The sequence below is a fragment of the Nitrosospira sp. TNL200 genome (genome assembly GCF_055386305.1).
This window is the reverse complement of sequence record NZ_AP041003.1, coordinates 1,321,355-1,379,025: the sequence shown is the minus strand read 5'-3', so window position 1 is coordinate 1,379,025 and position 57,671 is coordinate 1,321,355. Positions and strand designations below refer to the sequence as shown.

The 57,671-nt window shown below is 55.0% G+C and carries 43 protein-coding genes (1 of these 43 cut by a window edge); 13 read left to right on the top strand and 30 right to left on the bottom strand.

From position 1 onward, the window contains the following. The 5 genes from ACZ5CE_RS06090 to smpB form a co-directional block, all read right to left on the bottom strand. Positions 1–553, bottom strand: the 5' portion of a protein-coding gene (locus ACZ5CE_RS06090) for a hypothetical protein (RefSeq protein WP_464576949.1). The gene continues 5 nt to the left of window position 1, outside the view; only the first 553 of its 558 coding nucleotides appear in the window; its start codon is at positions 551–553; its stop codon lies beyond the left edge, outside the window. A 38-nt stretch (positions 554–591) separates the two neighbouring features. Further along, entirely contained in the window at positions 592–3,393 is a 2,802-nt protein-coding gene (locus ACZ5CE_RS06085; protein ID WP_464576947.1) for an alpha/beta fold hydrolase, read from the bottom strand. A 449-nt stretch (positions 3,394–3,842) separates the two neighbouring features. Then, positions 3,843–5,105 (bottom strand): helix-turn-helix transcriptional regulator, encoded by a 1,263-nt coding sequence (locus ACZ5CE_RS06080; RefSeq protein ID WP_464576945.1) that lies wholly within the window; start codon positions 5,103–5,105, stop codon positions 3,843–3,845. 440 nt (positions 5,106–5,545) lie between these two features. After that, the gene (locus ACZ5CE_RS06075) at positions 5,546–6,556 is read right to left on the bottom strand and encodes a COX15/CtaA family protein (protein ID WP_464576944.1); all 1,011 of its coding nucleotides are present in this window, start codon (positions 6,554–6,556) and stop codon (positions 5,546–5,548) included. Positions 6,557–6,638: 82 nt separating this feature from the next. Then, the gene (gene smpB / locus ACZ5CE_RS06070) at positions 6,639–7,082 is read right to left on the bottom strand and encodes an SsrA-binding protein SmpB (RefSeq protein WP_464576942.1); all 444 of its coding nucleotides are present in this window, start codon (positions 7,080–7,082) and stop codon (positions 6,639–6,641) included. Positions 7,083–7,178: 96 nt separating this feature from the next. Between smpB and ACZ5CE_RS06065 the strand changes: the two genes are divergently transcribed. The 4 genes from ACZ5CE_RS06065 (at position 7,179) to guaA (ending at position 11,253) form a co-directional block, all read left to right on the top strand. Further along, complete coding sequence (locus ACZ5CE_RS06065) at positions 7,179–7,616, top strand: type II toxin-antitoxin system RatA family toxin (RefSeq protein ID WP_464576941.1); 438 nt, start codon at positions 7,179–7,181, stop codon at positions 7,614–7,616. Then, the gene (locus ACZ5CE_RS06060) at positions 7,613–7,906 is read left to right on the top strand and encodes an RnfH family protein (RefSeq protein WP_464576939.1); all 294 of its coding nucleotides are present in this window, start codon (positions 7,613–7,615) and stop codon (positions 7,904–7,906) included. Before ACZ5CE_RS06065 ends, ACZ5CE_RS06060 begins: the two co-directional genes overlap by 4 nt. Positions 7,907–8,023: 117 nt before the next feature. After that, the gene (guaB, locus tag ACZ5CE_RS06055; protein WP_464576938.1) at positions 8,024–9,484 is read left to right on the top strand and encodes an IMP dehydrogenase; all 1,461 of its coding nucleotides are present in this window, start codon (positions 8,024–8,026) and stop codon (positions 9,482–9,484) included. 206 nt (positions 9,485–9,690) lie between these two features. Continuing rightward, positions 9,691–11,253 (top strand): glutamine-hydrolyzing GMP synthase, encoded by a 1,563-nt coding sequence (gene guaA, locus ACZ5CE_RS06050; protein ID WP_464576936.1) that lies wholly within the window; start codon positions 9,691–9,693, stop codon positions 11,251–11,253. Positions 11,254–11,570: 317 nt separating this feature from the next. Here the strand turns inward: guaA and ACZ5CE_RS06045 are convergent, their stop codons facing one another. The 5 genes from ACZ5CE_RS06045 to ACZ5CE_RS06025 form a co-directional block, all read right to left on the bottom strand. After that, entirely contained in the window at positions 11,571–11,720 is a 150-nt protein-coding gene (locus ACZ5CE_RS06045; RefSeq protein ID WP_464576934.1) for a lmo0937 family membrane protein, read from the bottom strand. Between the two features lie 309 nt (positions 11,721–12,029). Next, positions 12,030–12,236 carry a CsbD family protein gene (locus tag ACZ5CE_RS06040; RefSeq protein ID WP_464576932.1) on the bottom strand — a complete coding sequence of 69 codons (207 nt, stop codon included), beginning with the start codon at positions 12,234–12,236 and terminating at the stop codon, positions 12,030–12,032. 41 nt (positions 12,237–12,277) lie between these two features. Further along, entirely contained in the window at positions 12,278–12,865 is a 588-nt protein-coding gene (locus tag ACZ5CE_RS06035; RefSeq protein WP_464576930.1) for a BON domain-containing protein, read from the bottom strand. A 468-nt stretch (positions 12,866–13,333) separates the two neighbouring features. Next, a complete protein-coding gene (locus tag ACZ5CE_RS06030) occupies positions 13,334–14,338 on the bottom strand; it encodes a sulfate ABC transporter substrate-binding protein (RefSeq protein WP_464576928.1) in 1,005 nt (334 codons plus the stop codon). A gap of 122 nt (positions 14,339–14,460) precedes the next feature. Continuing rightward, positions 14,461–14,928 carry a hypothetical protein gene (locus tag ACZ5CE_RS06025; protein WP_464576926.1) on the bottom strand — a complete coding sequence of 156 codons (468 nt, stop codon included), beginning with the start codon at positions 14,926–14,928 and terminating at the stop codon, positions 14,461–14,463. Here ACZ5CE_RS06025 and ACZ5CE_RS06020 point away from each other — a divergent pair. Then, positions 14,908–16,935 (top strand): ATP-binding response regulator, encoded by a 2,028-nt coding sequence (locus ACZ5CE_RS06020; protein WP_464576924.1) that lies wholly within the window; start codon positions 14,908–14,910, stop codon positions 16,933–16,935. The genes ACZ5CE_RS06025 and ACZ5CE_RS06020 overlap by 21 nt on opposite strands. Positions 16,936–16,997: 62 nt before the next feature. Here the strand turns inward: ACZ5CE_RS06020 and ACZ5CE_RS06015 are convergent, their stop codons facing one another. The 3 genes from ACZ5CE_RS06015 to ACZ5CE_RS06005 are packed head-to-tail and all read right to left on the bottom strand — an operon-like array spanning position 16,998 to position 20,889. Further along, positions 16,998–18,275 (bottom strand): amidohydrolase family protein, encoded by a 1,278-nt coding sequence (locus tag ACZ5CE_RS06015; RefSeq protein WP_464576923.1) that lies wholly within the window; start codon positions 18,273–18,275, stop codon positions 16,998–17,000. Positions 18,276–18,284: 9 nt separating this feature from the next. Next, entirely contained in the window at positions 18,285–19,430 is a 1,146-nt protein-coding gene (locus ACZ5CE_RS06010) for a glucuronyl hydrolase (RefSeq protein ID WP_464576921.1), read from the bottom strand. A gap of 13 nt (positions 19,431–19,443) precedes the next feature. Continuing rightward, complete coding sequence (locus ACZ5CE_RS06005) at positions 19,444–20,889, bottom strand: alginate export family protein (RefSeq protein ID WP_464576919.1); 1,446 nt, start codon at positions 20,887–20,889, stop codon at positions 19,444–19,446. Between the two features lie 116 nt (positions 20,890–21,005). On the opposite strand from ACZ5CE_RS06005, the gene ACZ5CE_RS06000 reads away from it, so the two are divergent. Continuing rightward, a complete protein-coding gene (locus tag ACZ5CE_RS06000; protein WP_464576917.1) occupies positions 21,006–21,803 on the top strand; it encodes an alpha/beta fold hydrolase in 798 nt (265 codons plus the stop codon). Here ACZ5CE_RS06000 and ACZ5CE_RS05995 read toward each other — a convergent pair. The 12 genes from ACZ5CE_RS05995 to ACZ5CE_RS05940 all read right to left on the bottom strand — a co-directional run bounded on the left by ACZ5CE_RS05995 (position 21,800) and on the right by ACZ5CE_RS05940 (position 36,317). After that, positions 21,800–23,014, bottom strand: coding sequence for an MFS transporter (locus ACZ5CE_RS05995; protein ID WP_464576915.1), 1,215 nt, complete (start codon positions 23,012–23,014; stop codon positions 21,800–21,802). The genes ACZ5CE_RS06000 and ACZ5CE_RS05995 overlap by 4 nt on opposite strands. A gap of 152 nt (positions 23,015–23,166) precedes the next feature. Beyond that, on the bottom strand, positions 23,167–24,369 hold the full coding sequence (locus ACZ5CE_RS05990) for an acyl-CoA dehydrogenase family protein (RefSeq protein WP_464576914.1): 1,203 nt from the start codon (positions 24,367–24,369) through the stop codon (positions 23,167–23,169). Further along, positions 24,369–26,033 carry a class I adenylate-forming enzyme family protein gene (locus ACZ5CE_RS05985; RefSeq protein ID WP_464576912.1) on the bottom strand — a complete coding sequence of 555 codons (1,665 nt, stop codon included), beginning with the start codon at positions 26,031–26,033 and terminating at the stop codon, positions 24,369–24,371. Before ACZ5CE_RS05985 ends, ACZ5CE_RS05990 begins: the two co-directional genes overlap by 1 nt. After that, positions 26,030–27,931: a CoA transferase gene (locus ACZ5CE_RS05980; RefSeq protein ID WP_464576911.1), complete on the bottom strand. Its 1,902-nt coding sequence runs from the start codon at positions 27,929–27,931 to the stop codon at positions 26,030–26,032. Before ACZ5CE_RS05980 ends, ACZ5CE_RS05985 begins: the two co-directional genes overlap by 4 nt. Before the next feature lie 32 nt (positions 27,932–27,963). Then, positions 27,964–28,239, bottom strand: coding sequence for a MoaD/ThiS family protein (locus ACZ5CE_RS05975; RefSeq protein ID WP_464576910.1), 276 nt, complete (start codon positions 28,237–28,239; stop codon positions 27,964–27,966). 176 nt (positions 28,240–28,415) lie between these two features. Continuing rightward, on the bottom strand, positions 28,416–28,859 hold the full coding sequence (locus tag ACZ5CE_RS05970) for a M67 family metallopeptidase (protein ID WP_464576909.1): 444 nt from the start codon (positions 28,857–28,859) through the stop codon (positions 28,416–28,418). 206 nt (positions 28,860–29,065) lie between these two features. Beyond that, complete coding sequence (moeB, locus tag ACZ5CE_RS05965; RefSeq protein WP_464576907.1) at positions 29,066–30,238, bottom strand: molybdopterin-synthase adenylyltransferase MoeB; 1,173 nt, start codon at positions 30,236–30,238, stop codon at positions 29,066–29,068. A gap of 114 nt (positions 30,239–30,352) precedes the next feature. Continuing rightward, a complete protein-coding gene (locus ACZ5CE_RS05960; protein WP_464576905.1) occupies positions 30,353–32,308 on the bottom strand; it encodes a TonB-dependent receptor in 1,956 nt (651 codons plus the stop codon). Between the two features lie 804 nt (positions 32,309–33,112). Then, positions 33,113–33,922 carry an FxDxF family PEP-CTERM protein gene (locus ACZ5CE_RS05955; protein ID WP_464576903.1) on the bottom strand — a complete coding sequence of 270 codons (810 nt, stop codon included), beginning with the start codon at positions 33,920–33,922 and terminating at the stop codon, positions 33,113–33,115. A gap of 564 nt (positions 33,923–34,486) precedes the next feature. Beyond that, positions 34,487–34,816 carry a DUF1840 domain-containing protein gene (locus ACZ5CE_RS05950; protein WP_464576902.1) on the bottom strand — a complete coding sequence of 110 codons (330 nt, stop codon included), beginning with the start codon at positions 34,814–34,816 and terminating at the stop codon, positions 34,487–34,489. 72 nt (positions 34,817–34,888) lie between these two features. Beyond that, positions 34,889–35,941: an SGNH/GDSL hydrolase family protein gene (locus tag ACZ5CE_RS05945; protein ID WP_464576900.1), complete on the bottom strand. Its 1,053-nt coding sequence runs from the start codon at positions 35,939–35,941 to the stop codon at positions 34,889–34,891. A gap of 58 nt (positions 35,942–35,999) precedes the next feature. Beyond that, on the bottom strand, positions 36,000–36,317 hold the full coding sequence (locus ACZ5CE_RS05940) for an ElaB/YgaM/YqjD family protein (protein ID WP_464576899.1): 318 nt from the start codon (positions 36,315–36,317) through the stop codon (positions 36,000–36,002). Positions 36,318–36,631: 314 nt separating this feature from the next. Between ACZ5CE_RS05940 and ACZ5CE_RS05935 the strand changes: the two genes are divergently transcribed. Next, positions 36,632–37,189, top strand: a complete 558-nt coding sequence (locus ACZ5CE_RS05935) for a cyclic nucleotide-binding domain-containing protein (protein ID WP_464576897.1) — start codon at positions 36,632–36,634, stop codon at positions 37,187–37,189. A gap of 50 nt (positions 37,190–37,239) precedes the next feature. Here the strand turns inward: ACZ5CE_RS05935 and ACZ5CE_RS05930 are convergent, their stop codons facing one another. Together ACZ5CE_RS05930 and ACZ5CE_RS05925 are read right to left on the bottom strand one after the other, a co-directional pair. After that, positions 37,240–46,029, bottom strand: coding sequence for a glycoside hydrolase family 94 protein (locus tag ACZ5CE_RS05930; protein ID WP_464576896.1), 8,790 nt, complete (start codon positions 46,027–46,029; stop codon positions 37,240–37,242). Between the two features lie 40 nt (positions 46,030–46,069). Then, the gene (locus tag ACZ5CE_RS05925) at positions 46,070–46,249 is read right to left on the bottom strand and encodes a hypothetical protein (RefSeq protein WP_464576894.1); all 180 of its coding nucleotides are present in this window, start codon (positions 46,247–46,249) and stop codon (positions 46,070–46,072) included. A 271-nt stretch (positions 46,250–46,520) separates the two neighbouring features. Between ACZ5CE_RS05925 and ACZ5CE_RS05920 the strand changes: the two genes are divergently transcribed. The 3 genes from ACZ5CE_RS05920 (at position 46,521) to ACZ5CE_RS05910 (ending at position 50,260) form a co-directional block, all read left to right on the top strand. Then, entirely contained in the window at positions 46,521–47,246 is a 726-nt protein-coding gene (locus ACZ5CE_RS05920; protein ID WP_464576892.1) for a Crp/Fnr family transcriptional regulator, read from the top strand. 278 nt (positions 47,247–47,524) lie between these two features. Beyond that, a complete protein-coding gene (locus ACZ5CE_RS05915; protein WP_464576890.1) occupies positions 47,525–49,558 on the top strand; it encodes an AsmA family protein in 2,034 nt (677 codons plus the stop codon). 189 nt (positions 49,559–49,747) lie between these two features. Further along, complete coding sequence (locus ACZ5CE_RS05910; RefSeq protein WP_464576888.1) at positions 49,748–50,260, top strand: SRPBCC family protein; 513 nt, start codon at positions 49,748–49,750, stop codon at positions 50,258–50,260. Between the two features lie 259 nt (positions 50,261–50,519). On the opposite strand, the gene ACZ5CE_RS05905 is transcribed toward ACZ5CE_RS05910, so the two are convergent. Continuing rightward, positions 50,520–51,700 (bottom strand): IS3 family transposase gene (locus ACZ5CE_RS05905; RefSeq protein ID WP_464574838.1). Its coding sequence is split into 2 segments (ribosomal slippage): positions 50,520–51,448 and positions 51,448–51,700, totalling 1,182 coding nucleotides; the frame shifts between segments, so codons are not numbered across the junction. Between the two features lie 345 nt (positions 51,701–52,045). On the opposite strand from ACZ5CE_RS05905, the gene smbP reads away from it, so the two are divergent. Next, the gene (gene smbP / locus ACZ5CE_RS05900) at positions 52,046–52,438 is read left to right on the top strand and encodes a small metal-binding protein SmbP (protein WP_464576886.1); all 393 of its coding nucleotides are present in this window, start codon (positions 52,046–52,048) and stop codon (positions 52,436–52,438) included. A 149-nt stretch (positions 52,439–52,587) separates the two neighbouring features. On the opposite strand, the gene ligD is transcribed toward smbP, so the two are convergent. Next, complete coding sequence (gene ligD / locus ACZ5CE_RS05895) at positions 52,588–55,140, bottom strand: DNA ligase D (protein ID WP_464576885.1); 2,553 nt, start codon at positions 55,138–55,140, stop codon at positions 52,588–52,590. A 14-nt stretch (positions 55,141–55,154) separates the two neighbouring features. Next, a complete protein-coding gene (gene ku, locus ACZ5CE_RS05890) occupies positions 55,155–56,075 on the bottom strand; it encodes a non-homologous end joining protein Ku (protein ID WP_464576884.1) in 921 nt (306 codons plus the stop codon). 311 nt (positions 56,076–56,386) lie between these two features. Here ku and ACZ5CE_RS05885 point away from each other — a divergent pair, with 311 nt between their 5' ends. Together ACZ5CE_RS05885 and ACZ5CE_RS05880 are read left to right on the top strand one after the other, a co-directional pair. Further along, positions 56,387–56,614, top strand: coding sequence for a hypothetical protein (locus tag ACZ5CE_RS05885; RefSeq protein ID WP_464576883.1), 228 nt, complete (start codon positions 56,387–56,389; stop codon positions 56,612–56,614). A 78-nt stretch (positions 56,615–56,692) separates the two neighbouring features. Beyond that, a complete protein-coding gene (locus ACZ5CE_RS05880) occupies positions 56,693–57,190 on the top strand; it encodes a DUF2165 family protein (RefSeq protein ID WP_464576881.1) in 498 nt (165 codons plus the stop codon). Positions 57,191–57,671 lie beyond the last annotated feature (481 nt).

Here is a 57,671-nt window from a genome sequence, read left to right as displayed (position 1 = left end):
CTATTTCAAACGAGTCGATAACGAAATCAGCCCAAGTCTGAAAAATAAATACGACTATACTTACCCTACCAAAATCCGGCGCGCTGGGACCTGTAAACTTATCGAATGGAAAATCGAAATGGGTCTGAACAAATGGTGGCGCACTGATGTTCTCTCCGTAGGATGCCCATCCGCTAGCAGTGAAAACGACGATATTGTAGTTAATCGGCATAAGATCGCTAAAACGGAATGATGTCCTGAAAGCAGTACCCATGGACTGGAAATCACCGACACCTTGATCGATAAAAGAAAGTGCACGTCCTCCTCCGCTTCCATCCGGCTCATATGGATAACCTAGCTCAACGCGAAGATATTGCATTGCACCCAAACTTAAATTAAGGAATCCTTTAGCAATATCAAGATGAGCCGGTTGATTTTGCGGATTTTGCGCAACAATGAGTTGGGTAAAGCGACCTCCTCCAAGCATCGAACCTGCCTGATAGGCAAGATCTGTCCCACTTGAAATCGTTATGTCGTGTGGCCCAGCATTAAAATCGTCAATTAAGGTAGCCATAATCTTTGTCCTTTATAAGTCTAATGTAGGATTCTCTACTATAGAGGTGTAAAAAAACGATCAAATTCGGGCCCAACTTGCGGAGAAAGTATTGATACAAACCCCAATCCCAGTCGATATATCAATAATTGACCAACCAAATGGTCCGGCCCTCCAAAATCGAATTCGATGATTCGATCTTGCTCATGAAACATCTCATAGCCGCCTATACCGTTCGCACTCTCGAATACCGTTTCGAAATTTCCTCTCCTGTCATTGTAAAGTATATAAACAACTCCCTCGCCAGCGCGGTATGCCAAGAGATGACTTGGTCTACGACTATTCGCGATGCTGTAAGCAATAATCCGATCATTTTCGCTAAGTAAGTCATAGCCTCCTATTCCGTTTCTTCCATTGCTATAAACGGTAGTAAAGGTGCCCCTGTCGTTCGACAGTATGTATACGATGCCCTTGCCAGGTCGATATAGCAGTAGGTGATCCTGCCGACCTGCACCCGCATAGTCGAAAGCAATAATCCGATCATTTTCGCTAAGTAAGTCATAGCCTCCTATTCCGTTTCTTCCATTGCTATAAACCGTAGTAAAGGTGCCCCTGTCGTTCGACAGTATATATACGATGCCCTTGCCAGGTCGATATAGCAGTAGGTGATCCTGCCGACCTGTACCTGCATAGTCGAAAGTAATGATCCGATCATTTTCGCTAAGTAAGTCATAGCCTCCTATTCCGTTTCTTCCATTGCTATAAACGGTAGTAAAGGTGCCCCTGTCGTTCGACAGTATATATACGATGCCCTTGCCAGGTCGATATAGCAGTAGGTGATCCTGCCGACCTGTACCTGCATAGTCGAAAGTAATGATCCGATCATTTTCATCAAGCAGATCATAATCGCCGATACCGCCGCTATTTTCGAAGACAAACTCTCTTCTGCTGTTAGAAAGTATGGATGCGATACCCCCGCCGGGTATGTACCGCAATAGATGATCTTTTCTACCAGAACTTTCAAAATCAAAAGCTAATATTTGATCCTTGTGACGTCGATCAATTTCTCCTTCTATGGGCTCTTCAATAAATCGAACAACATTGGCCGCGAGAAAATCTGGACGTTCATCATGAATTGAATGCCCTGTGAGCCGGAGCAACATACGCTCCCCAGGAACATCGGGGGATTCACGAGTTACCTTTTCAACATTATCATAATAATTAAAGTAATTTTGTTTTACCCCTGCGAAGTTACGGCGAACATCCAATTCCCCTGACAATATAAATAGTGGACGATTAATTGTTCTGAAAGGCCACTGATTTCCAGGCGCAAGTGGCTCTTGATGGCTAAAAATAACTTGTTCGTGGCTGACTGCCCAGAATGTTCTTCGCCAATCTGGACTATATATTTCCGCTAGATATAGCAGTGTTTCCTTGGTTACACTTTCAGCATCAGGCCAGCCGGCTATACGGATTGGTAGTTCATCAATAAGTCTTTCTCCTCTTTGAACATAATCAAACCACTCGTGGCGTGTGCCCATTTCTTCCGCTTTATTCATATCGTCACGAGTTCTACGGACTGCTTCGTGTTTAACTAAATCCGGATAAGTATCACTACCAGGCTCGTCTATTAGTCTCGCTCGTTCATATGACTCCCAGATTGAAGCGGGAGACCAGCTTATAAACTTTCGTAATGTGTTCGGCAAAATATATCTGCCATCATTACGGATTTCCGCCAAACATAGCGTTAAGTTTCCTCCCAGACTACCTCCTACCACGTATTGAATGCCACCTGCTATATGACCAGAAAGTACTTCAAGAGCATCTTTATAAAGTGTAAAGAATGGAAAATTGGATCTTGTGAGCGGTCTTTCAATATCGAATCTCGGCACTCGTCCCCGTATGACGTTGTCAATATCAAGTCGCGACGAATATCCGAATCCAGGAAGGTCAATCGACATAACAGCAAATCTTTTTCGTCTTGCTCTTCCATAATCGATCAACTTTTGCTTGAATCGATCCCCTTCTTCAAGCCTCGATCCCAAACCGTGAATAAACAGGATCAGGTCGTCATAATTAGCATTTCTTCTTGTCGTAAGTAGCTCATTAAACTGCTGCCGCACTTCGCTTGGAAACGACCGTATAGGCGAACTGGGGTTGGGAAAATCTGGCACTGCGTGAGGAAGCTTAATGGAGACTCGGCAAGTTACAAACCCCATCTCTCGAAGATTAAGCGAAATTTGCCCTACCAGATCGACAGTCGAGGAGATGTTTACCGGAGAATGCGGCGAATCATCTTCACCGGATACTGCAATCCAACCGAGATCCGGACGAGCACGCCGATGTGAAGGAGCCCCTGTGAGCGCCCAAACTACTGCGTAAGCACGATCAAGAGTACTTGTCAGTGCCCGAAGAGCCTCTTCTCTTGTCAGGCCAGGAACAACAGGATTAGCTGCCGCCATGAACGTGCCGATTAGACTCTCTTCAGTAGGACGAAGCGCTACAAATTGGGAAAATGAAACTCGTCCAGTGACGGACAAGTCTGCAATGGCTCTTCCCATGATAGCTGTATGTCCAGTTAGAACATTTGTTGGGCTTGTCAGGGTTGAGAGTTCTCCTAATCTTGTAGCTCTGACATTTGTAACCGCTGAGTCAAGAAGTGTAAGCTCTGCATTTTGTCGCCCTGCTATCTCGCGCAGCGAAGAAATAAGACGGGCTGACTTTATAGGAACATGCGGACCAGCGAGATTCCCATCCCAATCCCAATAATCCTCTACTAAAGCCGGAGGAGGTTCAAATAACGCAGGTGGGTCATTTCCATAAGATTCGTCAGGCGGGCTAAACGGAGCGGATAACAGCATGATATCTCCTTCATTAAATTAATTACGCGTAGGACCATACACCTAGCTGGGCCGATTAAGTGTACCAACGCGGTCATGGGCTTTTTTAGCGGAATAACAAGCAAGAGCAATATCCTGCTTGACACCCAGCTTGAGCGCTTATTCCCGATAGTCGAGATTCCTCGACTGCTTCCAATTTCTCTCCCGACCCAAGCTCCTAGCGCGAGGATTTCGTTGCATAACGATCCTATGTGATTAAAACCTTAAATGCTAAACATAGCATGAAGGCATGTCCTATCCCCTTTTTAGCACCGCATTCCTGCCCGTTTCAATTGGGGCTACTACACATCCCTCGCGCAAGAACATCTTTAACCTAATCTCGTGAGTGGAACTGTATTACTAGAAATAAGTATCATCAATAGTCAATTCCACACATTGACGCGGATGTAACCATATTCTTTTGTCATTCATTACCCATGTTTTGCCTGAAGCCTTGCCACAAGCTCTCCGCGCGAGCGCACGTTTAGTTTCTGAAAGATTGACTGGATTTGGTTGGCGACGGTGCGCTCGCTCGATCCCCGTCGCTGGGCGATATCGGCATTGGTGGAACCTGCAATCAAAAGTGAGACGATATCCCGCTCCGACTCGGAAAGATTTGCGATACGACGCGTATCGATATGTGAACGGCTGCCTACAAGCAGCTGCTCGCGCGCCACTAAAGTTTCCGCAAGTTTGCGCCTGAACCCGCTTGGAGCGAAAAAGGCTACCAGGTCGGCCCGGGAGGTCAGGCCGAGTTTATGTTGCGCACGAGCAGTGCAATTGGTGATCGCAGTCTCCGTAAGCCCGAGCGTGTAGGCGATTTCCTTTGATGCGCACCCGAGCCCGACATATTCCGCGACCTGCCGCTCCCGGTCAGTCAAACCTCGTGGATCAGGATGATCTGGATCATTTTTGATAGCTACCACGAAACGACGCCCATCGTGGTCAAAGCGGTCAACCATGGACCATCGTCCGCTGACCAGGCCTTCCCAACTGCTCAGGGCTGTATCTGCATCGGAACGTCCTGCATGAGTTCGCGTCCGCTCGATACGGCGAACAATTTCACGCAGGTTTTCTCTCGCGCCGTTATCCTTGGCTGGTCCTCGGGCATCGTGCAGTCTTCCACCCGGATCGAGCACGGCTTCGATTTCTGGAGAATCGAGCATCAGATTTGCGGCCATGCTGCGAAGTCGAATGGCCGCTCCCACATGTGCAGCAATTTGGGGCCAACGCCGCCTTTCCTGTTCACTGGCTTTCGACGTTTCCTTGAGCAACATGCCAATGGATACGCCGGTCCCCATCCCCGACTGACAATTAATGACCAGCAGATCCTGTACCCGACCTTTGAGCAGCTTCATGAACATCTTGTGCATATCAGGCAAACGGGGAAATACGAGTTCGCTCGCTGTCGCGATAACGACACCAGTGCGATAGGTCAGATCTAGGGATTTTTCGGTTGACAACGCATGGGACATGCGTGCGGCATAAGTTAATGCCCTGGAAGTTCCTTCGGAAAAACTGCCCAGGGAGAAAGTAGTGGGAGTACAGTGAAACGTCCAGCCAATAGGTTCGCTGCCACGAGCGAGAAGTGGCGAGGCCTGATCCAGCACTCGCTTCAACCAGACTGAATCCTTATCCTCCAAGTTATAGCTTGCTTCGACAAGAGATATCCAGTCAGCTCGTTTGGTACTCATGAGTGCAACAACCTTTGGGTATCAGCATCCATATTTCTTTACGAATCCCGAATATACTGACGCCTAAAGGGATTCAGCACCTGGGTTATACGTCGGAGATATAGGTCATTCCAACAACTCCAATATTTAAAATAGTTGATAAGTCTGAGAAATCAAGGATAAATTATTATTCGTAGCACAATACGGATGACGCACATTGATCTGCAGAAAAAAACATCTGTAATCCGACCGAGTTCAACTGTGTCTATCTTTATGTCGCGTTTATGGCGCTTTAAAGCAAGAGCAAGCTGCAGCGAAGAGAGGGTTTTCTTAAAATGAAGCACTGTCTGCGCAGTGCCATAGACTCAGGAATGGCAAACCTCGCCATGGAGAATTACGGTCATATTGAAGCGCGTTCTATTTTACATGGCACTTCAAATGATACGGCCGTATCACGAAAATCAGCTCAACCGGTGTCTCACCCACAGAGCCGCGGTAAACAACAGCAACGCTCCCGCCTGGTGGGCCGCCGCCAGGTGGAGCGGAACCACCAGCAACAGCGTGGAAATTCCCAGGCTTATCTGCACCACCAGCATGAACAACAGGAAATTGCAGGCCATGCGGGTGGAACCGGCGAGCGGAACACCTCTGGTTTTAAACCAGAATATCGGGACCAGAATCGCCAGCATCCAGGCGATCAGCCGATGGTCGAATTGCACCGTTGCCATGTTATCGAAGAAGTTGCGATACCAGGGTTCCAGCATGAATATCTCGGGCGGTATAACGTGCCCGTTCATAAGGGGAAAGGTGTTGTAGGCGAGGCCCGCCCGGATCCCGGCCACGAATCCCCCCGACAACACCATAATGAATATCAGCACGGTAAGGAAAGTGGAAAAACGCCGCAGCTCGTGGACTTTGCTGTTGACAAGAGATGAGTCTGAGCGGGAAAGCAGACCGAGCGCCACCCAGAACATTGCGGCGTAAATGATGAACGCAAGCCCCAGGTGGGCTGTCAGGCGGTATTGGCTGACATGGGGGTTGTCCACCAGGCCGCTCTTTACCATGTACCATCCCATCGCCCCTTGCAGACCCCCCAGTACGAAAATGCCAGCCAGCTTGAGGCCAAGCGGCCCATCGATGCCCTTCCTGGCGATGAAATATAAAAAGGGAATGAAAAATGCCAGACCAATGACACGCCCCAGCAGCCGGTGAAAGTATTCCCACCAGAAAATGCCCTTGAATTCTTCCAGGCTCATTCCGAGGTTGACTTTCTTGTATTGCGGTGTCTGATGGTATTTTTCAAAAAGTTCGTTCCAATCCTCGCTGCTGAAAGGAGGAATGGTTCCAATGAGAGGCTGCCATTCGACGATGGACAGCCCGGAATTGGTAAGCCGGGTGACGCCGCCCACCACCACCATGGCAAACACCAGGGCACAGCAGGTCAGAAGCCAGGCTGCGATTTGTTTTTTCATATGAAATAGAACTCGCTATACCTATTGTTGGTGCAGATGCATGATGAACAGATAGGCCGGAAAACCGGACCGGCTTGCATCGCTACTTTGCACGCATCAGGCGCTGTTTTTCCCGCACCCACTCCTTCTGCTTCTCGGACTCCCGCTTGTCATGCTGTTTCTTCCCCTTGGCGAGACCGATTTCCAGCTTGATTCTCCCCGACTTATAGTGCATGTCGAGCGGCACCAGCGTATAGCCGGCGCGCTCCGCTTTCCCGATGAGCCGTTTGATTTCATCCGCGTGCAGCAGCAGCTTGCGGGTACGGACCGGATCAGGCTTGACATGGGTGGAGGCGGCCAGCAGCGGGCTGATATGACAACCGATAAGAAACAGCTCGGCTTTACGGATGATGACATACGCTTCTTTCAGCTGAACGCGGCCTGCACGGATCGCCTTGACCTCCCAACCTTCGAGGACCAGGCCTGTCTCATATCTTTCCTCGATAAAATAATCATGAAAGGCTTTTTTATTCTGGACGATACTCATGCAAGAGAAGAAAAAAGGTGAGTTCCACGCGGAGTTGGTGTATTTTAACAGCTTTCAGAGCGGTCCCGCGGGACCGGCGGTTTATCTTTTTATCTTATGGCTGACATCGAAAAGTCGGTGCTGATCGGTTATTCCGCGAGCCAGATGTTCGCGCTGGTGGATGCAGTTGAAGATTATCCGAAGTTCCTGCCTTGGTGCGGAGGCTCCTCGGTCGAGCCCCAGGACGAGACCGTTACCCATGCTACCATCATGATCGATTATCACCACATCAAGCACAGCTTCACCACTGAGAATACGCGGTACCCGCCGGAACTGATCAAGATGAAGCTGCTGGACGGCCCGTTCAAGAATCTGGATGGGCACTGGCGGTTTACTCCCCTGGCGGACGATGCCTGCAAGATAGAATTTCGCCTGCATTACACGTTCGCCCATATATTCCTGGAAAAACTGGTGGGGCCGGTTTTCTTCATGATCGCCAACAGTTTTGTCGAGGCTTTCGTCCAGCGTGCGGAAGAGGTGTACGGCAGTTCGTGAACCGGCATATCGAGATCGAAGTCGTTTACGCCCTGCCTGAGAAGCAAGTCATGCGTAAGATGCGCGTAGGTGAAGGAACCACGGTGGAACAGGCCATACGGCTTTCGGGAATTCTCGATTTATTTCCCGAAATCGATCTTTCCCTTAACAAGCTCGGCGTATTCGGCAAAGTAGCGAAACCGGGGAGAATTTTGCAGGATTCCGACCGCGTTGAAATTTACCGGGCGCTGGCCGTCGATCCCAAGGAAGCACGCAGGCGCCGCGCCAGAAAGGGCGCTGCCGCTCGATAACAGCCTGAAGAAACAGGAGGGATTTCCCACTATCCACTTTCCTGGTGGCTATCCAGCCAGACTGCTTTCCCATCGCCACGACGTTTCGTTATAATGCCGCTTTGTGAAGGAATCTCTATGCGACTGGTTGAGAAAGCCCTGACCTTTGACGATGTCCTGCTGCTTCCCGCGCACTCCTTGGTATTACCGCGCAATGTCAACCTGGGTACACGTCTGACCCGTTCGATATCCCTCAATATTCCCCTCGTTTCCGCCGCGATGGACACCGTCACCGAGGCGCCGCTGGCGATCGCACTTGCGCAGGAGGGTGGAATCGGCATCATCCACAAGAACATGCCCATCGAAGCGCAGGCGGCGCATGTAGCCAAAGTCAAGCGCTTTGAAAGCGGAGTCGTAAAGGAACCCATTACCATCCCGCCGGACATGACGGTACGCGATGTGCTCGATCTCATCCATAAATACAAGATTTCCGGCCTGCCGGTGGTGGAAGGGACAAAAGTGGTCGGAATTGTAACCAACCGGGATCTGCGGTTCGAGACCAATCTCGATCAGCCCATCAGGAACATCATGACACTCAAGGAGCGGCTCGTCACGGTGAACGAAGGCGCCACCCGCGAGGAAGCAATGGCGTTGCTGCACAGGCACCGGCTGGAGAGAGTGCTGGTGGTGAACGACGATTTCGAATTATGCGGGTTAATTACCGTCAAGGACATTGTCAAAACCTCCGAGCATCCCAACGCCTGCAAGGACAATTTCGGACGCCTGCGCGTGGGCGCAGCCATCGGTGTTGGCGAAGGCAGCGACGAGCGCGCGGAAGCGCTGGTTGAAGCCGGCGTGGATGTCATCATCGTGGATACGGCGCATGGTCATTCGCAAAGCGTACTCGATCGGGTGGAATGGATAAAAAAGCGCTTTCCCCAGCTCCAGGTCATCGGTGGCAATATCGCGACCGCCGCCGCTGCCAGGGCATTGGCGGACTGCGGAGCCGATGGCGTCAAGGTGGGCATCGGGCCGGGCTCGATCTGCACCACCCGGATGGTTGCCGGGGTGGGCGTGCCGCAGATCACCGCCATCAAGAACGTCCATGCGGCGCTGGCGGATACTGGTGTGCCGCTCATCGCGGATGGTGGCATTCGCTACTCGGGCGATATTGCGAAGGCCGTCGGGGCGGGAGCCAATTCGGTGATGCTGGGGGGCCTGTTTGCCGGCACCGAAGAATCACCAGGAGAAATCGAGCTCTTCCAGGGTAGATCCTACAAGACCTATCGCGGCATGGGCTCGCTTTCTGCCATGAGGCAAGGATCGAGCGACCGCTATTTCCAGCAGGCCGAACAGGAAGCCGAGAAGCTGGTGCCGGAGGGAGTGGAAGGCCGGGTTCCGTTCAAGGGGAGCGTCATCTCGGTAATCCATCAACTGATAGGCGGCTTGCGCTCCGGAATGGGATACCTGGGCTGTGAGACGATCGATGAGATGCACGCAAAAGCCGAATTCATCGAGATTACCTCAGCCGGAATTCGCGAATCCCATGTCCACAATGTGCAGATCACCAAAGAGGCGCCGAACTACCATGTAGAGTAGCAGAGTAGCCGGCAGCAATGCAGAGCCTGTTCCCGGAAAGCGATGAAGGCGCGCGAGGGCAGGTGCAAGCACGGGCTAGAAACCGGCCATGCCGGATGCCGCATAGGCAAGACCAGCCGCTCGCCTAAGAACACCATGTCCCGCCGCCTTGCCCTGGAATTCCCTATTCCTATATTTGAATCTTCCCCTGGCTATTACCCGCAACCGTGCATCAGAAAATCCTTATCCTCGACTTCGGATCACAATATACCCAGCTGATTGCGCGCCGCATCAGGGAAACGAATGTTTATTGCGAAATCCATCCCTGTGACGTCGACTCCCGCTTCATCCAAGGGTTTGCGCCGATTGGAATCATCCTTTCAGGCGGACCTGCTTCCGCTATCGGAGATGAAACACCGCGGGCGCCCCAAATCGTTTTTGAACTGGGCATTCCCGTTCTCGGCATCTGTTACGGCATGCAAACCATGGCCGCGCAACTGGGCGGTTCCGTCGAAAACGCCCGGATACGCGAATTCGGCTATGCCGAGGTGACAACCGCCGGCCGAAACAGCCTGCTGCGCGATATTCGGGACCGTACAGACCGGGAAGATAACGGAATACTCGACGTATGGATGAGCCATGGCGATTCCGTGACCGCGCTGCCGCCGGGATTCCAGGTGATGCTGGGCAATGCGGCCACCCCTATAGCGGGAATGGCGGATGAGACACGGAAATTCTACGGCATACAATTCCATCCGGAAGTGACTCACACCTTGCAGGGCAAGGCAATCATCGCCCGGTTCGTGCACGACGTTTGCGGTGCGGGCCATGACTGGAATATGCCTGACTATATGGAAGAAGCAATCGGCAGGATCCGGTCGGAAGTGGGCGCGGATGAAGTGATCCTGGGCCTCTCCGGCGGCGTGGATTCGTCGGTGGCGGCAGCCCTCATCCACCGCGCAATCGGAGTGCAGCTTACCTGCGTATTCGTCGATAACGGCCTGCTCCGGCTTGGCGAAGCGGAACAGGTAATGAATACTTTCAGCAAAAACCTGGGCGTCAAAGTCATTCATGTCGATGCCGGCGAAGCATTTCTCGGCCAATTACACGGCGTGGCGGACCCTGAAAAAAAACGGCGCATCATCGGGCGGGAGTTCGTCGAGGTATTCCAGCGCGAGGCCGCCAGAATCACCAATGCCCGCTGGCTTGCCCAGGGAACGATCTATCCGGATGTGATCGAGTCCGCAGGCAGCAAAACGAAAAAAGCGCAGGCGATCAAGTCGCATCACAACGTGGGCGGCTTGCCCGAGACCCTGCATTTAAAACTGCTCGAACCCCTGCGCGAGCTGTTCAAGGACGAAGTCCGGGAGCTTGGCCTTACCCTGGGGCTGCCGCACGATATGATCTTCCGCCACCCGTTTCCCGGTCCGGGACTGGGTGTCCGCATCCTTGGCGAGGTCAGGCCGGAATATGCTGAACTGCTCAGGCGTGCCGACGCAATCTTTACCGAAGAACTGCGCATTTCCGGCTGGTATGAAAAAACCTCCCAGGCTTTTGCCGTCTTCCTGCCGGTAAAATCGGTGGGCGTCATGGGCGATGGACGCACCTATGAGTACGTGGTGGCGCTGAGAGCCGTCCAGACGGAGGACTTCATGACGGCGCACTGGGCGGAACTGCCTTACACCCTGCTGGCAAAAATCTCCAACAGGATCGTGAATGAAGTGCGCGGCATCAACCGGGTGGTCTACGACATCTCCGGAAAACCACCCGCAACGATCGAATGGGAGTGAAGGCGAGGTCTTCTGGGACTATCGGCTGCCATCTGAATTTGTTGGATAAGTCGGTTGCTCACATCTCTGGTTTGAGTTCGCCCAGACAAATGAAATCCAACGTGTGCAAGGATAAATTCACCTACGGCGTCGTGCTTTACGACAGCACGGATTTCTTGCCTTTTGGAGACCGGTTGGCTGCTGCTCCCCTGTCGTCTTTATGGGGTTGAGGCCCGCAAACCTGCTCTTCGCAAGAAACTGGCGAACAAACGGGTGATCGACCTCACTACATCAAATAATTGCCGCTACACCGAGAGATCCGCAATACCCTGCCCTGATCACAGCGGCCTGCGTCCGCTGATGATTCTCAGCAGAACCGCCACGATCGCAATGACGAGAAGAATATGAATGAAACCGCCCATGGTATAGGAGCTTACCAATCCGAGTAACCACAGGATTATTAAGACAACGGCAATAGTGTAAAGCATGATCGCCTTTCCTCCTTATGGTGAGCCTGTCGGTGAACCGGCAACCCGGCAATTATTTTCAGCCGGGGGCATCATCAAGATTACCGTGTGTTCAACGCTTCTTCTGCCTGGAATGAAAGTTGCGGCTTCCATTCCTTTCCGTCTTCCTGCATTCGCCTACCAGCTCCCGGGCAGTTTCCCCGCCTCTGCCTTTCCTGGTAACCAGATTTTTTAATTGCTCCGGGTGCCCGCTCATCGAGCGCCTTTACGAGCGGCCACCAGGAGTGCGGAATGGGAGCAGGACTGCTTGGCTTCAGCCTATACCGGCGATCAACTATCCTTCTGTTTGCGCTCCCAGACGGAAATCTGCTTTTCGGCCTCTTCTTTGGTGATCCCATAGGACTCCTGGATCTTTCCGGCCAGTTGATCTCGCCGCCCGGCAATGGTGTCGAGGTGGTCATCGGTCAACTTTCCCCATTGCTCCTTCACCTTGCCCTTGAATTGCTTCCAGTTGCCTTCCACTTGATCCCAGTTCATCTTCAGCTCCTTTCGTGTGGTATGTTCAAAATGGTTAGAAATTACTTTTTGACCGCCAACTCGTTGATGACGTTTTTTACCCCTTCCACCCCTTTTGCGATTTCCGTTGCACGATCGATCTGGTCCTGGTTATCCACGAAGCCGCTCAGCTGAACCTGGCCATCCTGCGTAACCACGCCAATCTCCGTACCCTTCATGCCCAAATTGGTCACCAGTGCCGCCTTGACCTTGGTAGTGATAATGCTGTCATCTATCTTTTCCCCAACGGTAGTCTCTGTGGTTTTTATGCTCATGTTGTTGTCCACGCTTTTCACTCCATCGACCCCCTTGGCCACGGTGACAGCCCGATCGATCTGGCCCTGGTTATCCACGAAACCGCTCAGCTGGACCACTCCCTTGCTTGTCTCAACCTTGATATCGAAACTCTTCACATCCGCATCCGCCATCAAGGCGGATTTCACCTTGGTAGTGATAGCGCTGTCATCTATTTCCGTTCCAACTGTCGTTTTTGCCTCCGGTTGCGGCGCCGCAGACGGGGCGGTTTTTTCGCCGCTTTTCCCGCAGCCTGCGACAAATAAACCGGTGACCAGCACGATAGCCAGAGCAGCAAACCTATTTGGTATAGACATGTTGTTTTTCTCCACAGTAAGGGTTGAAAATGCCAGTTCTCCCGCTCATCGGTATAAGCCTAAATCCAGCAATTGACCGCTCGTTTCAGTTTGGAGTCACGATCCACAAAGACTCTCCGCGGTACTCGACGTTCACCTGTATGGTGAGTTCGCTACAGGCGGATTTAGGATAAAACGATAGAAAGCAGCCAGCAGGTCAAAGAATCAGCTCGCTATTACACTCACACTCCCGCTGTCGGCTGACTACCGATGCCTGCAATAGTGCTCTCCTTGCGCCTATTGCTCAGTGCGTTGGCACACATAATCCAGCAGGGATTGGAATGGACTTTGATTGCCTCTGGCATTCCTGTCTGCGGAGGCGTTCGATAGGCTGGCGTGATGACTTCCCGGGGATGCCGTGATAGCCATGCCCGTTTCCTTGTTGGCCCGGCTGGCAGTCGAGCCAAAGGAGCGCGGCAGGAAATCCAGCTATGAATTGCCCTGGATCTTGTCGAAAAAGGCGCCGGGAGCAAAATGGGTGAGCTGTGCCTGCTTCCAGCCGCCAAAAACGTCGTCGATGGTAATCAACTCCAGCGGTGGAAGCTGGGCAGCGTATTTGGCCGCTATCCTGCTGTCCCGAGGCCGATAAAAATGTTTTCCGGCAATATCCTGCGCCTCTACCATATGCAGATACTCGATGTATGCCTGGGCGAGTTCCTTTCCTGCCTGCTCATCTGTTCTCCTTAGAGCCACGCTCACGGGAGACTCCGCCATGATCGAGACCGAAGGCGTGACGACCTCGAATTCGCGTCCGCCAGAATCTTGCGCAAGATGATGAGCCTGATTTTCCCATACGAGCAACACATCGCCAATACCACGTTCAGCGAAAGTCTTGATCGAATCCTCCAGACTGGGATCACGTGTCTTGACGTTTGCAAACAGGCTTTTCATGAACTCGAATGCCTCCGCCTCGTCCGCGTTCGTGCTCGCGTTCCGGGCCGCGTATCCCCATGCCGCGAGATAGTTCCAGCGGGCATCCAGCGAAGTTTTGGGGTCCGGCGTGACGATCTCCACGCCAGGCTGCACCAGGTCATTCCAGTCTTCGATTTTCCTGGGGTTGCCTTTGCGCACCAGAAATACCACCGCGGTGGTAAAAGGCCGATTTTTCTGTAGAGAAGGCCTTTGCTCCCCCGGCAATGAAAATCGACTATTCTTTTTCAATGCATCGACATCCAGGGACAAGGCAAGCGTGACGACATCGAGTCCATCCAGTGTGGCGCGTATCGGAACCCCCGATTTACTCCGGGCCTGATTCAGTGCAATCGGGACGCCCAGGCGCGCTTTCCAGAGTCTTGCAAAGGATCTGTTGAGATCACCGTACATCTCCAGCGTTGGATTGGCCGGACGTTTGCCATGCAAAGCCGCTACCGCCGCACCCAGACTGAGCAGAAGAATGGCAACTGCAAAAATGGCGTAAGAACGATATGTACGCATGTTTCTTTCCCCCCGACCGAAAGATCAAGAAAGAAAAGCTAGCATCCGCATGTTTCAGCAGCATTGCGGGAATAAGAAGCAGCATTCCTCGCTCTCCGGCATGCCCGGGCAGGAAGTTGTCTTCAAACTACCAGACCGCCGTTTCCCTCCTTATTAGGGATTGAACCCAAATCCCGCAGTTGACCGCTCATTTCCAGTTTGGAATCAATGATCCACAAAGACTTCCCGCGATATTCGACGTCCACCTGCATGGTGGGGCTCGCTACAGGACGGATTGCGCGATTTTTGCGGCACATGGACACCGTTACCACTGCCTGGAAGGAATGGCCATTGTGCGTCGTTGCGCCCTCTCCCGCACGCCAGAACCCGCACACTCCACCTTGTCCAACTGCCGGATACAGGTTGAAATTATTATTGTTTGACTGATCCAAAAGGCGGTATACACAAATTTCTGTACTATGGTAAAAAGCGGGTAGCAGCAGCAACAACAGCCCGTGGTACCCAAAACCATGAATATCAAAAACTTCACCAAGCTTACCAATTTCGCCCTGCCGCTGCTGCTGCTGACCATGGGCGTGCTGGTATTTCATTCCCTGAGCATTCGTGAGGATATTACGGAAAATGAACGGCACCGCTACAAGGCGCTGTTGCTCGCCAATGAACTGCTGCAAAGCTCCGATGACCTCACCAGCATGGCCCGCGCCTATGTGATCACCGGCGCTCCCATCTACAAACTCTATTTCCAGGAGATACTCGACATCCGGGCTGGAAAAAAACCGCGGCCGCTCAATTATTCCGCTACCTACTGGCATCTTGCCGTCGCGGGAAAACCGTCTACGGTCGAGCACGTCGAAGCGGTCTCACTGGATGAAATGTTTCGGCGCTCGCACTTCCGCGAGGAGGAATACGACCTGCTGCACCGCGCGCTGGAGAATTCCAACCAACTGGTCAACTTTGAAAAACGGGCGTTTGCCATCGCGGAAGGCCTGTCCGACGACGGGCGCGGCGACCCGGTAAAAGAAAAATCCGATCGGGAACTGGCGATACAAATGCTCGTCGGGCCGGAATATCTTGCCGGAAAAGCGGCCATCATGGAGCCGATACAGGAATTCATAGAGATGTTCAGCAGCCGCATGGAAACCCAGGCGAACCTGGGAGTAGCACGGCTCGAACGCCAGATCATTTTTGAAATGGCGGTCATTTTCGTTGCGCTTATCGCCACCATCGCCATCATTTTTTATACCCGCCTAGGCATACTGCAGCCGCTGGCCGAGCTTGCCCGCCAGGTGGCAGGGATCACGAGAGGAGCTCGCCCGAGCCGTTATGACCAACCCACTGAGAATGAGGTGACCAAGCTGGGTGAGGCATTGGCAATGGCCGACGCGGAAAAACGGCAGCTTCTCGAGAACGAACGTATCGCACGTAACGAGGCGGAGCGGGCAAGCCGGCTCAAGGACGAATTCCTGGCCACCCTCTCCCACGAGCTCAGGACGCCGCTGAATGCGATCCTGGGCTGGGCCCAACTCATCCTGAGCGGAAACATGAAACCGGAAGATGTGCATCGCGGCCTCGAAACGATAGAACGCAACGCCCGCGCGCAGAACAAACTCATCGAAGACCTGCTGGAGATGAGCAGCATCATCTCCGGAAAAGTACGGCTCGAAATGAGGGAAGTGGACATCATTGATCTGGTCGAGGCCGCGATTGATTCGATCAACCCCACCGCGCAGGCCAAAGGTGTCGCTCTATCGGCAAAAATCTGCTGCCGGCACGGCTTTATCTGGGGCGATCACAACCGGCTGCAGCAGATATTCTGGAATATCCTCTCAAACAGCATAAAGTTCACTCCAAAGGGCGGCGGGATAGAAGTTCTGGCCGAGCGGGCGGGTTCCTACTTGGAAATCAAAATCAACGACTCGGGCCTTGGAATCGCCCCGGATTTCATGCCCTATGTGTTTGATCGTTTCCGCCAGGCGGACCCCTCCCTGACCCGCCAGTTCGGCGGCCTTGGTCTGGGACTTGCCATCGTCAAGCAACTGGTGGAACTCCACGGAGGAATGATCAAAGCGGAAAGCGAAGGTGTGGGAAAGGGAGCGACCTTTACCGTATGCCTTCCGCTGGCAAGCACGGGCGGCAATACGCGGGACAAGGAGAATGAAGTTGTTCTCAAACCCGGCGTTCAGGTAGCCGGCAACCTCATGCTCGCTGGAGTGCACGTGCTGGTGGTCGATGATGAGCTGGATTCGCTCGAACTTATCAAGGGAATACTGACCAGATGCCATGCAAACGTATTCACGGCTGCCAGCGCCAGCGAAGCATTGCGGCGCCTCGAAACCATATGGCCGGATGTCATGGTCAGCGACATCGGCATGCCGGAAAAAAACGGATATCAGCTCATGCAGGAAGTGAGGAATCTTCCTGAGGAGAAAGGCAGAACCATTCCCGCCATTGCGCTTACGGCATTTGCCCGGCCGGAAGACCGGACCAGGGCGATCGAGGCGGGCTTCCAGCTCCACCTCACCAAGCCTGTCGAAGCGCTTGAGCTGATCAATGCCATACGCGGGTTAACGAGACATCCTGAGCCAGGTAAAAATTAGCTGAAGGCAGCGTGCAAGACGCTCTGAAGACGATCTTAGGACGCCCTGTTTTCCGTAGCCAGTCAAAAATTGTTGACGATGATCTTGCCCCCCGAAATAACCAGATCAGGATACTCCAGAGTTTTCGGGTTGCGAGTGGGATCGCCCTTCACTGCGATGATGTCGGCCGGAGCACCCTGCTGCAAAGTACCCAGTAGCGGCAGATCCAGTTGCTGGCCCGCTTTCGATGTCGCGGCGCGCAGGACGTCGATCGGTCCCATCTTTCCCATCTGCATCATGTAAAGAAGTTCCTGCGCGTCGATGCCCCTCGGGATATCGGGATGCGCAATTTCCGCGCCATACAGGAGTTGCCCCCCCAGACCCGTCCAGATGCCTGCATTGCCCGCAACACCGGAGCACCTGGACAACGTATCCAGCGTGGTGACGATCCTTACATTTTGCGCCACCGCCTTTTTCAACAGTGATTCAGGAATGGGGTCGCAAGGCACATGGGCCCATTCATCCACACCCGCGTCGATGGCTATTCGCGCACCCTGCTCCTCCGCGATGTGCGCCGTCACCTTTCGATTGTTCCTGTGCGCTTCATCCACGATCGCCTTCACTATGTTTTCCGGCAATAGCGGCCACGCCGATTTCGGATGGAAAGCATGGTGGGCATGCTGGGGATGGGCATGCGCAGGTTTTGCGCCGGCATGGCCGTGATCGCCATGATCATGACCGGCGCCATGCCCGGATGACCAGGGCGCCCCTGCTTCGCCACCGGGTTCCAGCGCGATTTTAATGACGACAGCTCCGCCGCGAACAAGATCGCGAACGGTTGCTCGCGCTTCTTTCTCCGTGGAAACGGCCACGGCAATATTCGCATCCTCCCCCAGCATGGGGATGGGATAACCTCCCGGTGCGGTGATAATCGGCCCGGATGTCAGCACGCGCAGACTCCCGTCGCCGCCATACGGCTTGTGCAGAGGCCCTCCCACATCCCGGATCGTCGTGATTCCATGCTTCAGCACGGTATCCGGGGGAACATGCTGAAATGCGAGATGCGCATGCAATTCAATGAAGCCCGGCAGCAGCGTTGCATCCCCCAGGTCGATGACTTTTGCATGGCTGGATCCGAAGGATTCACGCGAACCGATTCGCGCCACCTTTCCATTTACCAGCAATACCGACGTATCGGCCCTGATGTTATCGCCATCGAAGACCCGCGCGGCGTGCAAAAGAATGGATTCATGATCTGCTCCCGCTTTCTGCGCCATGCCTGGGGAGGAAATAAAAACGGCCATCGCCAGGACCAGGCATGGCACGATCCGGCTGATCGATTCGAAGCGCATATTCATCATTTCATTCCTTTAACAGTGATTTGGTTCGCAAATGCCAGCAAGAACCGAGACTGCCGCCATGAGAAAAAAACTTCCCCAGGCCGACTCGACCAGTTCATTCCTTCCTGGATGAGTTTTATAGCAGCAACCCCGGAATATTCCCGAAGCTGGCTCGTCGCCACATCCAGCATGATCATCGTTCCCGGTGAAGCCGGTGAAGTAGCGGCTGCGGATGATTGCCGCAACTTGCCGCAAGGCCGCGTCATGCCATCGACCGCCATCCGGCGTCAGGGCAGCCAGGGAAAGCATCGCCAGGGACGCGATCACGGCTGACGAAAGATCCCGCGGCTGTGCCGGCTGGTCCAGCCGATCCGGTGGAAAAGGCGCCGGACGCGAATGTTTCCAGTACTCGCAGGCAGAGCGGGCATGGGTCAGATAAGGTTCTCCCCAACGTGCCGCCGCCCGCGTCAACCCCAGCATGGCCCACGCCTGGCCGCGAGACCATGCGCCAGCACGATCAACCGGCCTGAAACCACCATCCTGGAAGCGGGCGCCGGCATGAAACGCGCCGCCATGGGCATGGCAGGCGGCCAGCAGGGTGTCTGCATGACAACGGGCTATATGGCGATAGGCGGCATGCTTGCTGCGATCGAGCAACTGGATCAGGGCGGCAAGCGTATCTATCGTTACTCGCTGGTTTCCCTCGCTTCCGCCGCCCATCCCGGTGCCCAGGGGGATGCAATTCATTTCCGGATCATAGGAAGCGGCGGTAGCGGCTGCAGCTTCCCTGGCCAGTTCGCGCGCGTCGATATCGCCGAACCAGAGATCGCCAAGGGAAGCGCCATACCAGAAGATCAGGCTGCGGTTGATGGAATCGGCATCGATTTTCGAAGATAGGCGCCTGCAGATATCGGACGCCTTGCGCCTGTCCGGCGCGGCCCCGGTTATCCGCGACCGCAACCACCACCAGCCGCCCCAGAATCCGCCGACCCAGGAACCTCCCGCAGAGGTAGCCCACTGGCCGGCATTCCCCGGCGAGTAAAGGGGAAAGCCGTCGGCGCAGCATGAATCGATGGCATCCATGCGGCGGATCATCAGTTCAAGTGCATGCACCATCTCCTTGCGGCTCAGCAGCGGCGTGTCCGCGCTGCCAGCCTTCTCCTCTAAAATATGCATGGATAATATTTCCTCAGAAAACCAGATTGAAATCGATGTAGATCATGTCGATATCCTTTTTTCCTTGATAGATATTCTTGACGATATCGCCGCCGAAAGCATGCCCATAATAGAATCTCCATGACAATTGCTTGTTGAGCGTATGCGTGAAACTGATATCCACCAATTGGCCCACGTCGCTTTTGCCGCTGGAAGGCCTGCCTGAATAGCCGAATGCTCCCGAGCGCGATGTCGGCCCCAATCCGCCATAAAACAGGTCGCCCGAATTGTTGAGCGACAGGTGATGCGCATCGATGGTTATGCGGGTCTGCGGAGTGGGCGATACGATCATCTGGACGTAAGCATCCTGTAGATTCATCAGGTTGTAGAAGGGCAGCTTGGCATAGGCGCGCCCGCTGGGAAGAGCCGTAAAGAAGGTTCTATGTTTATCGTCCTTCGCATTATTGTCGCCCGAACTCAGGAAATAGAGCGCGCGCAGCCAGGGCCTGAAAGGGAGTTTCGTCCACTGGTAACCGGCCTCGGCAGCGATCGCCCAGGCCCGATGATCCTGGTTGGTCCAATCGCCGAACTGGTAGGCGCCCCACAATAATGCATCCATGCTTCCTGCATCCCCTTGCTGAAGGGTCAGCAGATGCGCCCCCAGGGTGTGGATATTCAGTTTCTGGCTATTCAGCCAGGGCCGATCCGTGCCGGCCCGGTTGTCTATCACCTGGGTATTACGCTTGTCGTCGTAATTCAAATAGAAAAGCCGGCCTTCGGTTCCGGGCAGCAAAGTGTCTTTCTTGGTGGTGAGCGCGGCATAAAAAAGGTTGATATCGCCGATTTCATCCTGTCCCTGGACAGTAAACCCGCCCTGGGTGGGACGAATACCGGTCACCGTTATATTGAAACCCGGTTGATCATAAACGGAGCTGAAGCCGTCGAAGCTTCGCCCCACATGAACCACATTCGATGCGAGGAGGCGTTGCGCGATGCGCGCCCTTTTTATTCCATCGAACTTGTCCACGCCGGTTCTGTATTCCATCCCATCCATGAATTCGAACCGGCCAATCTTCAGGAATGCTCCCGGCAGGCCCAAAGAATGGAATTTGAAGTCAAGATAGGCCTGCTTCAGGAAAACGTTGCTGGCGTTGGTAGACTGGTTCGCAAGGAAATAAGCGCCGCCCAGTCCCAGCGGGCCGCCGGGAGAAGCCACGGCGTTATCGGGCAGCCCGTATAAACCGATATATTGAGCCTGCGCATAGCCATCGACATAGGGAGTGGTCAGCAATGCGCCGAATCTGGCGCGTACCGACCATAAGTCGTAGTCATTATTATTGTTTATCGCTGGACTGGGCCGGAAGTAATCCCACGCCTCGTAGCTGCCATAAAGCTCTCCCGTAAGGCGCAGGTACGGATGAATCTGGCCCAGGGAAGATCTGCCTTCTTCCGCGCCGGGGGTGCCGTGAATTAGCAGCATGAAGCCTATTCCCATCCAAAGAATGAACCGCTTTAATCGCTTCACGCGCATGCGCTCAAATTCTTCCACGTGCCCGATCCTGCTTCCCGTTTCGAAAAATCCGGTATCATAAAATCATGGACCTGGTCTCCTCGAAGGATGGCGTATCCATCGCCTGCTGGCACGGCGGCGTAGGAGAACGCCTGCTGCTCGTGCACGGCACCTCCGGCGACTGTCTGGCATGGACCCCTGTATTGCCCGCGCTTGAACGCCATTTCGACGTGTGGATCTTCGATCGGCGCGGCCGCGGCCAAAGCGGCGATGCCGATGGTTATGCGCTCGAACACGAGTGCGAAGATATCGCCGCGGTCATGGACGCCATCGGGGGCACGGTGCATCTGCTCGGGCATTCCTTCGGAGGACTCTGCGCCTTGGAAGCAGCACTCCTGGCTCCCGGCATCGGCAAGCTCATACTCTATGAGCCTCCCATCTCATTGGCAGGCAGCGGCTGGTCTCCCGCACTCGATGCGAAATTCGAAACCCTGCTGGAAGCAGGCAAGCAGGAGGAAGTCCTTCTGCTTTTTTTTCGCGAGATCGTCAAAATGCCCCCTCATGAGATTGCCGCCATGCAGGCTGGTGTGCATTGGCCTGAGCGAATTGCCGAGGCGCATACCATTCATCGCGAATTGCGCGGGATCGATCGCTATGTCTTCACACCCCAGCGGTTTCATCGCCTCAAAAATCCGGTTTTGCTCCTGCTTGGGGGCGAAAGCCCACCCCGCCGCCACCATATTGCGGAAATGCTTCACCGGGCGCTCCCCTCCAGCCGGATCAGGATCCTGCAGGGGCAACAACATGGCGCGATAAGAACCGCACCCGATCTGCTTGTCGATGCAGTGATCCATTTTCTGGGTATCCAGGCAAGCGAGCGCTAGGCGAGACGCGTGGCCGCGCCTGGCATCCCCGCCTTGCGCCGGCGAGCCGATGCCAGTGCAAGCGACAGGATGCAACCGCATAAAAGCACGCCAATCAGCATAAGCCATCCCGGCTGCGGATCTCCTGAATGGCTCGACAGGGCGCCTCGAAGCGGAGGACCCAATGCGAAGCCGCCAAAGAAGGCAACCGAAATAAAACCGGATGCCGTGGTCACTGCGCCAAATGCCGCATCTCTTACCAGCATGCTCATCGCTATCGCATTGGTTCCCACAGCGGCAAGTCCCATGCCGATGGCCCCGGTCCATAGCCGCCAGTGGCTTTCGGGGCCCGCGTGCATCGTCACCGCCACCGAGCAGGCCGAAATGGCAATCAGCGCAAGCAGAAGCAGCGACTCATCCTTGAGTTTTGCTCCCATGGGAGTCAGGACTATCCTGGAGAGCATTCCCATCGCGCCGAAAACCGCGATCAAGGTACCGGCAAGGGAGAGGGACATGCCTTGCAGGGCGCCAAAGGTTGGCAGAAACGTGACGAAAGCGGAGAGAGATATGCCAACGCAAAACTGGATGCCCATCAGCCTCAGCAATAGCGGATTGGGCCTGGAGAAAGTGAAGTCGCTGCCGGTCTTGCCGTGTTTCCCGGGAGCGAAAAAAAGCGTGGCAACCAGGAACAGCATGGCTACCGGAGCAATTCCGCCGAACGCCGCGCGCCAGCCATATTGAAACGCGATACCCGGCAGCGCCAGACCCGCGAACAGGGCTGCGACCTGAACACCGGATTGCTTGAGTCCTACGACCCCTGCTTTTTTCTCTTTCGGAATTCGCTCCGTGATCAGCAGATTGGTAACCGGATTGGCAAGGGCCTGGCCGATTCCACAGATCGCTGCTGCCGCAATCAGCCCATGAAAGCTGTCGATCGACGCAATCAGCATGAAGGCCAGCGCGATGGCGAGAAACAATGCCATCAGCGCATGGCGCGAGCCGAGCCGATCGACAATGGCGCCCGCCCAGAACGACAATACGGCTGCCAAGCCGAACGAGCTCATTACCAGGTAACCGAGCAGCGCCGGATCAAATCCCAGGTCACGGCTGAGCATCGGTCCAAGCGTGCTGACGGCATACAGCATCAGCATGGGCAGGGCCATTGCGGATACCAGGACGATCCGGAACGAAATATCGGCAGCCAGCATATGCAAGCGGGTCCAGCGGGACATTAGCGGCGACGCCTCCATCCTGGACCCGCGGTTGCCTGCTGATGCCGGCACATCGGCAAAAGCAACGGGAAATATACATATATCATAGCTCGTCGCCCCTTCGGGAACATGGCTTCCGTAAAGAGTTGGGGTTGGCAAGTGCGGCAATCGGATCAGGCAAAATGGTATGCATCCTGCTCCTTGTAGAAATCGATGAGCCGCCGGCCCACGGAACTGATAAGCGACTCGTCGGTGCCGTCGAGGATGCGCGAGGTGCGCGCTATTCTGAAAATACCTGAAAGGGGAGTCAGGTCGCTGATGCCTTCCGCGCCGTACAGTTGCACCGCTGAATCCGAAGCAAGGCACAAGGCTTGCGACGCTGCCATCTTGGCGACATTGATTTCGACATCATCCGTACGCCGGGCATCGACCCCCCTCGCGGCCACCCGGATCAGTTCGCGGGCGCCTGCAATGGCCTGATACGCGTTGGCAACGTGCTGCCGCACCAACTGTTTCTCGGCTAATCGGGCGGATCTGCCGCGCCCGGAATGGATTCGGGCGCCCATCAGGTCGAAGCACCGCTGCGCCAGTCCCACCCAGTTCATGGCACGGAGCAATCGCCCCATGCCCAGCCGCCGCCTCATTAAATCGATGCCGCTGCCGCGCGCCCCCAGGAGATAATTCTCGGGGACTTGCACGCCGCTGAAGGAAATTTCGCCCTGGCCCAGCGAACGTCCCATCATGCTGATAGGGCGTTCGAACCGGAACCCAGGCGAATCGGTGGGAACGACAATCATGGAGAGGGCATTGCCGAGTGCGATATCTTCCCCGGCCGTACGCGCCAGGACAGTAATAAAAGTGGCCCGTTCGGCGTTGCCGACAAACCACTTTCCGCCATCGATTATCCAGTTGCCGCCGGACAGGCGTGCGGAAGTCGTTATCAGGCCGGGAAACGAACCGCCATGCTCCGGCTCCGTCATTCCGTAGCTGGGAATGGCTTCTCCCGCCACCATGGGTTCCAGGAAGCGCCTGCGGATTTCATCCGTACCGAATTCCAGGAGCATATGCGCATCGAGTGCGGTATGGCTGCCAAAGATTGCTCCGGAGTATTCCGTACGCCCCTCCTGTTCGGCGACGATCAGATAGTCTTCGAGCGAGAAGATTTTGCCGCCGTGGGAGAAGGGGTAAAACAACCCCCAGAGTCCGGCATGCCTGGCCTTCTCGATCAGCTCCGACTGCAGCCGCGATGATGCTTCGCCGTCTTGGGCAAGGCGCGCCTCATTGGGTAGGATTGTTTCATCCACGAACTTTCGCATCTCGATGGAGAGCGATTTGGCCAGCGCGGTATGGTCTGATTTGTTATAGGCTTGCGGCATCAGTGCGCCTGGCGGGCAAGGCCGGGTACCGTCATGCGTTGGGCAAGCTCGATCTCCGCCGCTAATTGCTTTTTATCGATTTTCCCGGCGGGACTGAGTGGCAACTGCCGGTAATAACGCAGATACTCCGGAAGTTTGTTTATTTCCAGGCCCTGTTTGTGCAGGTAGCCGGTGAATTGCGATAGCGATGGGCGCTCCATTCCCTCCCGTAATACCAGGCAGAGGCAGACCCGATGCCCCAGGTCCGGATCGGCAACCGGTACACAGGCTGCGCTGACGACAGCCGGATGGGAAGCAGCGATGTCTTCGATCTGGGCGGGACTGATATTGACGCCGCCACGAATGATGATGTCTTTTTTCCGCCCGCAGAGCACGAGATAGCCCTTGTCGTCGATCAGGCCAAGATCCCCGGTATAGACCCATCCTTCTCCATCCCGGTATCGCTCGTCCAGATCTGGAGCATTGACGTATTGCATGGGGCTCAGCGGACCCCGGGCGGCAATTTCACCAATGCAGCCCTGCGGCATTTCCTGTTTCTGGTCATCGACTATCCGGATGGAGCAAACCTCGGGGTTGGGACGCCCTGCTTTGCGGAGAATGGCTTCCGGATCGTCGTCGAGCATGGCGTGGCAGTTAACGCCATCCGCCGAACCGTACAAGCCGATGAAGCCGCATCGGAATACCTCGGTACAGCGGCGGATGGATGCCTCATCGATTTTTGCCCCGCCGCTGATGATGGCGACCAGGCTGGAAGTATCAGCCTTGGCCAGCGCCGGATCCGCTGCGATACGCTGGAACATGGTGGGAACGCCCAGGATATGAGTGGGCCTCAGCTTTGCAATGGCTCGAATGGCGATGGCAACATCGAATTGCCGCAGTACGGCAACCGATCCACCCAGCCAGGATAAAACACCAGACGTCGCGGTCGAGCCGAACGCCGTGCCGAGCGACATCAGGTAGAGCCCGCTGAAAGTGCTTCCTTGGGGATGTATTCGCCGCAGAAAACGCCCTCTTCCTCCGGCCAGCGCGTTGTGGGAATATGCAACCCATTTCGGCTCTGATTCCGTTCCGGACGATATCAGGAAGCGAGCGGGCGAATCGGGATAAACCGCTGGTAATTCATCAGGTTCTATAGATTTCGCTCGAAGCAGATCTTCCAGTGTATGCCAGCCTTGCCGGGGGTTCCCATCCACGACCAGAATGCGAAGCGACAGCAGCGTCGGCCGCAGTGATTCGATCAATTCGCAAAGATCGGTCTTTGTGTGTTCCTGCTCGACAATAATGACGCGGGCATCGCACCGCCTCAGCAGGGACTGTATATCCAGGCGGCCGCGACCCGGCGGAAAGGGGGCGGCAATCGCACCAAGCGCCGCGGCGGCGAGATCGATTGCGCAACACCGCCAACTGTTGGGAAGCTGGTATGCGATAACGTCGCCCGCGACAACCCCTCGCGCCCTGAAACCGTTCGCCAGCCGATGGACTTTGCTCAATAGCTGCATGTAGGTGACAGTTTCATCGAGGCTGATTACTGCCGGACCGTCGGGATGCCTCCACGCATGCTCGACAAACAGCTCATATAGGGATTTATTGGGATAGATTCCATCCCTGACCCACTGGCTGCGAACCTTCTCGGGAACCAGATCCACGATGCCTGAATGATTCATTTGAAGCTCCAGGGAGAATTGACTTTTGTGTAAGAACCGGGACTGAGGCCTGGCTGCAGAAGTTCTATGCCATGCAGGTCTGCGAGGTCTTCGATAACCACGGCTGCCGGAACATCCGCCTCTCCGAGGATCTGGACCCATTCGTCCGCTGTCCTCGATAGAAACAGATCCCTCAGGTGCAAAAACCCTTCTTCCTCCATCCCGACACCCACTCCAAGGGTCGCTTCGAGGGTTTCGACCAACCGCGTCACCATCTTCCGGTCGCGGCATTCGACGGCAATTTTCCCCTGCCTGGTGGCATAGATGGCGTCGATCATGCTTTGCGGGGGCGGACTGATGCGGGATAGGTTGTACAAACCATCAAAATCATCCGCGCAAAGCAGCGTTGCTGCACTCATCAGTGACGACGTCACTCTCCCAGCGACATTATTCATGCATCGGTTGAGTAGCGCGACCGTGATTCCCTGTGCCGAAACCACGCCTCCGAGCACATCGAGAATGGTAAAAAGGGAACCGCAATGCGTACCCGAGGCTTCGGCGATCTTCCCGGCTATGCCTGAATAGGCCTGAGCCATGAAATCCGTACCGGGCATTGAATTCGATGGACAGAGCGCCGGCCTGTCCGTTGCCCAGCCGGCGGCATAGGCATAAATCAGGGAAGGATTGATGGCAGTCAAAGCTTCCTCGTCCAGATTCAATAACAACGCCTTGCCCGGCGCCCAGTTATGCAGAAATACGTCGGCCCCCTGCGCCAGTTCCTTGATTTCCGCTTGTCCGTACGGAGACTTGATGTCGATTTCCCGAATGGTTTTTAGCCGGTTGAGCGCATCGAAGCGAGCGGAACAGCCCTCGGCCATGGGCGGCATGCCTCGGAGTGGATCTCCCCCAGGCGGTTCTATGCGGATAACCTCCGCACCGAGGAGAGCGAGCAGGTGCCCCGCGAGTGGACCTTGTATCCTGCGGCAGGATTCGACGACGACGATGCCGCTCAGGGGCAGATCACTGGTGGTCCTGCTCAATGGCCTGCCGCTGGGATTTCCCTCGAAAACAAACTCCCACGGGCCTTGAGACCAGATGTGCCTGCTGTCGTCATCCCCTGCCCTTTCCTGGAGAGAACGCACCGGGCAAATAGCCATGCCGGTACTGGCACAGACCTGAGCGATGTGGTGATAGGTGAAATGCGATATGGCATCGACTAATTCATCGGGCAGCGGGGACATGGCTTTCGCATATCGCATCAGGAAAGCTGCCCACCCCTTGCCGGCGGCCGCCGCACTTACGCCGAGTTCCGACCAGAACTTTTTCCAGGGTCCGGCATCGAGTGTTTCCAGCTCGAAAACGACGCCATCCAGCGAGACGAAGGGAGGACAGTCCCGGCTCGGGACACCGCCTGGCGACAGCCTTTCCGGTGATTCCGAGGCAGTTGCCCCCGCGATATATTGCCCCACGCTCAGCAGGGCTGCAGAAGCCATCGAAACATTGCTGCTGGATACCGAAAGGCCGCGCAACTGGCCAATGGAAGCGGCAGCGCCCCCCTGCAGCGCCAGTGCGGCGGTCAGCGTCGAAACGTAGCGAAGGTCCAGCGGCCGGGACTTGCCGCCGGCGCGTCCATGGACGGACATCAGGCCGCAAGCTGCCTGCATGGTATTTTCTGTGGCCAACACTTGTTTCGAAGCATCGTGCCACCTCGTCACCCTGCATGCGACAGGCATGGTAAGAGGGGTTTCGAATTCAAAAGAAAATGCCGCGTTGTCCGGGCAGCTTTCGATCGATCCCACTTCCATGCCCAATGCGGCCGACTGGTAAAAAAGGGAGGAGGCCATGGCAGCAAAATCAGGGGCCGGGCTTTTCAGTCCCGTTATCGCACAGCCACTCAGCGCACGATCCGGATGATTCATATTCCTGTTTCCATCCATTGAGGCCGGCCGGATCAGCATCCCCCGGCGACGGCGGGCAGGATGGTTAATAAATCTCCGTCCTTCAGGCTCGTGAGAAGACCTTCGCGAAAACGGATGTCATCATCATTCACGTACAGATTGATGAAACGATGCGCCTTTCCCTCGGCGATCAATTTCTCCCTGACGCCGGGATACTGCCGCTCCATCTGTTCGATGACTTCGAGAACGTTGAAACCCGCGATTTCGATGCGTTTCTGATTGTCGGTAAGAGGCCTCAAGATGGTCGGGATATTCACGGTTACTGGCATGGCTGCTCCTTCTTGGAATTTTTAATCAATTTTTTAATCGGTAAAAAAGCTGCTATTGCATAAGTAGCTGCGTATCGAGGATCCGGGTTCAGGAAAGCCGGCCGGCATGTGCACGTTCATTCACGGCTTCCCCGGAATAGAAGGCTGAAATTGAAGCCAACGCGTAATTTGAACGCTCAGGTCATCGTTGCCAGTTCGCCACCCGATTGATACAAATTCAGCATCCTGATGCGCTCTTCGGTAACCATTCCGTCCGCGATGCGGAAGCTGCGGATTTCCTCCTCATACCTGGAATCCGTCGGAATAATCACGTAGTGGGCACGGGGTTCCATCGCATACTTGACATCGGCATGGCTCGGATAGGCTGGTGCATGGGTGTGCGAGTGGTAGATCACGACCGGTTCTTCTCCCCGGGCTTCCATCTCCCTCCATACCTGCAGTTGCTGCTGCGGATCGAATGTAAAAAACGTTTCGGATTGAGCAATGTTTCGCATCGGGATCAGGCGCAGCGGAACATCGGATCCTTCGCAGCCCGCTATGATGCCGCAGGTTTCAACGGGATGATCCTTGCGTGCCTGCGCAATCATTGCATTTACCAGCCTGGCGTCTATCGTCAGCATAATTTTTAGCCTCCTTGATGTCCGTGCATTCAAAAAATGAGATAAAGCATCTCCTGTTCCGTCAAAAGGCGGTTTTTTAAAAAATCATGAATTGCGGAAAACCGGTTAACGCGCTGCGAGAAGCAAAATCTGATGGAAGCGAAACAGTTTCGATAAGAAAGAGAAGCCGCGGAGGCTCTTCCGTTTCAACTAATGATGCTTTTCAACTAATAACTCGGCAATGATTGATCGACGTCCTTTATCCACGCCAGGATTCCGCCATCGAGGCTTTTGATGTTGGTGAAGCCCTGTTTCTGCATTTCGATGAGAACATCCCGCGAACGTGCCCCCATCTTGCAATGGACCACGATGAAATCGTCTTTGCTGAGTTGGGATAAAACCTCTTCCGACATCATTTCATTCTTGGGAATATGGTCGGCGCCCTCGATACGAACGATATTCCACTCCTCCAGCCCACGGACATCTATCAGCCGCAAGTCCGCATCGTTTTCCCTCATTTTCTTGAGTTCCAGCGCGCTGATCAGGGGAATATCCGTTTTGTTCCCGGGAACAGATCGTTTTTGCCCGCAAAATTCCCGATAATCGATCAATCCGGTGATGGGCGCCCGCGCGGGTGCGCGCCGCAGCGGGATAAACCGGAATGTCATATCCAGGGCATCGTACACGGCAAGCCGTCCAAGCAGGGTCTCGCCCAGGCCGGTGATCAATTTAATGGCCTCCGTTGCCATGATGGCGCCGATCACGGCGCAGAGAACGCCGAGGACTCCTCCTTCGGCACATGAGGACGCCATATCCGGTGGCGGGGGCTCGGGATACAAGTCCCTATAATTCAGGCCGCGTCCGTCGGGCGCGTTTTCCCAGAACACCGAAGCCTGTCCTTCAAAACGGAAGATGGACCCCCAGACGTAGGGCTTTCCGGCAAGCACGCAGGCATCGTTGACGAGATAGCGCGTGGCGAAATTATCTGTTCCATCCAAGATCAGATCGTAGCCCGAAATGATTTCCAGAGCATTGGCCGCTTCCAGGCGCTCGTTATGAAGTTGCACATGGACACAGGGATTCAACTCGTTGACGGAGTCTTTCGCGCTTCTGGATTTGAGCCTGCCGATATCCGAGTACCCATGAATGATTTGTCTTTGCAGATTGGATTCATCGACGACGTCGAAATCGATGATCCCCAACGTCCCCACTCCTGCTGCCGCAAGGTACAGGAGCACTGGCGACCCCAGCCCGCCGGCTCCTATCACCAGAACCTTGCTGGTTTTAAGGCGCCTCTGGCCTTCCAGGCCCACATCGGGAACCAGCAGATGGCGGCTGTATCGTGAAATCTCTTCCTTGCTCAAAGCTTCTACAGGATTTACCAATGGTGATAGCTGCATCAAAACCCCCCTGTTTAAATCAACTAGTCTCTATCGCTATCCTGCCGCTCGGGAATGAGCCGGCAAATAGATGGTGAATCCTTGTTCTGGATGCTGCGGTTTTGGGGCCTGCTGCTAGAAGCTTGCGGATACGCCGATCTGACCCCAGCGTCCCGGCATCGGATATCCCGGGCGATAGGCATAGTTGACGTCCAGCAGATTTTCCATGGCCACGAAAATTTCTCCTCTCTTTCCCAGCATCGGCAACCTGTAGGAAACGCGGGCATTCATGATCGCAAATGAATGCACGCTCTCGCTGTTGACTGCTCCTGCAGCGCGCGGGCGATTAAGCGCCAGCACGCTCGACTGATATTGGGTATCGACCGTGAGGCGGATAGGGCCTATCTGCCCGTTTATACCCGCCGTGACCGCCCGCCTGGGGGTATAAGGCAAAATGTCGATACTGGGATCGAGCAGGGTCAGGCCGCCGAATACCGTCCAGTTCGGCGTAATATTCTGCCGGATGGCAATTTCGGTACCGCGCATCACATAGGTGCCCAGATTGAGGAACTGAGGGGGCGGAGGAACATTCGGGGGGAAGCCGAAGATATAACGATTCTTCACCTGATCGATAAACACGCTGATGTCGATTTGCGTGGCATCGAAGGGAGTCAGTTTCACGCCGACTTCCGCATGGTTGAGTTCTTCCGCCGAAAGCTGTTTCCAGCTTTGCCCGAGAGGAGGAATCAGGAATGCGAGAAGCGGCGTTTCCAGCCCCGGATAGTTGATGCCACGGGAGACATTGGCGAATAGCGTGGCCCTCGCGGAGACCAGGGACAAGCCTGCATGGGGCGAGGTTTTGGTCTGGAACTGGCTGTGGTCATAGGCGCGAATCCCGATAGCCGGCACCACCGCCCAATTCTCGTTGATTTCGATTCTCTGGCTTAATGCGAAATAGGGCGATGTGACGCGGAAGGTCGGCGCGCTGAAACGGGACTGTGGCGCTCCGATGGGGATGGAACGCACGTCGCCGGTGATCCAGTCGCTGTCCAGTCCGGCAGTGATGCTTCCGCCCGACCAGAGAGAAAACTGCTCCTTCCAGCGCAGCCCCGTCATCTCGAAATTGGTGAGCGAGGTCCCCTGCACCGGATCGTTGAGCCAGTTGCCCTCCCCCCTGCTGTGATAAACGCGAAGGTCGCCACGCCATGCGCCATGGTTGTGCGATAGAAAAACAGTCACCATCCCTGCGCTGGTATTGTATTGCGGCGCCACCGCGGGGCGGGGCAGGCGGACATCCCCCGGATCGCGAGCCTGATTGTCGACGTACAGGAAGCTCGTTCCAATCGACCAGTTGGAATTCAGCCGCATGCCGATGCGCCCCATTACGTTATTCAGCTCGCCGCTTGCGTTCGGCCGCTGACCATCCGACTGGGCGTGTCCTTGCGCAAGCATAAAATCCACGTCGCCCTTGCGGCCGACCATGTCCACCTGCTCGATGAATGTGTTGAAATAACCTCCGGAAACCCTTCCTCCCACCTGTATGCCTTCTTCGGTTGCGCGCTTGGTTTCGAGATTGATCGAGGCGAAGTTGTTGCCATTGATCTGCGGCTGAGGGCTTTTGTAGACGGTGATGGATTGCATGCCGTTGACCGGCAGCAAATCGAGCAAGGGATGGTTCCACACTCCCATATAAAACGGTATGCCGTCGATATAGGTCTTGATCTCGCTGCCCGGGCGGCTGACCCCCATGCCGCGAATGAAGACGGCGCCGCCCTGATCGCCCCCAAATGCGCCAACCGGGTTGTAGCGCGATATCTGCACACCGGGAGTCCGCCGCAAAGCCGTGGCGAGGTCGAACGCATTCTGGTCGCGTAGCTGGTTTTCCGTAACCACCGCGGATGTGCTGGAAAATGGATCGACGCGGACACTGTCTATGATTGGATTGGACATGACGACAACCGGAGACAGCGTCACAGCCGGTGATTGTGTTTTATTCGGAGAAGGTGCTGTGCTCTGTCCCATTGCAAATTCTGAAATACCTGCCGTTGCGGTCGCCGCTATCACGGCCACCAGAATTTTTCTTATTCTCATTTTTATTTACATCCGGATTACCTGCATCGACGCAAACAGAAGCAGCCGAGGCGGCAACGCCATATATTTTTATAGGAAAGGGCTTATAACAAAATCAGCTAACATTATGAAAAACGTCTAAATGGAAGCGATGTGAAATGTAAGGCAAAAGGATAAAATTAGGAATGTGGCATATTGTCGCATGTGGCAAATTGTCGCATGCCGTTAGCGTCATGCCACTTACGACAATAGACTATGCAAATTGAATTTTAAGAAAGAAGGAGAAGACGCGCTTCATATTTTCAAGCTGCATTTCCCGAAACTGGATTAGGGCCTGTTAACCCCTTTTTCGCGCTCGTGTTGCTGCGCGGCTCGGGCCTCGTTCCGGCCGAAATCCGCTGCTATCGTGGGTCCTGGGCGCGAAACAAGTGCTAGCAAGCCCTAAGGAAGCCCTGAACAAGCCCTCACGGAGCGCGTTGCTGATAAAATCGGGATGATCATAAGGCGTGCGATGAAGGTCGTAGCTTGGACTACGATACCAAGGAGCACAACGCCATGGCTCCCCAGAGCGTGGCACGAGGGGCCCCGCGAAGCGAGGGCAAAGCTGCCGTCGCGCCCGCGGAGACTTGTTCAGGGCTTCCCTAATGTCTTCTCCTCAGATGCGGGCTATGCAGGCAGGCAAAATCTCTTCCCATGCGTGCGAGATTCCCGGCCCTAAGGGGTTGTCCGCCAAACCGTTTTTCCGGTTGGGCGGGTTACTTGCCTTGCCTGTTCAGGTTCTGCTGGACAATACTTTGTAAGAAACAACGATATAGTTCGTGTTTCTTAGATGCTATCAGGCTTATTACGCCGGCGAACGATGGCACCCATCAAGCCCAAGCCTGCAAGTAGCATGGCGTATGTTTCAGGCTCCGGCACCACTGCCACAGTACCCGATATGCCATATTGAAGCTGCGGCAGAACATTCTGATTGGCATAATCCGTTCCGCCCACAAATATCGAGTAATCGCCCGCCGCCAGATGAAAAGTTTTCGAAACCATGTGGTCGGCTACACCGTCAGGACCGGCGATGAGGCCAGTACCGTAGTTTATGCCAGAGCCGTCATAGGCGGAGCCAATATAAGTAAATACGCTTGGCGGATCATTATTATCGTTGGTGATGCTCCAGTTGTTCTGTGCCCGAAATGAACCTTCTGTCATGCCAACACCGCCCACCGCATCCCGGATCACAATAGAACCGGGAGCGAAATCATGATCCAGTATGGCCGGAGGCCGATGAGCAAGTCCCTCATAGAGCGAAAAACCGGGATTGATCCCTCCTTGCACGGCTACGGGATTGGGCACGGCGGCCGTGGGGGCAGGCGTAAAAACCTGAGCCCGGAATGTAATATTTACATCGGCGGTATCAGTTAGGTGAAAATCGTAAGGCCGCACCTTGTGGCTGTCGCCCCAATCGGCATCCGTTCCGTCGATCCAGCCGAAATTGCCGGTGGCGGAATTATACGAAATGGTGTTGGTCTGCCCGATCGTTCCATCGAAAGTGCCAAAGTCGCGACCGCTGTAACTGATGTGCGCCATGGCTGGCAACGAAGTCATGCCAGCAATGAGCAGCGTATATTTGAATATTTTTTTCATGACTGATCCTTTTAATATTCCATTAAAGAAAAACGAATAACAATATATGCGTAAAGCATGTAGCGCTACGTCACGCACTTGGAGTATTTATCAGCCATGCAAACAGGTCAATGCGGTAAATTGTCGCGTGCGGCAAAATGCCGCACTGCAAAAATTACCGATCCGGGAATATGAGACGGAGATTTCCACAGCCATTTTTACAATTTTGTCATACAACAACAAGAGAACATCAGCATATTTCTCCGTTTAATGACGCGAGTATAATTATTCTGAATTCAACCGCATGCGCGGCAGACTCTGTTCGTCTCTGGAAACTTGGGAATGGCTTGGCGGGGCAAGAGTGCGCCCATGCTGGGCGCACATAAAAAATCCGGCAGCGATGAGCTCGCTGCCGGACGGGGTGTCTCCCACCGAGGGCACAATGGCGACACCGGTTACATTATGCGCTCAGTGATAAAAAATTCTGTTCGTTAACACACATTCAAAAATGGTCCGGAACAGTCATGACAATATCAAGCAGAAGCATGGCTGGGCGGGGCCGGCGGATTCATCCGGGATCAGCGCTTACATCTCTTCCCACATGACATCACGGTGCCTGCTCTTCGCCGCGGTGAGAAGCTCGATCAAAGGCAGCGCGCGGTGGCTTAGGCTCACATGCTCTTCCGGGCCCTCCCCTTGCTCCCCCTGCCTGTCGTTGCTCACGCCTGTATTTGTATTCTCCGCGGAGCTTTCCTTGACGCCGCGCTGCAGACGATCCAGCGCGGCAGGAACGTCGTGCGCGAGTATCGCACCGGGCACTGTCCCGCTATGACCCATTATTTTAAGCAGCCGCGTAGCAATATCGCCGAACATGGTGATGTCGGCATACGCATCGCTCTTGAACTTGATCAGCATACTGCTTGCGCTCTGTTGGCGAAACTCATTTTTTTTGCTGGCTTGCCATATCCGCGCGATACGATAGGTAATCTAAGCGCGAACCGGATTTGAAAGAGACAATCCGCCTGCATGCAGGCGAACCTTTCCCACTTGCCGCTTTCTCGCGCTTGCGAGGCCGAGAATGAACAAGCCCGCAACAAGCATGGTAAAAATTTCAGGTTCCGGCACAGCGGTGGCAAAAGCGGCTGCGAGCAACAGGTCTGCCTGAGTGGTGGGATGAAAATCGTCCCAGAAAAGATGCTGCCCCGCATCGCTGCACGGTATAAGACCACCAAAGCCACCCAGGCAGGAATGTGTGACATCTGTCAGGCCGTGGCCTGCCGGGTCCTGGATAACGCTGTTCACGAAAGAAAAGGTATCGAAGCGGAAAATATCAGCCGATGGAAATTGCCCATCGAGATTATTCAGTTGCGCATCGAGCATGGAGTTGAAAGTAAGGGAAAAATCCCGCGCAGCAGCCTGGAAGGCAGGTCCGTTATCTATGGATGATGGCGTCGCTCCCAGATCAGGAAGGTTGGGCACAAAAAAATGCCGCGCCCCCGCCGCCGCCAGTTCGCCCACAAAGCCTGCTATATTCTGGGCTGCCACGGTCGGGGAATCCGTGGTAAGGAAATCGTTTGCGCCTCCCCACACCATATACAACGCATTTGGATCAGCCTGCGCGCCATTTAGGTTGCCAAGGTAGCCACTCACTTCGTCGCGCATGCCCGGCAGGCCGAAAATACCGGTCGAAGTGGCGTGCCCGCCATCTCCGTAGTTGCCAATACCGCTGGTGGCGCCGGCAATCGCGTAGCTGCGAAAATTGTCAGTCGTCACCTTTCCATCCCCGAAAAGGGCTACCGCCAGCCTTTCCGATGCGACTGGCCCATTCGAGATGCGTCCGCCGTCATAGGGTGGGCAGGGATGCGCGGGATCGCATATTCCTCCCAGCGTCTTGTTGAGGCTACGCACGGCGAAAGGGCTGTCGCCAACATCGGAAAGGCTGTCGCCAAAGGTGTACAAAGCGCTGAAAGAAGCGGCCCAGGCATTGCCTCCCATTATCATCAACGCAGACAGCCCGGCAATAAACATGCGTATTTTCATATCGACTCCTGCTACCCGGTTTTAACAAGAAGTACTGCCACTGCCTTGGCCGCAGCGCTTAATCCCGGTCTCTGAGCAGCAATCCGATGATCAAGCCGATACCTACCGCAACGGCTACGGTACGCCACGCATTTTCATGGACATATTGGTCGGTTACTCTTGCCGCCACCCTGGATTTATCGACCACCGTTCCTTCGAAGTCCTGCAGGTATTCCTTGGCAAGCTTGAGATTCCGGTCGAGCTTATCACGCAGCACGACGGCTTTTCTCTCACTGTCGCCACTGACCGACTTCATCAGTTCCTCGGTATCGGCAATAACGGAATGAAAATCCTCGATAAGCTTGTCCCTGCTCCGCTTGGCGGCAGATCTATCCATGATTCCCTCCAGGTGAATTCATTTCCTCGTCTCAAGATACTTGTCCGGCCCGTCACTCCGCCGGAAAGCGGCGCCAGACTTTCGCCAGACCATCCTCTTCCAGCCATGTTCAGGAAACTTCTAAGCAAGCTTTGCGATGATAGAAGGATGCATAATGATCATCGACCATGAAGCTTGCCGAAAGTCTTTCCATTTTATAGTAGAGCAACCTCGTTTTTTCTGTCTGTCACCGCACATACCGGTATCTTCTCGCATGCTAAGGTGACTCGACATACGCTACCGCCGTACTGATGGCAGCATACACGATTATCAGCATGATTAAAAACCTTTCGCCCCTCGCAACAGACGAGATGGCGGAATCAGCGAGGACCCCGATGTCATCTCTTCATACTCCCAAACAGAATCTTTTTCTTGCCATGCTTCCCGAAAATGCTTATGAAAGGATGAAATCCTGCCTCGAACCGGTATGCCTTCCACAGGGATGGGTCGTTTATGAAAATGGGGGCGAACTGGATCTGGTGTATTTCCCCACCACCAGCGTCATTTCCCTGCTGGCGCATACTCCCGGCGGGGAACCGGTAAAAGTAACGCTTATCGGCAATGAAGGGGTATTCGGAATTTCGATGCTTCCGGGACAAAAGAAAACTCTTGACCGCGCAGTGGTGCAAAGTGCGGGCTACGGCTATCGGCTCAAGGCTTCGCACCTGAGAAAAGAATTCGAACTGGGCGGACCCCTTCGCTATCTCCTTCAACGCTATACGCAAAACCTCAACGCCAGAATCGCGCAAAGCCTTTCTGCCATCGACTCGGCAAGGACCATCAACCCCGTCCGAATGGATCCTGTTCCTTCTCTTCCGGACGTCGCGATTTAATCGTTCCCCCGCCCGCGGGGCTCCTCGGGCGGCGTTCGGCAGGAAGTCGTTCAGGGCTTCCCAGGGAGCGGAGCATCGGCGAGGGCCGGCAGAGGATGAACCCGGACTTCGACATGATGATCCACGCGATCATCGACAAGCGTAATCGCCGGAGCGATCTGCTTCACGCCATCGATGATTACTCCGGCATCTCCGGTTATGCCGGTATCCCGCTTCTCATCGGGTTTCCCGCCGGTTTCCTGCACGACCCGGATACGATAAGTCGTTTCGCCATAGCGATAATGGATCCTGTATTCCTTCCAGTCCGCCGGAAGGCAGGGTTTGAATTTCAGTGTCCCTTCCTCCAGCGTGAGTCCCAGCAACGTCTCCAGCATAAGCCGATACATCCATCCCGCGGAACCGGTATACCACGACCATCCGCCGCGCCCGGTGTGCGGAGAAACGGCGTAAACATCGGCTGACGCCACATAAGGCTCATTCTTGTAGATAGCCGTCTTTTCCGGCGTCCGGGTATGATTGACCGGATTGATCATCGAGAGCAGTTCCCACGCGCGCTTGCTGTCGCCCCTCACGGCGAAAGCCATCGTTGTCCATATCGCAGCATGGGTGTATTGCCCGCCGTTCTCGCGCACCCCGGGAACATACCCCTTTATATATCCCGGATCCAGAGCCGACTGATCGAACGGCGGATCCAGAAGCTGAATCAAACCCGCTTGCCTGCGAACAAGATAGTGATCAACCGCATCCATTCCCTGGCGTTGCCGTTCGGGAGCGCCAACCCCGCTTAGCACCGACCAGCTCTGTGTGATTGAATCGATGCGGCATTCAGGGTTGACGGAAGATCCGAGCGGAGAACCATCGTCGAAGTAAGCGCGAAGGTACCATTGCCCATCCCAGCCATGCTCTTCTATATTTTTTGCCAGGCTATCCGCCTCTGTTTCGCAACGTTTTGCGAAAGCCATATCGTTGCGGCGCCTGGCCACGCTGGAAAACTGAACCAGAACTTCATGCAGGAAAAAGGCCAGCCAGACACTTTCCCCGCGCCCATGAAAACCCACCAGGTTCATCCCATCATTCCAGTCGCCGCTGCCCATCAGCGGGAGGCCGTGCTCGCCGAATCTCAAGCCGTGCACGACCGCACGGACGCAATGGTCGTACAGGCTCGCAGCCTGTTCCGAGCGAACCGGCAAATCATAGTACGACTCCTCGTCCGCACCAACCTGGCGGCCTTCCAGAAACGGAATCACCTCATCCAGGACACTCGTGTCGCCGATCGCCTGGATATAGCGGCAGACTGCCAGAGGCAGCCATAAATAATCATCGGAACACCGGGTCCGCACGCCACGGCCTCCCGGCGGATGCCACCAGTGCTGGACATCGCCTTCAACAAACTGCCGTGCCGCCGCACGCAGCAGATGCTCGCGCACGAGCGCAGGCTCGGCATGAACGAGCGACATGACGTCCTGCAGCTGATCACGGAATCCGAAAGCACCGCCCGACTGGTAGAAACCACTTCTCCCCCACAGCCGGGATGCCATGACCTGATATACCAGCCAGCCGTTGGCCAGCACGTCGAATGCGGGATCGGGCGTTTCCACGCGCACCGCATCCAGCGTGCGCTTCCAGTAGCCATATACGCTTTCCAATACCTCATGAGCCACGGCTACGCCACGAAAGCGGCGCGCAAGCGTGATCGCGCCTTCCGCATGCATCCCGACTCCCAATCGAAAGACCGTCTCCTTCATCTGGCCATCCATCAGTTCCAGCGGGACACGAATCGCGCCGCAGGGATCGAGTCCCGGCCCAACTCTTCCCGAAAGCGATTTCATTCCCATGGCGGCGGGATTTTTCAATGTGCTATTTCTGCCGATGAATTCGGTGCGGTCGCCGGTTACGCTTCGGCCCGCCGCGTCATCCGCATCAAAAAATGCGGTCCGGCCCGGAAATTCGTGATTGTACGGATTTCGCGCCAGCAAAATGCCGCTTCCCGCGTCAATCTCCGTCACTACATGCATCCTGCTTTTCTCGGGTAAATCTCCCAGAATCCACTCGATGCACCCGGTCGCGGAAAGTTTGCGCTTGCGCCCGGATTCGTTGCGGATCCTTAGCACCGCGAATTTGACCGAGGCATCCAGCGCCACATAAATAATGAATTCGGTGTAAATACCCTCCTCGATATGCTCGAAAGCGCTGTAGCCGAATCCATGCCGCGTGACATAAGGCGTGGTTCCCCTTGCCGGCAGCGGCGTTGGCGACCAGAAATAACCACTTTCTTCATCGCGCAGATAATAAGCCTCTCCGCCAGGATCACAAACCGGATCGTCGTTCCAGGGAGTCAGGCGAAACTCATGCGCATTCTCGCCCCAGGTATATGCCTGGCCGCTTTCCGATATCACGCTGCCAAAATCCGGGTTGGCAAGAACATTTACCCAAGGCGCAGGCGTAACCTGGTCGCGGCCCGTGATGACGATATATTCCCGCGCGCTATGCGTAAATCCACCCAGGCCGTTGTTGAAGAGCAGCGGCTGGTCTGGCAGCTTCACCTGCTGGACTGGAGCGGCGCGGCTGGTCGGCGCCAGCCTCGCCGGCGCAACTGGAAGCTCCGTGGGAATACGGCGGATCAACTGTTCCGGCAGGCTGCCCTTCGAATCCAGGATGATGACGCGAGCCACTGTTTGCAAAAGAATCCGGTCCTCGAATGCGATCTGCTCAGCCCGCCGGATGAAAATTCCTCCGGGGCGATCGAGCAGATGACCCTCTGCGCTTCCTGCGATCAGGCCCATTATGTGGTCATGCAGGAGTTGGCGATAGCTCGAATGATCCTCGTTCCAGATCACCAGGTCGACAGCGAGCCCCTTGACGCGCCAATAGGCATGGGCCTGCACCAGTTGCCGCACCAGGCCGATATTCCCGGCGTCGCTGATCTGCAGCAGCACGATGGGCAGATCACCGGAGATCGCATATCCCCATAGGCCGGATTGGCCCCTCTGGTTCTTGCTCAGTATTGCCTCATCGGCTCTCAGATAGGCATTGGCATACAAGACGGATCCTGCGAGCCGCCCAAATAGCTGGGCATCCGTCTCGGTTGCGTTGAGCTGGCGCAACACCACCAGACTGTGGGTCCACGCAAGATCGAAAACACGGTTGGTCAGATGCTGGTCCTGGTATTTATCGACCAGGTTCATGGCCGCATGGCGGGAGTCCCCCGCTCCCGTTACGATATCGATGACGGCGGACTCCCCCGGTTCTATGGTTACCTGCTGGCGTATCGCCACGATAGGATCCAGCACCGAGCCGGAACTGCCGGAAAGCGGTCCTGGCGTCGTTGTCAGGGCAAGCGGGGCGGATAAATCGTTTCCCCGTCCTATGAATGCCATGCGGTCTGTCTCATACGAAACAGATTCGGCAATATTTCCATGGACCCACATCAGGTGAAACATCCAGGGCACGGGATCGTTCTGCGAACGAGGCCGGCGGTTGCACAGTATCGCATGCCGGTCCGGCAGGATTTCCGTCTGCACGAACAGGTTTCCGAATGCCGGCGCCTGGGCATCAGCCGCCGCTGTCGCCAGCACCACCTCGGCATAAGATGTTATCTCGATTGTGCGGCGCGTCCAGGCACGATTGGTGATATGCAGCCGGCGCAATTCGATATCGTCTTCGGGCGATACGGTAATTTCCGTATGCGTATCGAGATCGAGATCGCGCCGGCGAAATTCGACCCGCCCTTCCGAAAATATCACGCCATAGCGCTTCGCTTCCTTGAGCGTTGGCTGGTAAGTATTGGACCAGAATTCTCCGCTGGCGGTATCTCGCAGATAGCAGAAATTTCCGCGGTTGTCGCAGGTGGCATCCTCCCGCCATCTTGTTACTGCGAGGTTCTTCCAGCGGCTGCTTCCCGCGCCGCTATTCGTCACCATGACATGGTACCTGCCGTTGGATAACAGCTGGACTTCCGGAATCGGTGTATTAGCCGTGGAAAGCATGCGCATGGGCATGTCCGGAAGCTCTTTTGGCATGCGGATATCCGGCAGCTCCGTGGTATGCGTTAGGATGATCGAAGGCTTGGGAATCCGTTCCTGCAGCAGCAGCATGGTCGCCTGGAATGAAGGATCGGACCCAAACCGGCGCTGCATCGGACGATCGAGCAGCAGATAGGCCAGAGACAACAGGCTCATACCCTGATGGTGCGCCATGAATGAGCGCACTATGGCGCGGGTTTCTCCCCGGCGCAGGCGCGCCGGCGTATAGTCCACGGCCTCGTAGAATCCGAATTTGCCCGATATTTTTTCCGCTGCAAGCCTCTGGAGGTTGGCGCACGCAGCCTCCGGCGCAACCATCAATCCCAGCACGGAAGCATAAGGAGCGATAACCATATCTTCGCCCAGGCCACGCTTCAATCCCAGGCCAGGAACGCCGAAAGCCCGGTATTGATAATTGAAATGGATATCCACGGCGTTATAGCCGGATTCGGATATGCCCCATGGCACGCCCCGTTCCCTGCCGTACTCGATCTGGCGGTTGACTGCGGCCTTGTAGGTCTGGTCGAGAAGCGTGTTGTCGAAAGTGGGCATCACCAGCAAGGGCATGAGATACTCGAACATCGATCCGCTCCACGATATGAGAGCAGTCTCGTGTCCCACACTGGTCAGCATCCGCCCCAACGCGAACCAGCTTTCCTGCGCGAGCTGGCCCTGGGCTATCGCCACAAAATTGCACAACCGCGCTTCCGATGCGAGCAGGTCGTAATAACTGGAGTCCAGCCGCCGCTGGCCGACGTTATAGCCGATGGAGAGTTGGCGTTGCGCGGGGTTGAAGAGGAACCCATATTCCATTTGCGCCATCTCCCCGGCCTGTTGCGCGAGTTGTTCGAGCAGGGCCAGCCGGCTTTCCGCCCCGTTGCTGCCTCGGCTGGCTAGCTGGCGCAAGCTGGCGGTTTCCATGGCAGGCCCCGGCATATCGGTATTGCCGTTTCCATATGAGGAAAGAGACTGCGGAGCGAGGCTGACCAATTCGTCGAGATTCCTTTTGCATTGCGTAGCCAGCGCCTGCGCCCATTCACCCGCTTCACCCGCAGATGCGTGGTTCGCGCCGCCAAGTTCCTGCACCAGTTCCTCCGCGCAAGCCGTCAGCCGGTCCAGATTGACTCTCGCCTCGGCCAGGCTGATCCGCTGGCGTTGCGCTGTCACCCCGATGAGCATTTGCTCGAATTGAGCCAGGGGACGGGAAGCCGAACCCGCGACGGTGGCGTGAAGAATCTGGAGCGTATCGTTCAACCCCAGAAATACACGCTCCATGGCAATTGGCGCATCCGCAATTTCCATCAGGCTGGCACGCAACGTCAGCAGGTGAGCGGCAAGATTCCCGCTATCCACCGTTGAGATATAGCGGGTCAGGGGCGCTTTGGTCTGGGTATCGTACCAGTTGTAAAAATGCCCCAGGTACCTTTCCAGCGTTTCCATCGACTGCAGCGTATTCGATGTCCGTTCGAGGAACTGGCTTATCCCGATAAATCCAAAATCGTAGGCGGCGACATTGGCCAGCAGCGAGAGGCCCATGTTGGTCGGCGATGTCCGGTGAGCGACGGTGGGAACGGGATGCTCCTGGAAATTGTCCGGCGGCAACCAGTTGTCCTCAGACGTGACGAAAGTCTCGAAGAACAGCCAAGTCCGCCGTGCGACTCGCCGCAGGAAATTTATTTGCCCCGCAGCCAGCTCCGCCCGGCGGGGCGGCGGCGTGCGGCTCATCCACCAGGCAATGGCAGGCGATGCCGCCCATAGCAACAGGATCGGCGCGGCAAAGATCAATATGACCGGGTCCGAAAGTGCGATGCCGAGTGCTACCGCGGCCGCCACGGCGGGCGCAATCCACATGGTGCGGAAGGATCCGCCAATGCCGACAGGTTTTTGCCCTGCTGCCGGGCCTTGCTCTATTTCGGCATCATGTGAGGGACTCCATTCGAGAAGCCGCCGATGAGTGATGAAAAGACGGAAATGCGTCCGGATGATTGCGTCAAGACTGTAATAGGCTTCGTAAGGAAGACAGGCCAGATTGAACAATATCTGGCCCGAATGCTTGCTGGCTTCGCGCCCCAGGATAACGAGATGCTGGCGCCACGATATGTCGGACTGCTTGTTCAGAAAGTTGGAGACAAGTGAAATCACGGGAGGAATCGCGAATACGCCAATCACGGCCACTGTCCAGAACCAGGGATCATGCAGCCCGATCCATCCAGCCGCAAGCAGCAGCGTCAATGCCAGCGGCATCAGGCTGCGCCGGAGGTTATCCATCAATTTCCACCGGGCAAGCGGGGGGAGTGGATTGGGCTGGTAGCTTGCATCCGGTCCGGGCACGCGCCACAACAACCAGCTCGCAAGCTGCCAGTCTCCCCGGATCCAGCGATGCCGGCGTTTCACATCCGCCAGGTAGCGTGTCGGAAATTCCTCGTACAATTGCACGTCGCTCAGGAGGCCAGCCCTGGCGTAACACCCCTCCAGGAGGTCGTGGCTCAAGACCCGGTTTTCGGGGAAGCGGCGGCAAAGGGCGTGCTCGAACGCATCGACATCGTAAATGCCTTTACCGACGAATGATCCCTGGTGGAACAGATCCTGATAGACGTCCGAAACAATTCGCGTATAGGGATCGATCCCCGCTTCCCCTCCGAAAAGCCAGGCATACCGCGATTCGTTGGTACTTGAGAGACTTGTCGCAACCCGCGGCTGCAGGATGCCGTAACCTTTCTTCACCATCCTGTTATTTTTCGCCCCGCCGGCTTCCTCGAGGCGAGGACGATTCAGCGGATGAGCCATGGTGCCCACGAACTGATGGGCTGATTCCCGGGGGAGCTGCGTATCGGTATCGAGCGTGATGACGTATTTGATCTCCGGCAATATGGAAGTATTGCCGACGATCAGCGAAAAGGCATCCATTGCCCCTCCGCGCAATAGCGCATTCAACTCAGCAAGTTTTCCGCGCTTTCGCTCATATCCCATCCACAGCCGCTCTTGCGGATTCCAGCGGCGCGGACGATGAAATAAAAAGAAGGGGCCATGCTTCCTGTCCTGTGGATTTGCCGCTGTATTCGCTGGCATATTCCCGATTTCGGCGTCTGCGGCTGCAGTCGCATATTTCCTGTTCAGTTCTTCGATTCCCCTGCGGGTAACCTGCAGCAAGGGTCCGTCCTGCGGGAGATTTTCCTCATCCGCATCCTGGAAATCGGTCAGCAAGCCAAAGCTGAGATTGTCATCCGGATTTGCCAGAAACCTGACTTCGAGCGCTTCCACGAGATCAACAACGTTTGATTCCCGCGTAAGCATTGTTGGAACCACTACGAGAGTGCGAAACGTTGAGGGTATCCCCTTCGAAAAATCGATGCGTGGAAGCGAATGCGGCTTGACCAGCAGCTGAGTCATCCAGTTGACCAGCAACAGCGACAACTGGCTCATGGCGAACAATGACAGAACGCCGATCCCGGCCAGAAACCAGGTGCCTGCTCCCTCCGCGCGGGCTGCTGCAACCAGGCTTCCGGTCAAACCGAGCGTGATTGCCGCTATGCTGCCAAGATAATAAAGAAGTGGTGAGCGATGCAGCGCCTTCGAGATTCTTTCGTGAACGGGCAGGCGCACCTGCGCCGCGCTCTCGAGTTCCGGCAACCCTTCATCGATGAGATAGAAGCCAACATGCGCGCTGACACCTCCTTCTGTTTTTCTCCCGGCCTCGGTTGCCAGCCGAAGCGCGTTTCGGGCAATTTCCACCTCGGATACAGGACTGGTCCTCGCCAGACGTTCCACCACATGGCGGTAGCGGTCGCGGGTGCCGAAATCCATGCGGCTGTAGGCCCCGGCGGGGTCTTCGCGGAGTACGCGTTCGACAATGCTCGTGCTTTCCACGAAATCCCGCCAGTCGATGGCGCCCAGCACGCGCAAGCTGCCGATGCTGTTGGAGATGGAAACCTGATCCGCCGCCTGCTGTTGATTTTCGGACTGCACCATCTGATCGATGGTCTGATTCGATTCCGCCAGCCGCTGCTCGATCCAGGTCAATGGCAGCGCCAGCGAAGGCCCCTGGCCTTGCAAGCGCCGCGTCAGCTCGGATACGAAGGGAGTTGACATCGGCGGGTCGGACCGCGCCATGTCCGCAATGACGAGAACCAGGCTCTTGGGATCCTTTTCGGCGATGCGAGTGATTTCAGTTGCCCAGGCGCTAGCGATATCGCGGTCGGCATGCCCGGACGAAACATACACTGCCGCGCGGCGAAGATTCTCGATCAGGGCCAGCCTCAGCATGATGGGAATCGCCCATAATTCGCCCAACTGCAGGTTGCTCACGCCCTGATACGCGGCCACAAAGCGCCTGAGGCTTTCCGTATCCACCCTGCCATCTCCATGCGCAATCGCCTGCAAGGCGATATCATAGACACGTGGAAGATTGGGGGAAGAACCATGCGCAAGAATGGGCAGTTCGCGGCTATAGTTCTTGGGAAGATGGCGCTTGGCAATGCGGATCTGCTCTTCGATCAGATAGAAATTGTCGAAAAGCCATTCTCCGGCCGGAGTGAGCGGGCGACCGGCGGAAACCGCCTCGGCCAGCACGCCACATACGCTGAACAGGATATTCTCGTTTTCATCGAGGCGCGCCAGAAGCTGGTCCGTGCCGCGGCGTGCTGCCAACTCATGCGAAGCCGCCAGAATGCCGCCGTACAACTCCATCTGGTCGGCACTGAAGAGTTCCGAACGGAGGGGGAATTCTTCGCTGACGGGCGGCCGCTGCTTCCCGAACCCGCGAAACTTGCGTGCAAAAGAAAATAACCATCTTGAAACCGCTGTTTCGCTCGCTCTCAATTCAAATATTCCCTTAAGCCATGAACTTCATCCTTTGACTTCACCCGTTGCGCCATATGAGAATACTCTCGATGGCGGCTCCGGGATTTCTTGAAGTGATGGTTTGCGCGCGCAACGACATCGACTCCAGGATGCCAGCACTCGCAAACATTGAACCGGACGGCTGGGCGTAGGGAGGCGAAATCGTGGCCGGATTGCTGCCACGATCGCTCTGCAGCATAATCCAGTTTAACGAAATTGATGAAAGGAGACACCACAGTCCATCCTGGACTGATATGCATGGCTCAATAATAAAGCTCAGCTCATCCATAGTATGTACGCTAGCGCACAATAAAATACCGCAGAGCCAGGTATTGTCTTATAGTGCCATGATAGACATATAGGAAGCGCGCATACGGGAAGAAGCCGCCTGGTGAAAGAAAGCGGCTACGCCGATGTGACTCATCCGCCGTTTTTCTGGCTATGCTTCAAGCCGTCGCCCTTATTAACGGATGCTTAGTCCCCCTCCAAATCAACCTGCTCAAAATCATCTTCTTGCCGCCCTGCCGCCGGCGGAATTCGAACGTCTGCAACCCAATCTGGAATTGGTTCACCTGCCTCTCGGCGACGTGCTATGCGAATCGGGGGGACGCCTTTCCTATGTTTACTTTCCCGTTTCAGCCATCATCTCCCTGCACTATATTCTTGAAAACGGTGCATCTTCCGAGATTGCCGGAGTGGGGAATGAAGGCATGCTTGGGATATCGCTTTTCATGGGGGGAGAAACCACGCCAAGCTGGGCTACCGTTCAAACCGCGGGATACAGTTACCGGCTGAAGACAAGCATCATGCTGCAGGAATTCAATCAGACCCTCTCGGTACAGCGTCTGCTGCTTCGTTATACGCAGGCCCTGATTACCCAGATTTCGCAGACAGCCGTCTGCAACCGGCATCATACGATCGAGCAGCAACTCTGCCGATGGCTGCTTCTGACCCTGGATCGCTTAAACTCCCAGGAACTGGTCATGACACAGGAATTAATCGCCAGCATGCTCGGCGTGCGGCGGGAAGGAATAACAGAGGCCGCGGGCAGGCTGCAACAGGCTGGGCTTATCCGCTATCGCCGCGGCCATATTACAGTCCTGGACCGGTCAGGCCTGGAAAGCCGGGTCTGTGAATGCTACCAGATGGTGAAGAAGGAATTCGACCGCCTGCGCTCCGACGTATGCAGGAACTGAAAGCAATTTCCCCGTTTTCCGGGTTTCAGCCGAGGTGGCGGGGCTTATGAATGTAACATCATCCCTCCGCAAAGCCTGGGCCTGAATTCGCCCGGTGGAGCGCCGCCCCACCCGCCTCGCGTCACCCGATTGCCGCATCGCGCTGTGTGCGATGACGAACCGAACATACTCCCGGATTAACGCATTATCACCATGGCATCGCTCGTGCCATAGTACCAGCATGCGCTTTATGTAAATGACATGATGCTGTCCCTGTTCATTATCATGAAAGAGACCTGATGAATATCCGCTCCAGGACTGCCGGAAAAGCGCTGCTGATCCTCGGGGCAATCCTTGCGCTTATTGCCATATTTGCAGCATTGTTCGACTGGAATATGACAAAGCCCTATATTCAACGGCAGGTCAGCGAGAAAACCGGCCGGGATTTCATTATTGCGGGCGACCTCGACGTCCGGCTGTCGCTGAATCCGCTTATCAGCGCGCAGGGCGTGTCGCTCGCTAATGCCGAATGGGGAACGGAGCAGCCAATGCTGGCTGTCGGCAAGATCGCATTTCGGGTCAGCTTGTGGGACTTGCTGAAGGGAGATATCGTGTTGCCTGAGGTATCGGCGTCTCGACCGAAAATTATCCTGGAAAAAAGCGGGGATGGTAAAAAAAACTGGGATCTGAAAAAAGAGAAAGAAAAGGAAACGAAGTTGCCGACTATCGGCCGCCTCGTATTGGATCGCGGAGCGGTCATGTTCCGGGATCCCAGGACGGAATCCGATATAACCGTAAAGATCGTCACCAGTTCGGCTTCCGCCGATGCGCGGGAAACTCCCCTGGATATAGCTGCGGAAGGAAAATTCACGGGGCTGGAGTTCGTAGCGGAAGTGCATGGTGGCGCCGCAATGGCGCTTGCGGACGAAAATTTTCCTTATCCGGTCAAAGGAAAAGTGCAAATCGGGAACACGCATGCGGCATTCGATGGCACGATTACCGGCCTCGCCGCGATGAAAGTAATCGATCTCAATCTGGAACTGCATGGTGACAATTTGTCCGCGCTTTATCCGATCACGGGAATTGTCGTCTTTCCCTCCCCTCCCTACCGGATATCCGGAAGGCTCATGCACCGGAAGACGGAATGGGGAATGGGGAATGGGGAATGGGGAATGGGGAATGGGGAATGGGGAATGCATGGATTTTCGGGCAAGGTAGGCTCCAGCGATCTCGGCGGAGACATTGTGTTCGATACGGGTGGGAAACGCCCGATACTACGGGGGGATATCGTATCAGAGCAGCTTGACCTGAATGACCTGCAGGGCTTCGTTGCTGCGAGGCGCGGGCCACAACCACAGGATAGTCCTGCGGAGAAACAGGAAAAAAAGGCATCCGCCAAGGCCCAGAGTGGCCGCCTGCTGCCAGATCAGAAGTTTAAGGTCGATAGATTGCGGGCTATGGACGCCGACGTGAAGTTCACTGGAAAATCCATCAGAAACAAGGACCTGCCCGTCGAACATCTCTTTACCCATCTCAAAGTCGACGACGGACTGATGACGATAGATCCAGTGGATTTTGCAGTTGCTGGCGGCGACATCAAGGCCAGTGTCACCATAAATGCGCGTGACGAAATTCCTCAGGGAGCGGCAAAACTGGAGGTAAAGAGGCTTCAGCTTCCCAAACTCTTTCCCAAGCTGGAGTTGACCAAGGACAGCAAGGGCCTGATCGGCGGTGCGGCTAATGTTAAAGGCAAGGGTGAATCGGTGGGAGCGCTTCTGGCCTCGACCAATGGGCGGTTCGGGATGATCATGTCTGGCGGGGAGATCAGCGACACAGTACTCGCGGCTATAGACCTCGATGGAGCCAAGCTTATCAAGCTCCTGTTCACTGGCGATAAAAACGTGCCTGTACGGTGTGGCGTTATCGATTTCGATATCACGAACGGAATCATGAAGAATGAGACTTTCGTTTTCGATACGGCTGAGACCAATCTGCTCGGCGAAGGGCAGATAAGTCTCGTCGACGAATCGATCAAGATGAAGCTGTCTCCGGAGCCCAAGGATCCCAGCATATTGAGCTTCCGGACACCCGCGCACATAGCGGGAACGTTTAAGGACCCATTGATATACCCGGACAAAATCCTGGCCATTCGCGTGGGCGCCGCCGTTCTATTGGGCGTTTTTGGCACGCCGGCCGCGTCTCTTATTGCGCTGATCGAGACAGGACCTGGGGAGGATGCCAATTGCAGGGAACTGATGGCCTCGGTGAAATCATCACGGCCGTTAATAAAGGAAAATTCCTTTTCCAAGAAAAATTCCTCGCTAAAACGCTGAAGGCCTGTGTGCGCAAGCGAACGGAATGAAAAAACGGGCTGCAGGAAATTATCCGTCTGGATCTGGCATGCCGATCCCTCCGATTCATGAAAGGGTTTCCCAAATCCAGGATAAGCTGATTCTCGTCAACGGACTTGTTTACTGAAAATCTTCTTCGACTGCTGAACTTGATATTGTTGAGTTACACACGTGGATTGGCCAAAGGAGAATGCGGGAGCAGGAAGCATATTCGACCTACGCCCCAAAGAACCCGTGATAGCGAAGGCTAGCATATCGGTTGAATGTTCTTGCAGCGATATTTTTCGATATCTGGGGGACGGGTTCTTCGAAAACTATCCCAAATGGTCTCCAGAAGTTGTCGAACTCGAACAACTCACTGAGGGTCCGGTGAAGTTGGGGACAATAGCACGCCAGGTTCGTATCGATCGGGGACGACGCACTGAGACTAAATTCACCATCAATTCCTATGAGCGCGATAAACGCCTGGAATTTACCGGTGTGGATGACCCTTTCCGCTGCACTTATGAGCTGGAGGAAATCGAACCAGGAAAATCAGCCAAGTTGACCTTTATTTTCGAGTTGACCGAAATTCAGATATTCATGCGTCCTTTTGAAAAGCTCATCCGGGAAGTGGTCCGGGAGGGCGCCGAACGCATGGTAAAAAATTTGAAACGGCTGGCCGAAGCAGATAAAAAGCTTTGACTTGATATTCAATTCCAATTGTTATCGAGGAAAAAGTATAACTTTCGTCGTGGAAAAAGATCCCGTATTTATTCCGCAGATTCTGCTCCAAATGCTCGACAGTTCCGTGAATGACACACCTTGTTCGAACCCGGTCAGGAAGACATATCGTTTGTTTATGCCGAGAGGCAGTTCAAGTTGATAATGGGGTAATCCCAGGGGGAAATATTGGGCACAACGGTGAGGTTCCCTCGATTTTTCGTCTTCCAACAGGTGGGATTCATGCTACCCGTTGTTTCTTCTGCTGAGCAGTGAGCCAGTCATCAAGGAACTGCATCGGTGACTTGTAGCCCAAGGTCGAGTGTCGCCGTCTCCGATTGTAGAATACCTCAATGTACTCGAAGCTTGCCGCTGTCATCTCTGCTCGTGTTTCATAGCGTAGTCCATGCACACGCTCGTTCTTGAGGCTATTGAACCAGCTCTCAGTCGGGGCATTATCCCAACAATTCCCCTTGCGGCTCATCGAGCAGATCATGCCGTACTCTTTCAGCCTGTCCTGGAAGGCAAGACTGGCATACTGGCTGCCCCGATCCGAGTGGTGGATCAGCCCCGCCGCCGGTTTCCTGCGGAACCACGCCATGGTCAGCGCATCGGTCACGATGTCTGCCGTCATGCGCGGTTTCAATGACCAGCCGACCACTTCACGGTTGAACAGGTCGAGCACGATGGCCAGATACAACCAGCCTTCGTCTGTCCACAAATAGGTGATGTCGGATGTCCAGATTTGATTCGGGGCGTCCGGTGTGAAGTTGCGATCCAGCAGGTTGGGCGCCACCGGCAGAGTGTGCCTGGAATCCGTTGTAACCTTGAAACGCCGTTTGTGGCGCGCCCGGATACCATTCTCCCGCATCAACCGCTCAACCCGTTCCTTACTGGCCGGGAAACCCCGTTCCCGCAATTCCTTGACCATCCTCGGGCTGCCATAAGCACCCTTGAGTTCGGCATGGATGGACTGGATTAGCATCAGCATCCGGCTATCCGTCAGCCATTTGCGTTCCGGCTTGCCACCACGCTTCCATGCCCGGTAACCACTTTCACTGACATCCAGGACCCGGCACATCTCGTCCAGTCCATATTCCGTCCGCTGCGTATTAATCCAGGCGTACTTCACGCTACATCCCTCGCGAAGTACGCTGTCGCTTTTTTTAGGATTTCATTCTCCCGCTTGAGCCGGCCGTTCTCGGTGCGTAACCGGGATAGCTCCATCTGCTCCGGCGTGACCACCTTGCCTCCGGCACCGTTGAGCTTGCCTGCCGCTGCAGCCTTAACCCAGTTCCGCAGAGTCTGGTCGCTGACTCCCAACTCCTTGCTTATCCTGCCCGGTGTCAGCCCTTCCTTGATACGCTTGACTGCCAATTCCTTGAACTCGCCTGTGTATTCCTGCCTCGGTATCTTTATCATCTTCCTCTCCAATGTGACTTCGATTTTACATCACCCTTGGAAGACGATTTTTCGGGGGAAGCTCACGGCGACCTACAGGTGAACAACCTACTGAGAAATGACACCCAGGGAAAATACTATTCAGGCTGGAATTGTCAGGGATGCTGGGAAGGGCGGAATTCAAGAAAACCCGCGTATACTCCACATTCGGTTATTACAGCATCGTCATCGGCATGAAGCGTTAACTACGAACGTTAATGATGTGAATTACTTGGGACCTCCTTCTTTCAAATAAAAACTACAGCGCCTGACGGTGCCTATCGACCCCCTGCTTCACTCTATTCAAACTCGCACTTGAGACAAAATATGAAATTGAGATCAAACGGACATGCTTTTCTATTGACTCTGCTTGTCCTCGCTAATCCGGCCCTGTTGCATGCCGAAGAGGAGGATCACGAAAAAAAAGCGCTCAAACATCTGGAGAAAGCGATCCGTAGCGGAAAGGAAGGCAATATCAAAGGAATAAGCAATCATACGGAAGAAGGGAAAAAAGAGCTGATCGAAGCCAACAAGGAACATCCTTATACCAATCTCCAAAAACCCATATATGGAGAACATGAAAGGGCCGAACACGACAAGGAGGCTTTCGAGGAAATGGATGAGGCCATCGGCGAGGCCCAGGAGGGGCACGTGGAGGAAGCCGTCGAGGCGGTGGAGCGTGCATCGATACATTTGAAGGAAAAAATAGACTCGAAGTAATTCCTGTCATCCTTACCAGGAGATGACTGCGCGATATGAATTGTAGTAGTCGCGACTGTCGATTTCCGGTTGCATTCCGGTAGATTGCGGGACTATCGATTCCTGATCTCGACATGCATCAGGCTGAACGAGCACTCCAGCGTCGTCTTTTATTTCCCCGGCTTGAATCCGAGAATTTTCATGGCGGGCGATATGGACTGCTTGAGGGATTCATACTCCCGCCATGGTTCATTACCCTTGTCCAGCCGCTCATGTATATTGGAAACAGACCAGCGCGCGCCGCTCGTAAGTGATCCCAGCTCTTCCCAGGCCAGAGGCACCGAAACCCCCAACCCAGGCCGCGCGCGAATCGACCAGGCCGCTACTGTAGTAGCCCCGAATCCATTGCGGAGGTAATCGATGAAAATCTTTCCGACGCGATTGCGCGGTCCGCTTTTTGCCACGAAATGCTGGGGAATGGTTTCAGCCAGATGCCGAACGATGACTTGGGAAAAGTCTTTCACGCTATCCCAGCCGTTCAGCCTTTTTATCGGCACCACGACGTGCAGCCCTTTTCCGCCGCTGGTCTTGAGAAAGGACTCCAGTTCGAGCTGCTTCAGGAATATGCGGACTAGCTGCGCGGACTCCCGGATGCGCTCCCACTCGACCCCTTCCCCCGGATCCAGGTCGAAAGTCATTCTGTCGGGTTTATCGATCAGATCTTTTTTTGCATTCCAGGTATGAAATTCCAGCACGTTCATTTGCACTGCCCCTAATAGCCCTGCCGGGGCTGCAATCTCAAGCAGGGGTTGATGGCCTGGATCAAGATCTGGATCGAGTTGATTGACGCCGTCGATATGCTCCTTTTCCCAATGCTTCTGAAAAAACAGCTGGCCGGAAATGCCATCCGGCGCGCGCACGAGCGAAACCGGCCTTCCCTTGAGATGATCCAGCATCAAAGGGGCAACCAGTGCATAGTAGCGGACAACTTCGATCTTGGTCGTACCGCCGGAGGGGTCCACGACCCGCTCGGGATGGGTCACTTTCAATGATGAAGGAATCGCTGATGCTCCTTTCGGTCTTGCGGCCTGCGCTGCGGTCCCTGCGGCTGAGGAATTGCCTGGCGGCGGATGTACCGCCTTTTCGCGGCTCACCGCGGCCGGTTTCTTGTCTATCCTCAAACCTTGAAAAACCGAGTGCCGGATATGCCCGTGCCGCTTCCATTCGCCAAAGGAAATTTCGGCCACGAGCGCTGGCTTTACCCAATGCGCCTTCCTGTCGATCCCGGCTGCCATGTCGAAAGGGCTCCGGTCGACCGCAATCTTGCCCAGCTTTTCCTTCAAGTCGCGTAGCGCATTGTCGCTGAACCCGGTCCCTACATTGCCGGCATACCGGAGTTTTTTCTCTTCATCGTAAAAACCCAGCAAGAGAGAACCTATACCGGTTCTCGAGCCCTTTGGATCGGTATATCCTCCGATGACGAATTCCTGCCGCTGGCTGCATTTCAGCTTTATCCAGTCCTCCGACCGCCGCGAAACATAGGTGGAATTCTTGCGTTTGCCGATGACGCCTTCCAGTCCAAGGCGGCATGCCGAGGCGACGATATCCTCAGGCGGCGCCTCGAAAACATCGCTGAAACGCACGTCGTCAGAAACAGTTTTTTCGAACAGTTGTCTGAGCAGCGCTCTTCGTTCGATCAAAGGCACGGACCGCAGATCATAGCCGTCGCCAAATGGCATATCGAAAAGATAGTAGACGATATCCCGTGTTTTTTCGCTATCGAAGGCGTTCTGCAAGTCCTGGAAATCTGGTATGCCGCTATCATTCAACATCGTGATTTCGCCATCCAGCCATCCGGACTTCAGTTTCATTTTGCTTATCGCCTTCACCAGGTGCGGCAACTTATGGGACCAGTCGTTTCCGTTGCGGGTAATGAGACGAACCTCGGCGTCCGTTTTCCTGGCCAGCATGCGATATCCGTCGAACTTGATCTCGTAAACCCAGTTTGCCGGATTTCCCGGCGGCTCATCGACCAGGGTAGCCAGTTCAGGTTGCAGAGTGAGTGGCAGCGAGGCTTTAACCGCTCCTTCCGCGATTCCCGAAGAATTTCGCTTTAACCGTGGGTCGTCATTTTCCCGCAATTCCAGGTTTCCCTGAGATGCACGATTCTTCACGCTGTCAGGCATTTCGTCCACTACACTGAATTCACTCGCCAGGCGCACATACTCATCCTTTTCCTTGATGAGCAGCCAGGGTTCCTGTTTTTCTCCCTCCCTGTTTTTCATGCGCACCAGAGTCCATTTACCCTTGAGCTTCAGCCCGCGCAACTCGAACTTCAGCTTTCCGTCACGGTAGCCTTTATGAGGGTCTTCCAGGGGAATCCAGTAGCCCTTGTCCCAGATGATGACCTTTCCCGCGCCATACTGTCCCGCTGGAATCTGGCCCTCGAACCGGTTGTACGAAATCGGATGGTCTTCCACATGGACTGCCATCCTTTTGTCGTTGGGATCGAAACTGGGCCCCTTGGGAACCGCCCAGCTTTTCATTGCTCCTTCCAGCTCCAGCCTGAAGTCGTAATGCAAGCGGGTAGCCCAATGCTTCTGGATGACGAAGACCCGTTCATGTCGGCTCTTGCTTTCGCCTTGATCTTCTCCGCTTGGCTCCGTCGTCTTGGAGAAATCGCGCCTGGCCCTGTAGGTCTTAAGAAGATCTGCCTTGGACATATGCTCCTTTTACATCACGCGCGGCGCTTATGGCTGCCATCATGTCTGCCACTCCCCGCGTCCGTAGCGTTACCCGAGTGCGGCTTTGACGGGGCTTTGTCAGATGTTCTTTTCTGGCCTCCCTCGGTTTCTCTGCTTTTCAAGCTGCGCTGCAACAATTCGGTAAGATCAAGGATCTGCGCTCCGCGTGGGGATTCCCCCTCATCGGGCTGAACCACGGACTGGATGTCGCCGGTTTTGACCTTCTGGTTTACCAGCTTCATGATCTCATCCTTGAAAGAATCCTGGAATTGTTCCGGCTGCCACTTTCCACTCATATCGGTCACCAACTGCTCAGCCATCTTCAGTTCCTTCTCGGTGATGCCTGCTTCCTCCATTCCTTCCGCCGGGAAGCTTAGATTTTTCCAGGTGCGGATCTCATCCGCCCAGCGCAAAAGATTCAGAACGAGCATGGGACCCGATGGTACCAGCGCGGCAAGATGCTGCTTGGTCTGGATAACCACTCGCGCTACGCCTATGCGCTTCGTATTGAGAAGCGCTTCTCGCAGGAGTGCGTAAACCTTGCCGCCCTTGTTGATCGGAACGATATAATAAGGCCGCTCCAGATAAATTAAAGGAATGGCAGTCGCGGGGACGAACATCTCTATTTCTATCGTCTGCGTCGTTTTGGGATATGCCGCAGCAATCTCCTCTTGGCTCAGGACGACGTACTTTCTGTCCTCATATTCGATACCCTTGACGATATTCTCCTTGTCGATTTCCTTGCCCGTTTTTTTGTTGATGCGCCTGTAGCCCACCGGATCCATGGTCCGTTTGTCCAGCCAGTCGAAATTCAAGCCGCCTTCCACAGTGGCTGCGTGGAGCGCAACGGGTATATGCACCAAGCCAAAACTGATCGCTCCCTTCCATAGTGATCGGCTGCTTACGGTAGTCATGATGGCTCCTGTCCTGATATGCGCGGCCTTCCGCCTCTCTCCGGCTGGTCGGCTAGCCGGCTGATGTGGCAAAGTGGAAAAAACCGTATAAGTGTTTGTCTTGTTTGGACAGTCTAGGATTGGCTGCGGCCGCTGTATGTTCGATTGCACACAGATTGAGCCAAAGCTGATCCGTATACTCAGGAGGCTTGATCATCCGGCGGGATATGAGCGGAGGCATGAGCCGGTTAGGCCGGACGCAGCAACTTTTTTGATCGCGAAAATTTTTGATCCCCACCCCGGCTACCCGACTATTATGGAGCAAACCTTCCATGGATGATCTGTCTCTGCTGCAGTGGCCCGCAATGCTGGTGAATATCCTCTCGGTATGGCTACTGACGTTTCCGACCAAGCACATGCGCCATGCGGGATTCCTGCTTTCTCTCCTCAGCAACACCTTATGGGTGGCATGGGGATGGCATGCCCATGCACTCGCGGTTATCGTACTCCAGTTTGCGCTGGCCGCCCTCAACATCAGAGGTATCCGCAAAACTGATTAGAAGAAAAAATCCTACTGATCAGTTCCCGCCTTCTCAGGGAAGCGGGAGTGGACACCTCTCCCCGAGCAGGCTGAAAACATGGAAAAATGTCTATTGATCCGGGCAAGCAAGATTATTCTGGTAGCCGGCATCGGCTGCCTGGCCCTGCTGGTGGCAATCAGCAATGTTCTCGACTACGAATCCAATTTCCGATTCGTCCAGCATGTCATGTCGATGGATACGGTTTACCCGGGAAATGCCTTGAAATACCGGGCAATCGCCGAACCCGCGCTACACGCGCTATTCTATGTCATCATCATTTGTTCGGAATTTGCCACTGCCATATTCTGTCTTGTAGGCGCAGTGCGACTGCTCCAACAGGTCGGGAGTGATGCGCAGATCTTCAACCGCTCGAAGTCGCTATCCATACTGGGGCTGACCGTCGGCTTCGCCCTGTGGTTTTTTGGATTCATGGTAGTGGGCGGAGAATGGTTCTGCATGTGGCAGTCGCCCGAATGGAATGGACAGGAGTCGGCATTCCGTTTTGTCGCATGCATCCTTTTAGTGCTCATCTATACCGCGCAACGTGATGATTAGCCAATGCTCAACGAATGCCGCATACCGGTCTCACATCATTTCAGGAATCCAGGGTTTAAAACGTGCATGAAAACTTGGGCCTGTTAACATTTGTTTCGCGCCCACGTTTTTTGTGCGCAATCCGGAGGGATGGGACGGAATTTCACCCAACCCATCGTTACTCACCGCTTACAGAGCTTGCTCTGCTGCGCAGCTCGTGCCTTGTTTCGGCTGAAATCCGCTACCATCCTGGGTCGTGGGGCGCAAAACAAGTGTTGACCAGGCCCTTGTACGTTCTTCCCTCGTCATTTATCAGGCAAGCCGGATTATCCAGAGCGTCTGGCATCTATCCTGTTTGCATAACCACTATCCTCCATTCGGCTTCATTAGCCAGCAGGATAATGAATTCCCATTTTTCCCGCCTTCGAGAATAATCGGGCACTCAAGAAGCCCCCTGGACAAGTCTTCCACGGGTTGTATATGCCGATAAAATCGGTGTTCT

Coding starts and splice junctions, on each gene's coding strand:
- ACZ5CE_RS05950 (WP_464576902.1), bottom strand. CDS start 34,816: ATGCTGATCAAGTTCAAGAGCGATGCGTATGCCGACATCACCATGTTC.
- ACZ5CE_RS06075 (WP_464576944.1), bottom strand. CDS start 6,556: ATGAAAAAACAAATCGCAGCCTGGCTTCTGACCTGCTGTGCCCTGGTG.
- ACZ5CE_RS06020 (WP_464576924.1), top strand. CDS start 14,908: ATGGGCGTGCTGGTATTTCATTCCCTGAGCATTCGTGAGGATATTACG.
- smpB (WP_464576942.1), bottom strand. CDS start 7,082: ATGAGTATCGTCCAGAATAAAAAAGCCTTTCATGATTATTTTATCGAG.
- ACZ5CE_RS05880 (WP_464576881.1), top strand. CDS start 56,693: ATGGAAAAATGTCTATTGATCCGGGCAAGCAAGATTATTCTGGTAGCC.
- ACZ5CE_RS06040 (WP_464576932.1), bottom strand. CDS start 12,236: ATGAACTGGGATCAAGTGGAAGGCAACTGGAAGCAATTCAAGGGCAAG.
- ku (WP_464576884.1), bottom strand. CDS start 56,075: ATGACTACCGTAAGCAGCCGATCACTATGGAAGGGAGCGATCAGTTTT.
- ACZ5CE_RS05960 (WP_464576905.1), bottom strand. CDS start 32,308: ATGAGAATAAGAAAAATTCTGGTGGCCGTGATAGCGGCGACCGCAACG.
- ACZ5CE_RS05955 (WP_464576903.1), bottom strand. CDS start 33,922: ATGAAAAAAATATTCAAATATACGCTGCTCATTGCTGGCATGACTTCG.
- ACZ5CE_RS06080 (WP_464576945.1), bottom strand. CDS start 5,105: ATGAGTACCAAACGAGCTGACTGGATATCTCTTGTCGAAGCAAGCTAT.
- ACZ5CE_RS05980 (WP_464576911.1), bottom strand. CDS start 27,931: ATGAATCATCCGGATCGTGCGCTGAGTGGCTGTGCGATAACGGGACTG.
- ACZ5CE_RS06030 (WP_464576928.1), bottom strand. CDS start 14,338: ATGCGTACATATCGTTCTTACGCCATTTTTGCAGTTGCCATTCTTCTG.
- ACZ5CE_RS05935 (WP_464576897.1), top strand. CDS start 36,632: ATGATTAAAAACCTTTCGCCCCTCGCAACAGACGAGATGGCGGAATCA.
- ligD (WP_464576885.1), bottom strand. CDS start 55,140: ATGTCCAAGGCAGATCTTCTTAAGACCTACAGGGCCAGGCGCGATTTC.
- ACZ5CE_RS06065 (WP_464576941.1), top strand. CDS start 7,179: ATGGCTGACATCGAAAAGTCGGTGCTGATCGGTTATTCCGCGAGCCAG.
- ACZ5CE_RS06015 (WP_464576923.1), bottom strand. CDS start 18,275: ATGATGAATATGCGCTTCGAATCGATCAGCCGGATCGTGCCATGCCTG.
- ACZ5CE_RS05985 (WP_464576912.1), bottom strand. CDS start 26,033: ATGAATCATTCAGGCATCGTGGATCTGGTTCCCGAGAAGGTTCGCAGC.
- ACZ5CE_RS05970 (WP_464576909.1), bottom strand. CDS start 28,859: ATGCTGACGATAGACGCCAGGCTGGTAAATGCAATGATTGCGCAGGCA.
- smbP (WP_464576886.1), top strand. CDS start 52,046: ATGAAATTGAGATCAAACGGACATGCTTTTCTATTGACTCTGCTTGTC.
- ACZ5CE_RS05885 (WP_464576883.1), top strand. CDS start 56,387: ATGGATGATCTGTCTCTGCTGCAGTGGCCCGCAATGCTGGTGAATATC.
- ACZ5CE_RS05995 (WP_464576915.1), bottom strand. CDS start 23,014: ATGTCCCGCTGGACCCGCTTGCATATGCTGGCTGCCGATATTTCGTTC.
- ACZ5CE_RS06010 (WP_464576921.1), bottom strand. CDS start 19,430: ATGCATATTTTAGAGGAGAAGGCTGGCAGCGCGGACACGCCGCTGCTG.
- ACZ5CE_RS05945 (WP_464576900.1), bottom strand. CDS start 35,941: ATGAAAATACGCATGTTTATTGCCGGGCTGTCTGCGTTGATGATAATG.
- ACZ5CE_RS06005 (WP_464576919.1), bottom strand. CDS start 20,889: ATGCTGCTAATTCACGGCACCCCCGGCGCGGAAGAAGGCAGATCTTCC.
- ACZ5CE_RS05990 (WP_464576914.1), bottom strand. CDS start 24,369: ATGCCGCAAGCCTATAACAAATCAGACCATACCGCGCTGGCCAAATCG.
- ACZ5CE_RS05925 (WP_464576894.1), bottom strand. CDS start 46,249: ATGCTGCAGAGCGATCGTGGCAGCAATCCGGCCACGATTTCGCCTCCC.
- ACZ5CE_RS06025 (WP_464576926.1), bottom strand. CDS start 14,928: ATGAAATACCAGCACGCCCATGGTCAGCAGCAGCAGCGGCAGGGCGAA.
- ACZ5CE_RS05915 (WP_464576890.1), top strand. CDS start 47,525: ATGAATATCCGCTCCAGGACTGCCGGAAAAGCGCTGCTGATCCTCGGG.
- guaB (WP_464576938.1), top strand. CDS start 8,024: ATGCGACTGGTTGAGAAAGCCCTGACCTTTGACGATGTCCTGCTGCTT.
- ACZ5CE_RS05940 (WP_464576899.1), bottom strand. CDS start 36,317: ATGGATAGATCTGCCGCCAAGCGGAGCAGGGACAAGCTTATCGAGGAT.
- moeB (WP_464576907.1), bottom strand. CDS start 30,238: ATGCAGCTATCACCATTGGTAAATCCTGTAGAAGCTTTGAGCAAGGAA.
- ACZ5CE_RS06000 (WP_464576917.1), top strand. CDS start 21,006: ATGGACCTGGTCTCCTCGAAGGATGGCGTATCCATCGCCTGCTGGCAC.
- ACZ5CE_RS05975 (WP_464576910.1), bottom strand. CDS start 28,239: ATGCCAGTAACCGTGAATATCCCGACCATCTTGAGGCCTCTTACCGAC.
- ACZ5CE_RS05920 (WP_464576892.1), top strand. CDS start 46,521: ATGCTTAGTCCCCCTCCAAATCAACCTGCTCAAAATCATCTTCTTGCC.
- ACZ5CE_RS06045 (WP_464576934.1), bottom strand. CDS start 11,720: ATGCTTTACACTATTGCCGTTGTCTTAATAATCCTGTGGTTACTCGGA.
- ACZ5CE_RS06085 (WP_464576947.1), bottom strand. CDS start 3,393: ATGCTGTTATCCGCTCCGTTTAGCCCGCCTGACGAATCTTATGGAAAT.
- ACZ5CE_RS06035 (WP_464576930.1), bottom strand. CDS start 12,865: ATGTCTATACCAAATAGGTTTGCTGCTCTGGCTATCGTGCTGGTCACC.